General features: G+C 51.5%; 54 protein-coding genes and 1 pseudogene (2 of these 55 only partly in view). 21 read left to right on the forward strand and 34 right to left on the reverse strand.

Translation table 11 applies throughout. From position 1 onward, the window contains the following. Positions 1 to 326: the start of a DnaA regulatory inactivator Hda gene (gene hda / locus ACFQPC_RS16140; protein WP_382272859.1), read on the reverse strand. The gene continues 346 nt to the left of window position 1, outside the view; only the first 326 of its 672 coding nucleotides appear in the window; its start codon is at positions 324 to 326; the stop codon falls past the left edge of the window. 351 nt (positions 327 to 677) lie between these two features. Between hda and purM the strand changes: the two genes are divergently transcribed. Continuing rightward, complete coding sequence (gene purM, locus ACFQPC_RS16145; RefSeq protein WP_382272860.1) at positions 678 to 1,721, forward strand: phosphoribosylformylglycinamidine cyclo-ligase; 1,044 nt, start codon at positions 678 to 680, stop codon at positions 1,719 to 1,721. Between the two features lie 92 nt (positions 1,722 to 1,813). Here purM and ACFQPC_RS16150 read toward each other — a convergent pair whose 3' ends face one another. The 9 genes from ACFQPC_RS16150 to ACFQPC_RS16190 form a co-directional block, all read right to left on the reverse strand. Continuing rightward, on the reverse strand, positions 1,814 to 2,704 hold the full coding sequence (locus ACFQPC_RS16150; protein ID WP_382272861.1) for a proteasome-type protease: 891 nt from the start codon (positions 2,702 to 2,704) through the stop codon (positions 1,814 to 1,816). Positions 2,705 to 2,760: 56 nt separating this feature from the next. Next, positions 2,761 to 3,567: a transglutaminase family protein gene (locus ACFQPC_RS16155; RefSeq protein WP_382272862.1), complete on the reverse strand. Its 807-nt coding sequence runs from the start codon at positions 3,565 to 3,567 to the stop codon at positions 2,761 to 2,763. Beyond that, the gene (locus ACFQPC_RS16160; RefSeq protein WP_382272863.1) at positions 3,568 to 4,524 is read right to left on the reverse strand and encodes an alpha-E domain-containing protein; all 957 of its coding nucleotides are present in this window, start codon (positions 4,522 to 4,524) and stop codon (positions 3,568 to 3,570) included. A 1-nt stretch (position 4,525) separates the two neighbouring features. Then, positions 4,526 to 5,941, reverse strand: a complete 1,416-nt coding sequence (locus tag ACFQPC_RS16165) for a circularly permuted type 2 ATP-grasp protein (protein WP_012080716.1) — start codon at positions 5,939 to 5,941, stop codon at positions 4,526 to 4,528. Positions 5,942 to 6,018: 77 nt separating this feature from the next. Beyond that, positions 6,019 to 8,058, reverse strand: a complete 2,040-nt coding sequence (locus tag ACFQPC_RS16170) for a sodium:solute symporter family protein (protein WP_382272864.1) — start codon at positions 8,056 to 8,058, stop codon at positions 6,019 to 6,021. Next, positions 8,045 to 8,323, reverse strand: a complete 279-nt coding sequence (locus ACFQPC_RS16175; RefSeq protein WP_382272865.1) for a DUF4212 domain-containing protein — start codon at positions 8,321 to 8,323, stop codon at positions 8,045 to 8,047. Before ACFQPC_RS16175 ends, ACFQPC_RS16170 begins: the two co-directional genes overlap by 14 nt. 1 nt (position 8,324) lies before the next feature. Next, on the reverse strand, positions 8,325 to 9,857 hold the full coding sequence (locus tag ACFQPC_RS16180; protein WP_382272866.1) for a sensor histidine kinase: 1,533 nt from the start codon (positions 9,855 to 9,857) through the stop codon (positions 8,325 to 8,327). A gap of 7 nt (positions 9,858 to 9,864) precedes the next feature. After that, complete coding sequence (locus ACFQPC_RS16185; RefSeq protein ID WP_382272867.1) at positions 9,865 to 10,566, reverse strand: response regulator; 702 nt, start codon at positions 10,564 to 10,566, stop codon at positions 9,865 to 9,867. 94 nt (positions 10,567 to 10,660) lie between these two features. Beyond that, positions 10,661 to 11,341: a ribonuclease HI family protein gene (locus ACFQPC_RS16190; RefSeq protein WP_382272868.1), complete on the reverse strand. Its 681-nt coding sequence runs from the start codon at positions 11,339 to 11,341 to the stop codon at positions 10,661 to 10,663. A 269-nt stretch (positions 11,342 to 11,610) separates the two neighbouring features. Between ACFQPC_RS16190 and recA the strand changes: the two genes are divergently transcribed. Further along, positions 11,611 to 12,714, forward strand: a complete 1,104-nt coding sequence (gene recA / locus ACFQPC_RS16195) for a recombinase RecA (RefSeq protein ID WP_382272869.1) — start codon at positions 11,611 to 11,613, stop codon at positions 12,712 to 12,714. 65 nt (positions 12,715 to 12,779) lie between these two features. Beyond that, positions 12,780 to 13,235 carry a recombination regulator RecX gene (gene recX, locus ACFQPC_RS16200; protein ID WP_382272870.1) on the forward strand — a complete coding sequence of 152 codons (456 nt, stop codon included), beginning with the start codon at positions 12,780 to 12,782 and terminating at the stop codon, positions 13,233 to 13,235. 42 nt (positions 13,236 to 13,277) lie between these two features. On the opposite strand, the gene ACFQPC_RS16205 is transcribed toward recX, so the two are convergent. Next, entirely contained in the window at positions 13,278 to 14,210 is a 933-nt protein-coding gene (locus ACFQPC_RS16205) for a histone deacetylase family protein (protein ID WP_382272871.1), read from the reverse strand. 35 nt (positions 14,211 to 14,245) lie between these two features. Further along, positions 14,246 to 14,467, reverse strand: coding sequence for a hypothetical protein (locus tag ACFQPC_RS16210; protein WP_382272872.1), 222 nt, complete (start codon positions 14,465 to 14,467; stop codon positions 14,246 to 14,248). A gap of 119 nt (positions 14,468 to 14,586) precedes the next feature. Here ACFQPC_RS16210 and ACFQPC_RS16215 point away from each other — a divergent pair, with 119 nt between their 5' ends. From ACFQPC_RS16215 to ACFQPC_RS16230, 4 genes are all read left to right on the forward strand, one after another. Then, positions 14,587 to 15,408 carry a Stp1/IreP family PP2C-type Ser/Thr phosphatase gene (locus ACFQPC_RS16215; RefSeq protein ID WP_382272873.1) on the forward strand — a complete coding sequence of 274 codons (822 nt, stop codon included), beginning with the start codon at positions 14,587 to 14,589 and terminating at the stop codon, positions 15,406 to 15,408. Between the two features lie 105 nt (positions 15,409 to 15,513). Then, entirely contained in the window at positions 15,514 to 16,182 is a 669-nt protein-coding gene (locus tag ACFQPC_RS16220) for an FHA domain-containing protein (protein WP_382272874.1), read from the forward strand. 211 nt (positions 16,183 to 16,393) lie between these two features. Further along, entirely contained in the window at positions 16,394 to 16,873 is a 480-nt protein-coding gene (locus ACFQPC_RS16225; RefSeq protein WP_382272875.1) for a pilin, read from the forward strand. Positions 16,874 to 17,006: 133 nt separating this feature from the next. After that, positions 17,007 to 18,656, forward strand: coding sequence for a tetratricopeptide repeat protein (locus tag ACFQPC_RS16230; RefSeq protein ID WP_382272876.1), 1,650 nt, complete (start codon positions 17,007 to 17,009; stop codon positions 18,654 to 18,656). A gap of 10 nt (positions 18,657 to 18,666) precedes the next feature. Here ACFQPC_RS16230 and ACFQPC_RS16235 read toward each other — a convergent pair. Beyond that, positions 18,667 to 18,825: pseudogene (locus ACFQPC_RS16235) on the reverse strand (cyclic pyranopterin monophosphate synthase MoaC); the annotation flags it as partial. A 786-nt stretch (positions 18,826 to 19,611) separates the two neighbouring features. On the opposite strand from ACFQPC_RS16235, the gene ACFQPC_RS16240 reads away from it, so the two are divergent. After that, entirely contained in the window at positions 19,612 to 23,007 is a 3,396-nt protein-coding gene (locus ACFQPC_RS16240) for a DEAD/DEAH box helicase family protein (protein ID WP_382272877.1), read from the forward strand. A gap of 226 nt (positions 23,008 to 23,233) precedes the next feature. On the opposite strand, the gene ACFQPC_RS16245 is transcribed toward ACFQPC_RS16240, so the two are convergent. The 12 genes from ACFQPC_RS16245 to ACFQPC_RS16300 all read right to left on the reverse strand — a co-directional run bounded on the left by ACFQPC_RS16245 (position 23,234) and on the right by ACFQPC_RS16300 (position 38,035). Further along, complete coding sequence (locus ACFQPC_RS16245) at positions 23,234 to 23,554, reverse strand: hypothetical protein (protein ID WP_382272878.1); 321 nt, start codon at positions 23,552 to 23,554, stop codon at positions 23,234 to 23,236. Between the two features lie 41 nt (positions 23,555 to 23,595). Continuing rightward, entirely contained in the window at positions 23,596 to 24,315 is a 720-nt protein-coding gene (locus tag ACFQPC_RS16250) for a hypothetical protein (RefSeq protein ID WP_382272879.1), read from the reverse strand. 58 nt (positions 24,316 to 24,373) lie between these two features. Then, the gene (locus tag ACFQPC_RS16255; RefSeq protein ID WP_382272880.1) at positions 24,374 to 24,979 is read right to left on the reverse strand and encodes a hypothetical protein; all 606 of its coding nucleotides are present in this window, start codon (positions 24,977 to 24,979) and stop codon (positions 24,374 to 24,376) included. A 44-nt stretch (positions 24,980 to 25,023) separates the two neighbouring features. Then, positions 25,024 to 27,057, reverse strand: a complete 2,034-nt coding sequence (locus ACFQPC_RS16260) for an MBL fold metallo-hydrolase (RefSeq protein WP_382272881.1) — start codon at positions 27,055 to 27,057, stop codon at positions 25,024 to 25,026. A gap of 27 nt (positions 27,058 to 27,084) precedes the next feature. Then, a complete protein-coding gene (locus ACFQPC_RS16265) occupies positions 27,085 to 30,159 on the reverse strand; it encodes a type I restriction endonuclease subunit R (protein ID WP_382272882.1) in 3,075 nt (1,024 codons plus the stop codon). A 4-nt stretch (positions 30,160 to 30,163) separates the two neighbouring features. Continuing rightward, positions 30,164 to 31,264: a DUF4268 domain-containing protein gene (locus ACFQPC_RS16270; RefSeq protein WP_382272883.1), complete on the reverse strand. Its 1,101-nt coding sequence runs from the start codon at positions 31,262 to 31,264 to the stop codon at positions 30,164 to 30,166. Then, the gene (locus ACFQPC_RS16275) at positions 31,251 to 32,666 is read right to left on the reverse strand and encodes a restriction endonuclease subunit S (protein WP_382272884.1); all 1,416 of its coding nucleotides are present in this window, start codon (positions 32,664 to 32,666) and stop codon (positions 31,251 to 31,253) included. Before ACFQPC_RS16275 ends, ACFQPC_RS16270 begins: the two co-directional genes overlap by 14 nt. Further along, entirely contained in the window at positions 32,663 to 34,504 is a 1,842-nt protein-coding gene (locus ACFQPC_RS16280) for a type I restriction-modification system subunit M (RefSeq protein ID WP_382272885.1), read from the reverse strand. The genes ACFQPC_RS16275 and ACFQPC_RS16280 overlap by 4 nt, the downstream gene beginning before the upstream one ends. A 130-nt stretch (positions 34,505 to 34,634) precedes the next feature. Next, positions 34,635 to 34,808: a hypothetical protein gene (locus ACFQPC_RS16285; RefSeq protein WP_382272886.1), complete on the reverse strand. Its 174-nt coding sequence runs from the start codon at positions 34,806 to 34,808 to the stop codon at positions 34,635 to 34,637. Between the two features lie 166 nt (positions 34,809 to 34,974). Then, positions 34,975 to 35,886 (reverse strand): recombination directionality factor, encoded by a 912-nt coding sequence (locus ACFQPC_RS16290; RefSeq protein ID WP_382272887.1) that lies wholly within the window; start codon positions 35,884 to 35,886, stop codon positions 34,975 to 34,977. A 108-nt stretch (positions 35,887 to 35,994) separates the two neighbouring features. Beyond that, entirely contained in the window at positions 35,995 to 37,002 is a 1,008-nt protein-coding gene (locus ACFQPC_RS16295; protein ID WP_382272888.1) for a YqaJ viral recombinase family nuclease, read from the reverse strand. 73 nt (positions 37,003 to 37,075) lie between these two features. Continuing rightward, positions 37,076 to 38,035, reverse strand: a complete 960-nt coding sequence (locus ACFQPC_RS16300) for a DUF932 domain-containing protein (protein ID WP_382272889.1) — start codon at positions 38,033 to 38,035, stop codon at positions 37,076 to 37,078. Positions 38,036 to 38,591: 556 nt separating this feature from the next. Here ACFQPC_RS16300 and ACFQPC_RS16305 point away from each other — a divergent pair. Further along, the gene (locus ACFQPC_RS16305; protein ID WP_382272890.1) at positions 38,592 to 39,464 is read left to right on the forward strand and encodes a hypothetical protein; all 873 of its coding nucleotides are present in this window, start codon (positions 38,592 to 38,594) and stop codon (positions 39,462 to 39,464) included. Between the two features lie 423 nt (positions 39,465 to 39,887). Beyond that, the gene (locus tag ACFQPC_RS16310) at positions 39,888 to 40,181 is read left to right on the forward strand and encodes a hypothetical protein (protein ID WP_382272891.1); all 294 of its coding nucleotides are present in this window, start codon (positions 39,888 to 39,890) and stop codon (positions 40,179 to 40,181) included. Between the two features lie 234 nt (positions 40,182 to 40,415). Here the strand turns inward: ACFQPC_RS16310 and ACFQPC_RS16315 are convergent, their stop codons facing one another. After that, on the reverse strand, positions 40,416 to 41,399 hold the full coding sequence (locus ACFQPC_RS16315) for a tyrosine-type recombinase/integrase (protein ID WP_382272892.1): 984 nt from the start codon (positions 41,397 to 41,399) through the stop codon (positions 40,416 to 40,418). A 143-nt stretch (positions 41,400 to 41,542) separates the two neighbouring features. Then, positions 41,543 to 42,049 carry a cyclic pyranopterin monophosphate synthase MoaC gene (gene moaC / locus ACFQPC_RS16320; RefSeq protein WP_382272893.1) on the reverse strand — a complete coding sequence of 169 codons (507 nt, stop codon included), beginning with the start codon at positions 42,047 to 42,049 and terminating at the stop codon, positions 41,543 to 41,545. Between the two features lie 44 nt (positions 42,050 to 42,093). Here moaC and ACFQPC_RS16325 point away from each other — a divergent pair, with 44 nt between their 5' ends. Next, positions 42,094 to 43,668: a M48 family metalloprotease gene (locus tag ACFQPC_RS16325; RefSeq protein ID WP_382272894.1), complete on the forward strand. Its 1,575-nt coding sequence runs from the start codon at positions 42,094 to 42,096 to the stop codon at positions 43,666 to 43,668. 19 nt (positions 43,669 to 43,687) lie between these two features. Here the strand turns inward: ACFQPC_RS16325 and ACFQPC_RS16330 are convergent, their stop codons facing one another. The 5 genes from ACFQPC_RS16330 to ACFQPC_RS16350 all read right to left on the reverse strand — a co-directional run bounded on the left by ACFQPC_RS16330 (position 43,688) and on the right by ACFQPC_RS16350 (position 46,948). Then, a complete protein-coding gene (locus ACFQPC_RS16330) occupies positions 43,688 to 44,287 on the reverse strand; it encodes a DUF2946 family protein (protein ID WP_382272895.1) in 600 nt (199 codons plus the stop codon). Between the two features lie 9 nt (positions 44,288 to 44,296). Next, on the reverse strand, positions 44,297 to 45,253 hold the full coding sequence (locus ACFQPC_RS16335; RefSeq protein ID WP_382272896.1) for a YheT family hydrolase: 957 nt from the start codon (positions 45,251 to 45,253) through the stop codon (positions 44,297 to 44,299). Between the two features lie 88 nt (positions 45,254 to 45,341). Then, a complete protein-coding gene (locus ACFQPC_RS16340) occupies positions 45,342 to 45,770 on the reverse strand; it encodes a YybH family protein (RefSeq protein WP_012080699.1) in 429 nt (142 codons plus the stop codon). Positions 45,771 to 45,777: 7 nt separating this feature from the next. Next, complete coding sequence (locus ACFQPC_RS16345) at positions 45,778 to 45,972, reverse strand: zinc-finger domain-containing protein (protein WP_382272897.1); 195 nt, start codon at positions 45,970 to 45,972, stop codon at positions 45,778 to 45,780. A gap of 55 nt (positions 45,973 to 46,027) precedes the next feature. Then, the gene (locus ACFQPC_RS16350; RefSeq protein WP_012080697.1) at positions 46,028 to 46,948 is read right to left on the reverse strand and encodes a branched-chain amino acid transaminase; all 921 of its coding nucleotides are present in this window, start codon (positions 46,946 to 46,948) and stop codon (positions 46,028 to 46,030) included. A 374-nt stretch (positions 46,949 to 47,322) separates the two neighbouring features. On the opposite strand from ACFQPC_RS16350, the gene ACFQPC_RS16355 reads away from it, so the two are divergent. The 6 genes from ACFQPC_RS16355 (at position 47,323) to ACFQPC_RS16380 (ending at position 53,403) form a co-directional block, all read left to right on the forward strand. Then, entirely contained in the window at positions 47,323 to 48,516 is a 1,194-nt protein-coding gene (locus ACFQPC_RS16355; RefSeq protein WP_382272898.1) for a phosphoglycerate kinase, read from the forward strand. Positions 48,517 to 48,623: 107 nt separating this feature from the next. Beyond that, positions 48,624 to 49,688 carry a class II fructose-bisphosphate aldolase gene (fba, locus tag ACFQPC_RS16360; RefSeq protein WP_012080695.1) on the forward strand — a complete coding sequence of 355 codons (1,065 nt, stop codon included), beginning with the start codon at positions 48,624 to 48,626 and terminating at the stop codon, positions 49,686 to 49,688. Between the two features lie 73 nt (positions 49,689 to 49,761). Beyond that, a complete protein-coding gene (locus tag ACFQPC_RS16365; protein ID WP_382272899.1) occupies positions 49,762 to 50,658 on the forward strand; it encodes a phosphoribosylaminoimidazolesuccinocarboxamide synthase in 897 nt (298 codons plus the stop codon). Position 50,659: 1 nt separating this feature from the next. Continuing rightward, positions 50,660 to 51,163, forward strand: coding sequence for a 5-(carboxyamino)imidazole ribonucleotide mutase (purE, locus tag ACFQPC_RS16370; RefSeq protein ID WP_382272900.1), 504 nt, complete (start codon positions 50,660 to 50,662; stop codon positions 51,161 to 51,163). Further along, complete coding sequence (locus ACFQPC_RS16375) at positions 51,160 to 52,359, forward strand: 5-(carboxyamino)imidazole ribonucleotide synthase (RefSeq protein WP_382272901.1); 1,200 nt, start codon at positions 51,160 to 51,162, stop codon at positions 52,357 to 52,359. Before purE ends, ACFQPC_RS16375 begins: the two co-directional genes overlap by 4 nt. A 21-nt stretch (positions 52,360 to 52,380) precedes the next feature. Continuing rightward, a complete protein-coding gene (locus ACFQPC_RS16380) occupies positions 52,381 to 53,403 on the forward strand; it encodes an L-threonylcarbamoyladenylate synthase (RefSeq protein WP_382272902.1) in 1,023 nt (340 codons plus the stop codon). A gap of 39 nt (positions 53,404 to 53,442) precedes the next feature. Here the strand turns inward: ACFQPC_RS16380 and ACFQPC_RS16385 are convergent, their stop codons facing one another. Further along, the gene (locus ACFQPC_RS16385; protein WP_382272903.1) at positions 53,443 to 53,943 is read right to left on the reverse strand and encodes a flavin reductase family protein; all 501 of its coding nucleotides are present in this window, start codon (positions 53,941 to 53,943) and stop codon (positions 53,443 to 53,445) included. Positions 53,944 to 54,054: 111 nt separating this feature from the next. Here ACFQPC_RS16385 and ACFQPC_RS16390 point away from each other — a divergent pair, with 111 nt between their 5' ends. The 3 genes from ACFQPC_RS16390 to ACFQPC_RS16400 all read left to right on the forward strand — a co-directional run bounded on the left by ACFQPC_RS16390 (position 54,055) and on the right by ACFQPC_RS16400 (position 56,432). After that, positions 54,055 to 54,681, forward strand: coding sequence for an AMP-binding protein (locus ACFQPC_RS16390; RefSeq protein WP_382272904.1), 627 nt, complete (start codon positions 54,055 to 54,057; stop codon positions 54,679 to 54,681). A 127-nt stretch (positions 54,682 to 54,808) separates the two neighbouring features. Then, complete coding sequence (gene msrA, locus ACFQPC_RS16395; RefSeq protein ID WP_382272905.1) at positions 54,809 to 55,348, forward strand: peptide-methionine (S)-S-oxide reductase MsrA; 540 nt, start codon at positions 54,809 to 54,811, stop codon at positions 55,346 to 55,348. Positions 55,349 to 55,379: 31 nt separating this feature from the next. Continuing rightward, entirely contained in the window at positions 55,380 to 56,432 is a 1,053-nt protein-coding gene (locus tag ACFQPC_RS16400) for a GMP reductase (protein ID WP_382272906.1), read from the forward strand. A gap of 17 nt (positions 56,433 to 56,449) precedes the next feature. Here ACFQPC_RS16400 and tcdA read toward each other — a convergent pair whose 3' ends face one another. Beyond that, on the reverse strand, positions 56,450 to 57,301 hold the full coding sequence (gene tcdA / locus ACFQPC_RS16405; RefSeq protein WP_382272907.1) for a tRNA cyclic N6-threonylcarbamoyladenosine(37) synthase TcdA: 852 nt from the start codon (positions 57,299 to 57,301) through the stop codon (positions 56,450 to 56,452). 223 nt (positions 57,302 to 57,524) lie between these two features. On the opposite strand from tcdA, the gene pdxH reads away from it, so the two are divergent. Beyond that, a protein-coding gene (pdxH, locus tag ACFQPC_RS16410; RefSeq protein ID WP_382272908.1) for a pyridoxamine 5'-phosphate oxidase crosses the window boundary here: on the forward strand, positions 57,525 to 57,671 show its 5' portion. It continues 489 nt past the right edge of the window; only the first 147 of its 636 coding nucleotides appear in the window; the start codon lies at positions 57,525 to 57,527; its stop codon lies off the right edge, out of view.

Below are 57,671 nucleotides of genomic sequence, written 5' to 3' on the forward strand. Positions count from 1 at the left end.
GCGAAGGCGGCGATTTGCGCATCTGGCGCCAGTTTGTGGCTATCGTCGATTAAATACAGGGTGGTTGCCGCTTCATACAGGAAATTATCTACGCCGGCGTCGCTATCGAGATAGCGCGCTTGCGGCGTTTCAGCCATTGCGCGCAGCAGGTGGGTTTTGCCGGCACCGGCCTCGCCCCACAGGTAGACGAAGCGTTCATCCAGGCCATTTGGCTGGCCGGCGGCCAGGCGGTGCAGCAATTGCGCCAGTTCGGCGTTGGTGCCGACCACGAAGCTGTCCAGCGTCTGTGGTTTTTCGGCGGGTAAATCGAGTAGCAACTGCCTCATGCGTGTTTGGTCATATTTGTTTGTGAAAAAGGCAATGTTCGTAACCGGCCTGAAAAACCGGTAAAACGCCATTCCGTGCAGCATACCGGAGCATATCCGGGTTTATTTTGTTTGTTAGGCAAAGAAAGTGGCATCAAATGAGGGAGGAGGGGGATCGATTTGCTAAAATACGGCTTAATCCGAATTATAGAGCCTGAATCATCCTGTTTTGGAAGCGCGCTTATTGATTTTGCCCGCGATGACTCCCGCTCATTGTGATCCTGATCCGATCCGTCCTCCAGAACTAACGATACACAGGCTAGCCATCTGGCCATAACCGTCTATTTTACTGCCTCTGCTGACTATTACATCATGAGTTCCAATTCCAATATTTCCCTTTCCTACCGCGACGCTGGTGTAGACATCGATGCCGGGGATGCCCTGGTCGAAGCGATCAAGCCATTTGCCAAACGCACCATGCGTGAAGGTGTGATGGGTGGCCTGGGCGGTTTCGGCGCCATGTTCGAAATCAGCAAGAAGTACAAGGAGCCAGTATTGGTTTCCGGTACCGACGGCGTTGGCACCAAGCTGAAACTGGCATTTGAATTGAATCGCCATGACACGGTCGGCATCGACCTGGTCGCGATGAGCGTCAATGACATCCTGGTACAAGGTGCAGAACCTTTGTTTTTCCTGGATTACTTTGCCTGCGGCAAGCTGGATGTCGCCATCGCAACCGATGTTATCAAGGGTGTGGCCAAGGGTTGCGAACAGGCCGGTTGCGCGTTGATCGGTGGTGAAACCGCTGAAATGCCTAGTATGTATCCGGCTGGTGAATACGATCTGGCCGGCTTCGCTGTCGGCGCGGTAGAGAAATCGAAAATTATCGACGGTACCAAAATTGCCCCGGGCGACGTCGTCCTCGGCCTGGCTTCGTCGGGTGCGCATTCCAACGGTTACTCGCTGGTACGCAAAATCATCTCGGTTGCCAATCCTGATTTGAACGCTGATTTCCATGGCCGCAAACTGGCCGATGTATTGATGGAACCTACCCGTATTTACGTCAAACCTTTGCTGGCTTTGATGGCCGCGATGGAAGTCAAAGGCATGGTGCACATCACCGGTGGCGGCCTGGTAGAAAACATTCCACGCGTATTGCAGTCGCACCTCACTGCTGTGCTGGATAGCGGTGCATGGGATATGCCACCACTGTTCAAATGGTTGCAGGAACATGGCGGTGTGGCTGACGCCGAAATGCATCGCGTCTTTAACTGCGGTATCGGTATGACCGTGATCGTGTCGAAAGAAAATGCTGATGCAGCCATCGCACAATTGAAAGCTGCCGGTGAAACCGTGATGCGTATCGGTGAAATCCGCGAGCGTGCTGAAGGCCAGGCACAGACCATCGTACTGTAATCGTCAGCGGCGATAACGCCGGACAGAAAAAAGGCTGTGACACGAATGTGTGGCAGCCTTTTTTTATTTGCCTGGCGGCGCTTGAATACCGATTAGTGCTGTTGATTATTGCTATTGCTTTCGTCCTGCGCCAGCGTTTGCAAAGGACCGGGTGCGCTGACGGTCTTGTCGATGCCGAATTGCGCCGGTGGCAGGATACGCAGCGGCTGGTTCTTGTGTCCCTGGCTGGACAAGACATTGCTGGTGGTTTCCGGTGCTGCATTCCAGACCGGATCGCTGATGCTTTCAAACACGGTCTTCAATTGCTTGGCCCAGGTGTTACGTATCATCTGGAAGTATTGATTGTGTTCATCGATCGTGACGAAGCGGGTCACCGTCAATTTATCGGTTTCATAAATCAGCAAATCCAGCGGCAGGCCGACCGAGATATTTGAACGCAAGGTTGAATCCATCGAGATCAATGCGCATTTTGCCGCTTCATCCAGCGGTGTATCCGGAGTCACTACGCGATCGATGATGGGTTTGCCATATTTTGATTCGCCAATCTGGAAGTAAGTGTTTTCATCCTGCGATTCGATGAAATTGCCAGCCGAGTACATCTGGAACAGGCGGCAGCGCTCGCCCTTGATCTGGCCGCCGAATACCATGCTGACATTGAAATCGATGCCGAACTGTTCCAGCGTGCCGGCATCACGCTCGTGCACCATGCGGATTGCCTCACCGACAACTTGTGCCGCTTCATACATCGAAGAGACATTCCAGATGCTTTTGCCATCAGACGTTGTGTGTTCTGCAATGATTTGCCGAACTGATTGCGAAATCGACAAGTTCCCTGCGGTCATCAAGACCATCAGGCGTTCGCCGGGCGCTTCGAACACATTCATTTTGCGGAAAGTGCCGACGTGATCGACGCCGGCATTGGTGCGCGAATCAGAGAGAAAGACCAGCCCGGCATCCAGGCGCATCGCAACACAGTAAGTCATGATGAAAAGAGAAAAAGCAAAACGCGAATTTTACAGGAAGCCTTGATTCTGTTCATTTATTGCCCGAATAAGGGAACCACCTTGACGCTGACATCCAGCGATTCTTCGCCGCCACCGCGACGGACCCCGCTGACCGGTGCCGCCGAATCGTAATCCCGCGCGACCGCGAGGCGGCAATGCGCATCGCTGGCGAAGCAGGCATGCGTGACATCTATGCTGACCCAGCCGGTGAAATCCAGTTCTTCAACCCAGACATCGACCCAGGCATGGCTTTCGGCATGGCCGGTACTGCCGGAGTCGATATAGCCGGAGACGTAGCGCACCGGGATATTGCGTGTGTGGCAGCAGGCGATGAATAAATGCGCATGATCCTGGCACACCCCCTGGCCCAATAGCAGTGCATCGTTGGCGGTGCTGGTGACGGCGGTCGCACCGCTTTGGTACGCGACTGCACCACAAATTGCCGTCGCCAGTTTGAGCAATTCCTCGCTGCTGGTGCCGCGCAGGTTTTGCTCGGCGAAGGCGCAGATGAGATCGGTTGCCGCAGTCAGGCGTGTCGCCACCGTGAAGACCAGTGGTGATAAGGTGCCACTGTCCTGCAGGCGTCCCCGGTCCAGCGACATCACTTCGACTTCCCCTGCGACCACGATGCGTACCGCATCATGGCTGCCGGTGATGGTCAGCATATGGCACTGGTTGCCATAGGCATCGGTGAAAGCATGCATCTGGCCGGAAGTTTCGATCGCCCAGGACAGCGTGTGCTGATGTGTTTCCACGCGTGGCGTCAGGCGCAATTGCTGGATCGTATACGTGAGTGGCGAGGTATAGCGATACAAAGTTTCATGGCGGATGGCGAGTCTCATTTATGCCGCCAATGGAACGAGGAATTCACGGCTGATGCGATTGCCCAGTTCGTAAATATGTTCAAGGAATTCGGTCAGGTAATCGTGCAAGCCTTCCTTCAATACATCATTGATCGATGCGAATTTCAATTCCGCATGCAGCTTGCCGGCGAAGCGCAGGGTATCGTTGTGCGTGTCGCCGGTCACCATGCTGAGGTTGTCGACGACGCCGGTAAGCGAGGCCAGCAGGGAACGCGGCATATCCGCCTTGAGCATCAGCAAGTCGGCGACGCGTGCCGGCGTGATCGCATCGCGATACACCTTGCGGTAGATTTCAAAGGCAGAGACCGAACGCAGGATGGCAGCCCAGTAGTAGAAGTCGAGCTGGTTTTCGTGGCCGGGCTTTTCGCCAGCTTGTGCGGCGGCGCCATGGAATTTGACATCGAGTATGCGCGCCGTGTTGTCGGCACGTTCGAGGAAGGTACCCAGCCTGATGAAGAACAGCGCTTCATCCTGCAGCATGGTGCCCAGCGTGACACCGCGTGACAGGTGGGAGCGATGCTTGACCCATTCGAAAAATTGACTGGGATCGTTTTCAAAATCGCTTTCATCGATCTGGTTCTGCATTTCCAGCCAGGTGGTATTGTGCGTTTCCCAGACTTCGGTGGTCAGCGTGCCACGCACTGCACGTGCGTTTTCGCGTGCGGCGCGCAGGCAGGATGTGATCGATGACGAATGCGAAGTATCGAGTGCCATGAAGTGCAAGACATCGCGTGGTGTCAGCTTGTCGTATTTCTGATCAAAGGCTTCCTGTAACTCGGAGATGCCGAGCGTGGCGCGCCAGCCTTGTTCGGCACTGCGGGCGGATTGCGGCAACAGCGCAGTCTGGACATTGACGTCCAGCATGCGGGCGGTATTCTCGGCGCGCTCGGTATAGCGCGCCATCCAGAACAAATGATCTGCGGTGCGGCTGAGCATATTAATTCTCCAGTATCCAGGTGTCTTTGGTGCCGCCGCCTTGTGAAGAGTTGACGACCAGTGAGCCTTCTTTCAGCGCGACGCGCGTGAGGCCGCCGGGAACCATCGAAATGGTTTTGCCGGACAGCACGAAAGGCCGCAAATCGATGTGGCGTGGTGCGACACCGGAGTCAACAAAGGTCGGGCAGGCAGAGAGCGCCAGCGTTGGTTGTGCGATATAGCCATCCGGACGCGCGATGATGCGCTGGCGGAAATTTTCGATCTCGGCCTTGGTCGAGGCGGGCCCGACCAGCATGCCGTAACCGCCAGCACCATGCACTTCCTTGACCACCAGTTCCGCCAGATTCGCCAATACATAAGACAGCTCATCCTTCTTGCGGCACTGGTAAGTCGGCACATTATTCAGGATGGGTTCTTCCGACAGGTAGAAACGCACCATGTCCGGCACAAACGGGTAAATCGATTTATCGTCGGCGACGCCGGTACCGATGGCATTCGCCAGGGTGACGCGGCCCGAGCGGTAGACTGACAGCAAGCCCGGTACGCCCAGCGTCGAATCCGCACGGAAGGCGAGCGGATCCATATAGTCATCGTCGATGCGGCGATAAATCACGTCGACGCGTTTCGGCCCGCGTGTGGTACGCATATACACGGCATTGTCATTGACGAACAGATCCTGGCCTTCGACCAGCTCGACGCCCATTTGCTGTGCGAGGAAAGCATGCTCGAAGTAAGCCGAGTTATACATGCCCGGCGTCATGACGACCACGGTCGGATCGGTGACACCAATAGGTGCGACCGAGCGCAGGTTGTCCAGCAACATGTCGGGGTAATGTGCGACCGGTGCCACCTGGTGGCGGGCGAATAGTTCGGGGAAGAGGCGCATCATCATTTTGCGGTCTTCCAGCATATAGGACACGCCGGACGGTACGCGCAGATTGTCTTCCAGTACGTAAAACTCGCCTTGGCCGGCGCGTACGATATCGACCCCGGCGATGTGTGCGTAGATATCGGAAGCGACCGAGATGCCCTGCATTTCCGGACGGTACTGTGCATTGCGGAAAATCTGTTCAGGCGGGATGATGCCGGCCTTGACGATATTCTGGTCGTGGTAGATGTCGTGGATGAACATATTCAGCGTTCGGACCCGCTGCACCAGGCCGGCTTCCATATGCGCCCATTCGCGGGCGGTGATCATGCGCGGAATAATGTCGAAAGGAATGACACGCTCGGTGCCGGCTTCATTGCCATAGACGGCGAAGGTAATGCCGACGCGGCGGAAGATGAGGTCGGCTTCCGCTCGTTTGCGGGCTACGGTCTTGGGCGACTGGGTCGCCAGCCAGGCTTCGAATTCACGGTAATGGTCGCGTACATTGCTAGCGCCATCTATATACATCTCGTCGAAAAATTTTCGCATGGCGTCGCTCACTCTTAGTTTTCATGGAGATGAAATCCAGCTATATCAAGAAGCATGCCAGATGGAGCGAGTGCTGCTCAGGGCGAGCGCAGATGTTTCAGTAAGTCCTCTGTACGTTGATCGGGTGCGCGCGTCAGCAGACTCACCATAATAATGGCACAAAATCCAGCCGGAACACCAAATACACCGGCTGAAATAGGCGCAATGTTGAACCATTGTCCAGCTGCCGAGCCGCCAAAGGCGGGCAGGGTGTGGATCATGTAGTAGGCGCATACGCCAAAGCCGACCAGCATGCCGGCAATCGCGCCTTGCTGGTTGGCACGTTTCCAGAACACGCCCAGTGCCAGTGCCGGGAACAAGGCCGAAGCGGCCAGCGAAAACGCCGCGCCGACCAGTGACAGGATATCGCCCGGCTTCAGCGACGCGACATAAGCCGCTACCAGCGCCACCATCAGGAGCAGCAGTTTGGAAACGGTGACACGTTTTTGGGTCGATGCTTCCGGGTCAACGGTTTTGTAATAAATATCGTGCGAGAGCGCATTCGAGATCGTCAGCAACAAACCATCCGCAGTCGACAGGGCGGCAGCCAGGCCGCCGGCCGCAATCAGGCCGGAGATTACATATGGCAAGCCGGCGATTTCCGGCGTTGCCAGCACCACGATATCGACGTCCATCACGATCTCGGCCAATTGCACGATGCCGTCGCGATTCACATCATTGATGCTGACCAGCGGATGCAACTTGTCTATATTCGCCCAGTAAGAAACCCACTCCGGTAATTGGGAAAAATGACTGCCGACCAGTGAGCTATAGATATCGTATTTGACCAGTACCGCCAGCGCCGGGATGGTGATGTAAAGCGCCATGATGAAGAATAGCGTCCAGGCCACCGAGTGGCGCGCCTCCTTGACCGATGGCGTGGTGTAGTAACGCACCAGTACGTGCGGCAGGGCGGCGGTGCCCAACATCAGGCAAAAGACCAGCGCGAGGAAGTTGTTGCGTTTGATATTCGACGCTTCTTCGCTATCGCCGGGGAAGGGTTCGGTATGCCGCGTCGGTGGCTTGGCGAGTTCCAGATTCAGTGCACGCTCTTCCTTCCACACCCGTTCCGCCTCTTCCGCATCGCGTGGATAAGCGGCCAGTTCACGCCCGGTTTGCTTGATGTCCTGCAGTGCCGCGTTGCCGAGCTTGAGCGCTTCCAGGTTGTGCTGGATCTCGGCGCGACCGTTTTCCCACGATTCAGGCAGGGAAGCCAGGCGATCATCGAGGTCGTAGGCACGCTGGCGGAAAATCGCACGCACTTCTTTTTCCTTCGGATCGTCGATCAAGACTTTTTCGCGTTCGGTCAGTTGCGCGATGGCCGAACCATAAGCGATAGGCGGTACCGGCATATTCGTATGCTTCATCGACAGCCATACCACCGGGATCATGTAGGCGATGATCAGGATGATGTATTGCGCCACCTGGGTCCATGTCACCGCACGCATGCCGCCGAGGAAGGAGCACACCAGGATGCTGGCGAGGCCAAGGAAGATGCCGACCGAAAAATCAACACCTGTAAAGCGTGAAGTGATGAGTCCGACGCCATAGATTTGCGCCACGACATAAGTAAAGGAAACAATGATGGTGGCGATGACCGCGATGACGCGTACCACATTGGTGCTGTACTGGCCGGTATAACGTGCGGCCAGGTAGTCGGGGATGGTGTACTGGCCAAACTTGCGCAGGAAGGGCGCGATCAATAGTGCGACCAGGACGAAGCCGCCGGTCCAACCCATGATATAGGCGAGGCCATCAAAGCCCCACAGGTAGAGGCCGCCGGCGAGGCTGATGAAACTGGCCGCGGAAATCCAGTCCGCCGCCGTTGCCATGCCATTGAAAAATGCCGGCACGCGTCGCCCGGCTACATAGTATTCAAGTACATCTGAGGTGCGACTGATGACGCCGATGGTGGCGTACACGACGATGGTGGAAAACATGAAGACATAGCCTATCCACACGCGTGGAAAGCCTTCGTGCTCCAGGATGGCAACGCCGAACAGGAAGAGCACAAAGCCTACTGTGTACAGCAGGTAGTAACGGCACAGGCGCTGGAAAAAGGTTTTAGCTTTCGTCATTATTGTTATATGCGTCGTCGAGGCGCTGCATGCGCCAGCCGTAGAAAGCGATGATGCCGACAAAAATCAGGATACTGCCTTGCGCCGCCATGAAGAAGGAAATCGGCCAGCCGAGCAAGGTATAGACCGATAGTTGACGGGCGAAAAAGATGGCGGAAAAGGTTACGCTGAACCACAGCAGCAAGAGCCAGAACGTCATACTGCGCGTCCGTCGCCAGTAAAGCCGGGCGCGGTAGGAGGCTGGCGCTTGCTGTTCTTCCGTCATATCAAATACTGCCGTCAAAGAAAGGTGCAGGTTGTTCCAGCGGCAGCGTGATACGCATCAGGCAGCCCGGCGCTTTAGGATTGGTGCAGTTCGGATTGTTAAGGATATCGATTTCTGCACCATGTTGCTGCGCGATTTCACGCACGATGGCCAGGCCCAGGCCGCTGCCTTCGACATTGCTGCCGAGGATGCGATAGAAGCGCTCAAAGATACGCTTGTGTTCATGCGGTGCGATGCCGGGGCCGGTATCTTCCACTTCCAGGTAGGCGAGCCGCGCTTCTTCGTCGGCGCGTACCCGTACCGTCGCGTGTCCGCCTGCCGGGGTGTAATTGAGGGCGTTATCGATCAGGTTGTTCAGCAGCTCGCGTAGCATGATGGCGTCGCCGTTGACCATGATGTGGTACTCCGGTTGTTCGAAACCGAGGTCGATTTTTTTATTGAATGAAGTCTGCACCCATTCCTGTACGGTGTCGCGTGCCAGCTCGGATAGTTCCAGCGGCTGCAGGGGACGTGTAGTAGGGGTTTGGTTTTCCGCGCGCGCCAGCGCCAGCAACTGGTTGATCATGCGTGTGGCCGACTTGGAACTCTTCGCGAGTTGTTCCAGTGATTTATGAATTTCGACCTGGTCGGTCTGGCGCAATGCCAGTTCCGATTGCATGCGCATGCCAGCCAATGGCGTCTTCATTTGATGCGCGGCATCGGCGATGAAGCGCTTTTGCACCTTGATACTTTGCGACAGGCGTTCCAGCATTTCATTGAGCGAGCCTACCAGTGGCAGGATTTCTTCCGGTACGTAACCGGAATCGATAGGGCTTAAATCATCCGGCCGTCGTTCGCGTATGCGCTGCTGTAATTCGACCAGTGGCCGCAAGCCGCGCGTGAGCGCAAACCAGACCAGTACCAGCGCAATCGGCAGGATGATGAACTCCGGAACGATGACGCCCTTGATAATCTGGTTGACCAGTTGCGAGCGCTTGTCCAGTGTTTCCGCAACCTGCACCAGTGCCAGTCGCGGCTCTATGCTGAGTTGCGGCGCGGTCTGGGTCTTGTGCAGGTCGACATAGATGTAGGCGATGCGCACTTCGGTATTGCGGATGAAGTCGTAGCGGAATTGGGTTGACCACGGCGGGGGTGTTTCCACATCCTTGGGTAGCGGTATTTCCATATCGCCTTCAACGACATCACCGATGGAATTGCGTACCTGGTAGTAAACATTGTCGATATCGTCGGCATGCAGGATGTCGGTGGCGGCACCGGTCAGGCGCGTCACGACTTTGCCGTTTACTTCCTTGACCTGTTGCGCGACGACAGTGACCTTGTCTTCCAGTGCGCGATCGAAAGGTTCGTTCGCGATGGATTTGGCAACCAGGTAAGTGATGGCAATACTGAGTGGCCACAGCAAGAGTAGCGGCACCAGCATCCAGTCGAGGATTTCACCGAATAGCGAGCGCTGGGTGCGCTCCTCGGGCTGGGTCGCATTGGATTTCGATGTGCCGGCTTCGGCGTGCGCATCGAGTCTGTGGGCGTCATGCATGGCTGGATCAGCCTGGTGGTGCAATCGTATTAGGTGCTGTCTCGGTAAATTTTTCGAGGCAATAACCGAGGCCGCGCACGGTGGCGATGCGCAAACCGCCAATTTCTATTTTCTTGCGCAGGCGATGGACATAGACTTCAATCGCATTATTGCTGACTTCTTCGCTCCATTCGCACAAATGGTCGACCAATTGTTCCTTCGATACCAGGCGGCCGCTACGTTGCAACAAGACTTCGAGCAAGCCGAGTTCACGTGCCGACAGGTCCAGCATCTGGTCATTGATGTAAGCGATACGACCGACCTGGTCATACGATAGCGGTCCGTGCTTGATGACGGTCGGCCCGCCGCCGGCACCGCGTCGTGTCAGTGCACGGACCCGGGCTTCCAGTTCCGACAATGCAAATGGTTTTGCCATGAAATCATCGGCACCCAGGTCCAGCCCCTTGACGCGCTGTTCCACTGAATCACCGGCGGTCAGGATCAGCACCGGCAAGCGTGAATTGCGGGCACGCAGGCGTTGCAAGACTTCGAGTCCCGACATCTTCGGCAAGCCGAGGTCGAGTATCAGTAAATCGAAATCTTGCGTGGACAGGACGGAATCGGCCTCCGCACCATTCTTTACGCAATCGGTGGCATAGCCGGACTGACGCAAAGAACGCGTCAAACCGTCGGCAAGAACACTATCGTCTTCGGCAAGCAGGATTCGCATGGGATGGCAGGAGGGGGAAGTTGGCTCGTAGTCTATTGGGTTTCTTCCGCAGCAGCAAGACAAGTGTCATGCTGCGCGACTTGTTATTTACATATTAGGCCAGTTGCGGGTTTGCCGCTGCTGCAGCGCTACGGATGGCCTGTTGCGACAGGGCGTCGGCCTGGCCATTACGCTGGCGTGGTATCCAGCTCAGGCTCACTTGCGGCAGGCGGGCAAGCAGGCCTTGGGCTTTTAAGCGCTGCGCGCTGAGGATGGCAGCGCCACCACCCTGGCTGAGTACATCGTTGATGACGACCTGGCTATCGCCGTAAATGAGGAGCTTGTCGGCACCGGCCTTGATGGCTGTTTCCAGTACGCTGATGAGGGCGATGTATTCTGCTTCGCTGCTATCGCCTATGCCGGCGTTGAAACTGATCTCGGTCTCCGCGCCTTGCGGGCTCCTGAGCAAGCCGCCTATACCCATCTTGCCCGGATTCGGATGACAGGACCCGTCGAACCAGGCCAGCCATGCGCCGGCATCGGGCTGTCGGGCCGCCTGTTTCTGCGCGCGTGCGGTGAGTTTGGCTTGTTTGCGCGTCGCGATTTTTGCTGCGATATGTGCATTTTCCTTGAGTCGCCGGGTGACCAGCTCCTTTAAAGAGCCGTCTCCGGCTGCTTGGCTCAAGACTTCGGTCAGTGCAGCTTCCGTGCTGATGCCCAGGCGTTTCGCAAGGCGCAAGCTGGCGGACTTTTCTTTTTTATAAGCGATTTCGGATAGTTCGGCGGTCGTGCACATAAAGACGGGGCGAAAGTGGATAGCTGGATATTACGTGGAAATCACCGTGCCGCTGGAGGGAAATAGCGGCTCTTGCTAGTATGTGGCCTGCTTTTTTTAAAGACTTGTTTGTGGAATGGATACATGTCAAAAAGCAATCTTTTTGACTGTTTTAAAAAATATCGCAAGAGCAGCTTGCATAAAGCACTGTTTTTTTATACAGTACGGTTTCTGGCTCCAAACACTGTATAAACCCTGTTTCGTTACAACCAACCGCCGAAAGAATCTTTATGGACGACAAAAAAAACGCTCCGAGCTCGGACAAGAGTAAAGCACTCGCCGCTGCACTAGCGCAAATCGAAAAGCAGTTCGGTAAAGGTTCGGTGATGCGCATGGAAGACGGCGCAGTCGTCGAAGAAGTGCAGGTTGTTTCCACCGGTTCGCTGGGCCTGGATATCGCACTCGGCGTCGGCGGCTTGCCACGTGGCCGTGTCGTTGAAATCTACGGCCCGGAATCGTCGGGTAAAACCACGCTGACGCTGCAAACCATCGCGGAAATGCAAAAACTGGGCGGCACTTGCGCGTTTATCGATGCAGAACATGCACTGGACGTGACGTACGCGCAGAAGCTGGGTATCAATCTGTCGGATTTGTTGATTTCGCAACCGGATACCGGCGAACAGGCACTGGAAATCTGCGATGCGCTGGTGCGTTCGGGCGGCGTTGACCTGATCGTTATCGATTCGGTCGCGGCCTTGACACCACGTGCTGAAATCGAAGGCGATATGGGTGACTCGTTGCCAGGTTTGCAGGCGCGCCTGATGTCGCAAGCCTTGCGTAAATTGACCGGCAGCATCAACCGCACCAATACCCTGGTTATTTTCATCAACCAGATCCGTATGAAGATCGGCGTGATGTTCGGTAACCCGGAAACCACCACCGGCGGTAATGCACTGAAGTTTTACGCTTCGGTACGCCTGGATATCCGTCGTACCGGTTCGATCAAATCGGGCGATGAAGTGATCGGTAATGAAACCAAGGTCAAAGTCGTCAAAAACAAAATCGCGCCGCCATTCAAGGAAGCGCACTTCGACATCCTGTATGGCGAAGGCACATCGCGTGAAGGTGAAATCCTCGATTTGGGTTCCGATGCCAAAATCGTTGAAAAATCGGGCGCCTGGTATAGCTACAATGGCGAACGTATCGGCCAGGGTAAAGACAATGCACGTAACTATTTGAAAGAGCGTCCGGACCTGGCACGTGAAATCGAAAACAAGGTACGTGTTTCCTTGGGTGTTCCTGAACTCGGCGCGATCAAATCGGATGAACCGGTTGCGAAGAAAGCTACGGCCAAGGAAAGCAAGGAAGCCAAAGAATTGAAAGAAGTCGAATAAGGTCCGGCCTGACTGTACTTGATTCGAACACGGATATTAACGAGCGCCCGCGCTGAAGGACTCATATGGCAAAACTGCAAGTGAGTCTGAAAGCGCGGGCGCTTCGTTATTTATCGGCGCGTGAACACAGCCGGCAGGAATTGGGACGCAAGCTGGCGCGCCATGCGCAAGAGGGTGATGACGTCGAAGCTTTGCTGGATACGTTGGAAGCGGCGAAGTTTCTTTCGCAAAGCCGCTTTTCCGAATCATTGGTACACAGGCGTGCCGCCCGTTTCGGCAATAGCCGGATTTTGTCTGAATTAAAAAGCCATGGCATAGATCCGGATTCACTTAGCGATATCAAGGCGAATCTGGAGTCGGATGAATTTGCGCGCGCGCGCGCAGTCTGGGAACGCAAGTTCGGTACGGTGGCGAGCAATCAGGAAGACCGCGCCAAACAGATGCGCTTTTTGATGCAACGGGGATTTTCACATCGAGCGATACAGGCGGCGATGCGTGCTGCAGGTAAGGATGAAGATTAAGACCGCTGCCTGCAAACAAACGTATCTGCAGGCAGCAGGCAATCAGTGATCCATCAAGGCTTTGACGTGTACTGCAGTGCTTGAAGCCAAGCCGTCCAGGCTATAACCGCCTTCCAGGATAGAAACAATGCGACCTTCGCAGGTTTCATCCGCAATTTTCATCAATTCACGTGTGATCCAGTCGAAATCATCGTCTTGCAGGTTCAGTCCTGCCAGCGGATCGAGGTGATGCGCATCGAAGCCGGCCGAGATAATGATCAGTTCCGGATTGAAAGCGCGTATTGCCGGCAGCATTTTTGCGGCAGTCTGTTCACGGAACAAGGCTGAATCGCAACCGCGTGGCAGCGGGACGTTGACGATATTGTGCGAAACGCCGGTTTCCTTTTCCAGGCCTGTACCGGGGTAGAAATGCGACTGGTGGCTGGATGCATAGAACAGTTCCGGGCGGTCGTAAAATGCCGCTTGGGTACCGTTGCCATGATGCACATCGAAGTCGATGACTGCCACGCGCTCCAGCTTGTGCACTTCATATGCATAGGCGGCCGCAATCGCCGCCTGGTTGAAAATGCAAAAGCCCATCGCACGGCTAGGCTCGGCGTGATGGCCGCAGGGACGGGTGGCGCAGAATACATTGTGTGCTTCATTGTCCAGCACCAGGTCGACACCGGCACAAGCGGCACCGACGCAACGCATGACCGCTTCCAGCGAGCCGGGTGACATGACGGTATCGCCACCATCCAATGGCATATAGCCGCGGTATGGTGACGCATCCTCGACATCGGTAACGAAATCTTCGGTATGGATCAGCAATACCTGTTCACGTGTACCCATAGGCGCTTCACGCCATTCGACGGCATCGAATTCCGGTACGCGCAGGGCGCGCAACACTGCCTTCAGGCGCTCGGGTGACTCCGGGTGGCTGGCTCCCGGTTTATGTTCGAGGCAAGCGTCGTGGGTATAGATAACTGTGGTCATATTTATTGATGCCTGGCATAGAGGCATCTTCTCCATTATAAAAACCTGATAGGCGCGAAGTCGCGGCGCTGTAGTGCATGCATCACATTATAAGTGGCGCCACCAGGCTTGGCGACCTTGTCGCCTGCATTGAGGGCGGCTGCTTCGGCGATGTAGCTGCTTTGTTTCAAATGAGGTGTTTTTGCCGCACGGGTGACCCTCGGACGCGTGTAAACACCCGTTTCCAAGGCGAAAGCGGATATGATCTGTTCCTGCAAAGGAAGGTTTCCCTCCTTAAACCGGGAGATAATCCAGCCGACGATAGCGCCATCCCGTCTGCAAAGAAGAAAACTGCTTTTCCAACGCCCTGTAATCCAGACATTAAGCCGCCAACCTTATGACGTATTCCGTCGAGCTTCAATTCGCCGCCAAAACCGATACGGGTTTGGTGCGTGCGCATAATGAAGATGCGATAGAAGTCTGCGCTGAGTACAAGGCAGTGGTGCTGGCCGATGGCATGGGTGGTTACAATGCCGGCGAGATTGCCAGTGGCATTGCGACGACGGTATTCCGCGCCGCCCTCGAACAGCAGTTACAGCAAATACAGGACAAAGGACGCGCGGCCAGCAGCAAATCATTGCAGCGCCTGATGGTGGACGCGGTCAGTGCCGCCAATGAACAAATCCTCGAAGTTGCACGCATCCAGCCGCAATACAGTGGCATGGGGACGACGCTGGTCGCAGCCTTATTCCATCATGACCGTATCATCGTCGCGCATGTCGGCGATTCGCGCGCCTATCGTTTCCGGGCCGGTCGGCTTGAGCAAATTACGCGCGATCATTCGCAACTGCAGGAACAGATAGATGCCGGCCTGGTGAGTCCGGAATGGGCGCGTTTTGCCCCGAACAAAAACCTGATCACGCGCGCTCTCGGCGTTGGTGCACACATTGATGTGGACGTGAATGATTACCAGACCGAAGGTGGCGATATCTACCTGCTGTGCTCGGATGGCTTGTCAGATATGTTGGCTGGCGAGCAAATGAGCGCGATGCTGGCCGATAACGATACGGATCTTGAATTATTATGTAGCTCGCTGGTGCAGGCGGCGAATGACAATGGCGGGCGCGATAATATTTCCGTCATCCTGGTGAAAGTCGAAGCCAGTATGCCCGTGCCCCTAAGCTGGTGGCAGCGCATGACAGCCGGTTTTAAATCCTGACTTGGCATAAATCTTGATACGACTGGCTTAAACGCAGCCGTCTTTCAATGGATGTGATGCATTTACAGGATATGTAAAGAAGGTAGAAAGGATGTTGGAATAGTAATGCCCACGATTATTTTGGCGAAAGACGGTATCACCCTGCAGGAATTCTCCTTGCTGAAAGAGCGTACCAGCATAGGGCGGCGCGCCTTCAACGACATCGTCATAGATGCGGCGGGGATTAGTGCCGAACATGCGGTCATCATTGCGCATCCGGTCGGCTGCTATTTTGAAGACCTGGGCAGTACCAATGGGAGCCAGCTCAACGGTCAGCCAGTAAGCAAGCATTTGTTACAGGATAGCGATGTGATCGCATTGGCGACGCACACCATCCGGTACTGTGCGACTGTCGATATGCCGGATTCCGTTGCAGTCGTTTCCGTTAACGAGTCCTTGCCGGAAGATCTGGGTAATATCCAGCAAATTACCGAACCCAGGTATCAAGATCCATTTGAAACAACCATGACGACAAATGCAGTAATCAAAATCCTCAACGGCGCCGGCGCGGGCAAGGAAGTCACGCTGAACAAGGCCCTGACGACCATAGGCCGGCCAGGCCGGCATGTCGCCGTGTTTGCCAGCAGCCCGCAGGGTTACAGCCTGACCCATGTCGAAGGTGACGACTATCCGGTCGTCAATGGCGCATCGATAGGCACCTTGACCCGGCCCTTGAACAACGGCGATCAAATCCACCTGGCGGGTACCGATATCGTGTTCCTCAACGACGCGTAAAAAGCTGTGTTGAGGTCTCGCTGCACTGCCGCAAGACAAATTTTTTAGCCGGATGTGACAAAAATTGGCGCAGGCAGAACCAAAATTGTTACTTTTCGTTAAATAATCGTAACAATTTCACAATGTTTGGCTGAATTTGGGGTGGCACAGCGATTGCTGTATGGGTGACAGGGTGGAAAAGCTACCTGTATTCCCAAACCAGGAGAAAAAGATGAAATCGATGAAAATGATGAAGAAAGCACAAAGCGGTTTTACGCTGATCGAATTGATGATCGTTGTAGCGATTATCGGTATTTTGGCAGCAGTGGCAATTCCACAGTATCAAGATTATGTGACACGTGCGAAGTTGGCGAAAATTATCCCAACGGTTGAGTCGCTTAAGCTGGCAGTTGCTGAGTACAAGCAGGTCAATGGTGATGCTAATATGGGGCTTGATCCTTGGGCAACTTTAGGCTTGACCGCTGCTCCGGGAGAAACGACTGAAGTATCTGCTATTTCTGTTTCTACCACGGGTGAGATTACTGCGACCATGAAGGGTATCGGTGATGCATACAATACTAAAAGTGTCATTTTTGTACCTGCCGCAACCGAGACCCTCGTTACCTGGACCACAAAGTGCAGTGCCACATTGGGTGATGCAAAAGCTGCTGCAATCATGAATAAAGTTTTTGGTCCAACAACAGGTTGCTAATGTAATCATTTGGCAAAAGTTAAAAAGGGCTCCTATGTGAGCCCTTTTTTATTTTCACTCTATAAATAAAAAAATATTCACGTTTGAAAATATGTTATTGAGAATGATAAATAGTGATCGACTTGCAAGTGCTGTGTCCATTCTATTTATTGTTCTATTGAGTTTTCTTTTGTACGGCCAGTTTTTTGATTCCGGGATTATTTTTGACGATCATGGCTTGTTTGCTTCATTAAGAGTCTATGAATTTGCGCAAAATCCATTTGATTTCAAATCGCGGACTTTTCCTTACTTTACCCTTGGATTTATCCAGGTCCTGACTGAAGACCTTGCGGCGAATCGCATTTTTAGCCTGCTACTCCATATCTCGTGTGCAAGCTTGCTGTTTGCGTTGTTACGCAGTTTGCTTACCAGTATTGCTCGCAATTCAACCACGCTTATACGTTCGCAAGCTAGCTTAGTCAGCGCAATCGTCGCAATCAGCTTTGCAATCCATCCTATTGCTGTATACGGCGTTGGGTATCTGGCACAACGAAGCGGCCTTTTCGCGACATTTTTCTGCCTGCTTGCTGTTTGGTTTTACCGCCGTTCCTTTGCGGAAAATCGCACCGTAGATGTCATTACGGCCGCCTTGTTTTACTCACTGGCGGTGCTCTCCAAAGAGCATGCAATCATGCTGCCTGCCGCGATCTTGCCCCTGGCAGTCTTATATGACGGAGGCTGGCAGGCAAAATTCAAGCGTATGGCTTTGTTTTTGCTGCTTTGTTCTCCAGCCGCGCTGACAGTACTGTTCTCCACCATACATATTGTGGCAAGTAGTTATGAGCCGGATATTGCAACTATCCTGCCCAAAATGCAGGAAATGGCAGTGGTGGAACAAGTTCAGAGTCAGTGGTGGACCAGCATTGTCCTGCAAGCGGGTTTCTTTTTCGATTACCTGGCATTCTGGATCGTGCCGGATGTACGGTTTCTGTCTGCCGATATGCGTTTTGATTTTGCGCATATCTGGTCGTCCTGGTGGGTATACCCCAAGGCTTTCCTTTTTTTTGCATCGCCTGTCATCGCACTTTATTTTTTGCGCAAGAAGGGTTGGCTCGCACTTTTTTGCTGCGGCTTTTTATATTCGTGGTTCTTGTTTATGACGGAACTGGCTGCGGTGCGTTTTCAGGAACCATTCGTTTTATATCGTAGTTATCTCTGGGCGCCGGGTTACATGATGATGTTGGCCGCGGTGTGTGCACGCATACCGCGACGCTGGTTGATATTGGGAGCGATTCCCGTATTTGTGGTTTTCTTCATGCTGGCCATGGATCGTTTGACCAGTCTTTCTAGTGAAGCGAATGTATGGAAGGATGCGGCTGCCAAGCTGGCATCGCCGACTTTGGTGGGCAGCGATCGCATTTTCTATAATCGTGGCCTGGCGTATATGCGTGAAAAGAAATATGAGGACGCGATCGCCGATTTTTCGCGCACACTGCAATTGAACCCCAAGGTTGGGCAGGCTTACTATAGCCGCGCCCGTGCTTATTATGCGCTGGATAAATATACGGCAGCATTGTCCGATCTTGACCAGGTCTTGTTGCTTGGTCCGGCGAATGCTTCTGCCTACTATACGCGTGGTTTGATTCTGGAGCGTCTTAGCTGCATGGCGGCGGCCAGGAAGGCTTTCGTTGCCAGTTTTGCCGCAGGTAACCGGTTTGCGAAACTGAAACTAAATGATCTTGATGAAAACAAGGATGTAGTGGAGAAGAAGGACAAGTCCAAACCTGGCACCTGCCCTGATTAAACGGGACGATTTAGATAGCGCTCAAATTACCGTCTATAGTCGACCAGCTCCCGGACTTTCCACCATGCTTTTCTTCCACGCGGATGTCTGACATCACCATCCCCCGGTCTACCGCCTTGCACATATCGTAAATCGTCAACAAACCGATTTGCACGGCGGTCAGGGCTTCGTCTTGAAACCGTTGCTACGCTTATGTTTCAAGCGGATTTGACATTGGGAATTACAAATCAAAATTTCGCTAAATTCATGAATTTTGTTCAACGCACTTGGACAGAATTTGGACAGGATTTTGGCCCGATCCTGTAGCTAGCATACGATAACCTCACCCTTTGTTCAACAGGAAGACTGCTGTACTGCGGCAAGATGTTCGGATACTTCATACTGGCCCGCACGTTTGTCGGCGTAAATGAATTCGAGACGTAGTCGGATAGTGAACGAGCGAACCATCTTTTTTTATGCGGCGTTCAGTTGATGGGAGCTGAGTCTGAGGTCCGATCTGATCGAGCTTGCTTAAGCGTTGTGTCGGAACGACAGGTAGTTTTTTCTTTTTTTAACGTCAATTTTACGGATTGCCAATGAATATTGATGGTCTAGCTTTTCGCATCAAAAATCAGTCGGCATGTCACAATTTTTCAGATTGTAATACCACTTCAATTTTGCTTTAATTGAGATTGTACTGAATTTACGTTGCTGGCTTCCAGCGTCGTCAAGTGTTGCGATACCCCGAAGGTAATAGGGTGCGACACCGCTCTCGGTAACGAGATCGAAGGAATATGTTCAGGTTTTCTGGGCGAACTTGGCAAGAGGGCAACCTCGAACCGCACCTCTTCTTAGCGGGAAGCAACTTCCTGCGATTCGGTGTGCTAAGTCTATTTTTGAACCATTTATTGGCTCAAAGGGACTTTTGCATTCGCCGTTTTGGTAAATCAAGTTCCCTGCGGCCTGGAAGCTTGATATGAATTTAGTAACACCAATAAGCCTTGCGTCATCACAGCGGGCACAGGCAGTAACAGTATTAAATCCGTTTGATCGCAGTCACGTCACCGTAAAGCGTTATAGGCTTGACGAGTCTGGTGCTGTGGTGTGTGACGCATACGGTAACGCATCCTCTTTTTACCATTGCCAGCATCCAATCTCTGATATCCATACCTTGGGAGCATTGATTGCGACGCTTAGCGCCAGCAGAGATGCAATTCTCATTCGAGGTTTGGCGAAGCCTGAATTACACAGGGTAGCGTCAAGAAACACCGAAAATTTTCAAGAAGCCCCCGCTGGTTGTCAGTGGGTGATGATTGATTTCGATAATCTCCCGTTACCGTTAGGAATGAATCCTACAGGGCGAGATGCGATCGAATATTGTGTTACCAAGCTCCCGCCAGAATTCCGCAGCGCCAGTTACTTTTTTCAGCACAGCTCAAGCGCTGGCATCGTAGCAGCCGACGGCATTGCATATAAGAACAAAACGGGCCTGAATGCACACGTGTTTTTTTGGTTGGATAGTCCGATACCCGGCAATTTGCTTGCTGCGTACTTGCAAGACTATTGCATTGACACGGGGTTTTACGACAAAGTAAGAAACAAAGGCAGTGTGCCGATGATTCGGTACGGCGTGGACTTATCCGTAATAAAGACAGCTGTGCAGCCTCACTATGTCGGTCTTCCGATTATCGAAGCGGGGGTCACTTGCACACTTAACGCAACAGGCAGGCAGGGGCTGGTGCAGAAATATAGTGACGCTGTTGTTATACCTGCATTCAGGTCAGATATCGAGCGGATTGTCGCCCAGAAGCACCGCTTGCTGCGTGAAGATTGGTGTAGAGAATGTGGACTGATTAAGGTTCGCTCAGTCACCAAATTGGCAAACGGTGGGGTAGCTGTCTCTATGCATTTTACCAATCCTGATGCAACTGCCAGAACGGGGCGAGAATTTTTGCGTGCAGAATTTTATGGCCAAGACGGTAACGCTATTCGGCTTTACTTTGCTGACGAAGGAACGCCAGGAAGTTGGTGCGTAGTCAAAACAAAACCTCAGCTTGCATTCCGCTTTGGTGACGGCGCAACATTACACTTGAAGGAGCTTTCGCTTGGTGCGTATGAACACGTGCGAGATACATTATCTTGGTTTACAGAAGTGCCGTGTCACACATTGCAGCTTGGTGAACAAGGGTATCTACCCCCATTGGTTTCTTTCGCCCGTGCCAAAGCATCGTTGATTCTGGCTCCCACAGGCAGCGGTAAAACATACGCATTCGGGCAGTACGCTCTTGTCAATCGGAACAAGATCATTATCTATGCTGCGCCGACGATTGCACTGGGCAGTCAGACGATGGGTGATCTTCGAGGTGACGGGGTCAGTGCCAGCCACTACCAAGATTACCGAGGAGAACAGCTAGTCAATGGTGTCTACGTCACTACATATAAATCATTGCCACGATTTGTGAAGGCTGCTGAACGAGACATGGTTCAGTATGAGTTGGTGCTGGACGAAATTCATGCTGGGCTTGATGAGTCGATGCGAAATGGAAAATTTCTAGAGCAATTTGAAAACGCAATCGGACGTGCTGCAAAAATATTGTTTCTTACAGCGACGATTACCCCATTACAGCAAAAGAAATTGACCGAAGTAGTGGGGGCAAAAGTTGGCGGGCTAGACGCAGATAATTTTACTGTTTACGAATTTTTGCCGGTGAAGGAAAACCCGTTAATCATTTGCGATCTATCTGATTTTGCTGGCGACGTAGTTGCTCTTTTCAGGAAATGTGGCGAATTGAAAGCGCAAGAGGGTGGTATTCCCCGCACTGTGATCATGGTTCCGGAAACGAAAATGCGTCGTTTTGAGATTTTGTTGTCCCAGCATGGCCTGGAAGACGACGCCTATGTCGTAAGCCGACCAGAATCTACGCAAGCTGAAATTGAGCTGGCTCGTGTTGGTACGTTACCTATTTTGATCTCAAGCCCTTTGTTCGCACTCGGGATGAACTTTGCGTTTGAGCCAGAATATTTGTGGGCGTATTTTGATCACATCGAAGCTGACACCACGCAAATTATTCAAACCTTGAATCGAGCAAATCGGGGTGAGACTGTATGCGAAGTTCGTTTGTATATTCGTGGGTACGATGTTGCACCCATCATGATTTCGCCGCAACTTGAAGGGAAGCTGAAGTCGCAAATTGAATTAAATTACCGTGAAGAAGCTAGTCTTGATGGCCTTTTGGACATGCACTTCACTGTGGATCGTATGACCTACTGCGGGTTGCGTGACCTTGAAAAAAATACAGCTAAGTCGCTAGGGCAGCTCATTTCAGATGATGCATTCCAGAATTATCGTATTGCCGATCATTGGGACGAACATCTGAGCGCTACCAAGGATGATGCGGAAGCCTATAAAGATGCGAAGGCTGTTGCTAAGGCGTCATACAAAGGTGATGTTGTATCACAGGCTCGCAGATACGATAACGAAGTCGCTCCATTGATTTTCCACCGCCTCGATCAATTGTATGAAGATCGTAAAACGGCAGGGAAATCTGTTGGTGATCGCACAGAACGAGAAATAGAAACGGAGGAAAAGGGTCTGCTGATGGTGTTGTGTGAGACTGGTGAGCCTGCAGGAATTGACCGAGTGCGCCCAATCAGGTTAAAGCGTTTATTTGCGGAAGCCATGCCGTTTATATCTGAGCAGTTCGATCCAGCACGTTTCCCTTGCTGGAATACTGTGGCTGCTGAAAAGACGCTGAAAATTATTCCTCTGTTGGCTGAGTTAAAAAATTTGAAGGCCAATAAAATTGATGGATACGAATTCGCCAAACGTATGAGAAACAATAAGGGGTTACGAGCTGCAATAATCGCTCTTGCAGACAATGACTTTAATTTTACGCAATGGAATAAAAAGTTAGTTGAACTGGACGAGATTGGGCAGCAGATTAGAACCAAAGCTGGTCAGGCGAAACGGTTTGAATTAGCTTGTAAAGAATTTGCAATCGCTGCGGAATTTCTTGCAACGATTGGTGTGCGATTTCAAAAAACAAAGGGCGGCGATGGACGGTCGAGAATAGATCCCAGTAAACCTGTGATGCCGGAATGGAATTTTGATTTGATGGCACGCAATCTTGAAATTAAAGCGAGAGCGCTCAAGCGTTTGCCGGATGGATGCACGATACTACCTTACGGTGGCGAGGAGTTTTGGGTGGGCGGTGCGATGGTTCGAGTTGAACAGTGTCGTCGCTGTGTCTACTACCAGCATAGTTCATGTACTTTGGGGAATCGTTCTCAATGGCAGAGCGATGAGCCTGAAGTGCTGTTAACAAATTCCTGCAGGAGTTTTGTAGCGATTCCAGCGAGACTGGTTGGCTGATCGGAAAAAATATCAGTATCCTGTGGGTTCGGAATCCGCCAGATCTTCAACATTTGTTGCGGGATTGGCGGGTTCCTGTTTCTCTATATATAGATAGGGAAAGAAAGCAACATAGGCAGCTTCGCCGCAATTCAGCGCTCGCAACGCCACTACATTGAAAGTGGTCGCTACTAATTTCAAAAAACTGGCCGTTGATAAAAAAATCTCGAAACTTTGGTTATTTTTTTTACCAAAGTCGTAGTACTAACTGCCCAGCAATTACTAAAATAGCAGCGTTGGTGGCGTCATAAGTATTTGAAGAGCTGGCACCTGATTTCGGTTTTACCTTGTTGCCATCAACGACCCATGTATTTGAAGAGCTTGCGCTGGATTTTGGTTTCAACTCTTTACTATCCCATACCCATGTATTGGATGAAGATGCCCCTGACTTTGGTTTGATATCTTTGCCGTCCAGCACCCAAGTATTCGACGACGATGCTCCGGACTTTGGTTTTAGTTCTGTCCCTGTGCATACCCAATTGTTCGGAAGTTCGATTCTGTTCGCCATTTATATCCCTTTAATATTTCGACTTAAGATCGAAGCCTAACTTAGATACTATCAGGCAGTTTCTTTTCGTGCGCTTGCCACCAGTCACTAATAATTTGCGACATCTCTGGTTTAAAAGCGGCAATGTAATCGTTCGCTAATCCCTGCGATCCTGTGGCGTGTGGGCACGAGACAATCATTGCTCCTTCATATTTTTGAAATCCAAATTTAAAACGTCGCCGCTTCGTTCCTTCGAAAACGACATCTTTTTGTAACCACTTTGTCTCTTCGATTTTCTCGCCGAAAATAGGATTGATTTTTTCTTTGAGTTCGTTGGAAGTAAACGCTGGGAGTAATCCGCTTCCAAAAAAGAAAATCAACTTTGGTCGAAGCAGGGTGCAGACTTCGATGAAATCACTGTGATCCTCAATGCAAGTTTTTCGACAGTCAGCATTTCTGAAATCCCTGGATACCGTGTTGAGCCAGTTCGTCTGAATCAGAGATTTTTCAAACATACCAGCGAATTGCTTATCTGAATGCAATTTGTGACCCCATAGTTCGAAGCTAGTCGCAATACGATTTCTAAACGGGTAATCATTAACTTCGATGTCAGAAAAAAATGACTTGTGTTCGTCGGAACGATCAATTCCAGCATTATCTTTGCGTTCGTCTTCGATGGTATACCCATGATTGATACCGCAGATCAGCAGTCCGCCTTGTTTGTTTTCGGGACCAATCAATGTGTGTATGTATGGAGGTTCTGTTTTTTTGCAGGCGGTCACTCGGCGTATCCTTTGTTTTAACTGCAGGCTGGAATTGGTTTAGTTATTAAAAATTCTGCTACGAATTGACTTGCAAAAAAGCTTCGTCAGGTGAAAAACCTTCAATTAAGAGCGCCATAATAAAATCCCTTTTTTTATTGATGGATGTTGGTAATTTCGATCGATTCTCTTTGTAATAGGCGTACAACAGTTCCGCAGCTTCGCTTTCTTTGCGTTGCTTTCTTGGAGTGGCGCTCACAGTCACCTTCGAGACAAACAAGTCGAATTCAACAGAAACATCATCCCAAGCGAAGGCAAATACTTCCTCCCGCGTCTTCACAGGATCAAAATGGTCGGTGTAAAAGCTCCCACACTCGCCTTCGGCTTTATTGATGATTAGTGCCGTTACATCCGGAAGGTTTCTTTCCTTTGTAAAAATACGAACTACGTCGAGCTTACGTCCGGCAGAAGTAGGAATCGCATTTTTTACGACATCGTTATCAGGATGAAGCTCCTTTACCTTTTGCACCAACTCCCCGTAGGTCAAGCAGTGCTTATGTCTCGCAAGCTCAATGAGAATCGGGTAATAGGCTCCAGCAAGTTGGATATCGTTTAGGGTAATATTTTGGTAAAGACCCTCAGATTTGGTCGAATCAATCGGCGACTTCGCTTCTAATTTCGTCATGTTTATCATTCCTTCGAAGGATGTAATACGCCAATCATTGTCGATTACCGAGCGGTACTTGAGAATTGTTCCATCACGTGCAGTAGTTTTTCCAGCAGGTCATTAGTTTTTTTCTGTTCTTGCAGCAAATCATTCAACATTTTTGAAGACATCGCTTCTTCAGGCGGCTCGGGTTCGATCCATGCATGCGCATCAAGGTCGTACCATTTGTCTGAACATGCCAGTTGTACCTCTTTAATTAGCCTCTGCCCATCTAGTCGGACGTGCCCTTCAATTGCTTGTTGTAACCCTAATCTGGCTTCTCTATGGCCATGATTAATGAACACAGTCGTAGATTTCTCTGTCTCATCTGGGCCTGCCGCTTTGTTGTTCGTGAAGATAAATTCTAAAAGGCCCGCTTGGTCCGTATGTCCGGAGTAATAACTTCCGAAATTGATGATTGTTGCTTTAACGTCTTTTAAAGGGATGCTAAATTGCTCATTCCTCAGCTCAGTAAACGACGGCGGCGTTCCAGTCTCTAAGCATTGCCCCAGCTCCGCTAATTGTCCACCGAGTGTGCCTGGATCCATGTAGCCTGTTATCAGTATTATGGATTTTTCGCTGCTTAAAAAATGGCGAAGGTGCTCTACGATACGTCCACCGGCGCACATGCCGCTGCCCGAGATCGTTATGTCACCTGATTGCGGAGCAACTTTCTTGGCCGCTACGCTGACTGGTTTCTTGGTGTCCCTAGGCTTGCTGGGTGGCGCTTTGTAATAAATTAACTTGTGATTGCCGACCGAGATGTTTTCAGTAACAGCATTTTCTAATCCGATGCTTTGCGGGAAAATTGTTTTCAGTATGTCGTCAACTTCATCTTCAGAAGTAGCTTCCAATCTTTCGGCCATTTTTCTATTGCGATACAGCGTTTCATCTGGATTTTTTTTCTGACGCCTATTAAGTTCGGCAGAAAAAATTCCCGTCATTTTCAATGTTAAAGGCGAGTCGACTAAAAGTTTCAACTTCAACGGGTTTGTGTATCCCATTAAAAGTCGACGGAAGTCATCAAAAGAAACTTTGGCATCAGTGGGGAAAGTGAACCGAAGAGAATCCTCTTCGACGTTGTTCGGCGAGCATTCAATCGCAGCACTTTTCCATATTTTTTGTTCTTCTTCTGATGCGAGGTTTAAGGCTTGTTCAATGCGTGCATTTACATGCTCAGGCCACCAACCTTGAGTAATGCACTCTTCAATAACACGTAATGGAAGAATCTGTTTTTCTGATGGCAAGCCAATGCTATTGCTTGATCTAAAAATACAAATCAAATCAAATAAAATTTCCTGGGTTCGCTGAAGTGAAAATGCTGGGATTAATATTTTTTTGCGATTTAGAGCGGCTTCCTTTACTAAAGAAGACAGTGCTGATAACCGATGATCATAGTTAGAGTAATCCGTGTCTCTATTTCGATTGCCATAGGTTGATTCGACAACCATATAGTCCGGCGTTCCAAATGGTTCTTGCCTGCCTGCCAGCAGCGGCTGGTAAGGATTTTCTTTAGTATTGTTGCCCAAATCGCCGCTCATAACGATGCTGCCCCTCGACTCATCATCACGTCGCCATGATAGTTTTATCGATACCGCACCAAGGATGTGCGCTGAACGAGTAAAGGCTGCAAACAGATCGTCATCGATGGGAATGAATCGTGACAAGCCAAAATCAGCACGTTGATCGACGCAGTTAAACTTGATCTTTTTGACGTCACTTTCAGAGTAAAGTCCCCCAGCAAAATTGAGCCCGTCCATCAAGGATAGCTTTGCAAACTCTGCTGTGGCGGTTGTGCAGAAGACGGAGCCTATAAATCCATCTCTGTATAGTTTTGGAATCAACCCGCAATGATCGATGTGCGCATGCGTCAGAAGTACAAATTTAATATCCGCTGGATTGAATGGAAACGGGCTTTCATTTTTTAAAGAGGCATGGGCCTCGCCCTGGTAAAGGCCACAATCAACTAAAAATTGAACATTTTTTCTCTCGAATGAAAAGTGAGTACAAGAGCCTGTAACGTGATTATCCGCAGCGCCAATGAATCTTATTTTCATATTCTTTAATTATTCTTTTTTGATTTTTTACTTCTGTACGCCAGATTCACCATCACGCTTTTTCGCAAAGCCCGCATATACCAACTCGAGCAAAATCTCCGACAGTCCATCCTGAACTCGAGGGCTGTTCAGTACCTGTTTCGCCATCTCTTGATATTTATCGAGACCATCTGCAACAGAATCGATCATGACATTTTTATAGTCAGGGCTGGCACCAAACTGCTCCTTAGTATTCGCAGCAGCTTGCTCTGCCAACATTTCGCTTTCCATCATGAGTCCCCCGACATGATTCGCTAACGCCAGTAAATCGTTGTCGGTCAGGTCACCTTCAAAGAGGTCATTCATCTTCTGGATAATCTCAGCCAGCATGGCGGATTCAGGGTCGTGCGCTTTTCCGGAGCCAAGATCAGTGATGGGTTTCAGCTTGTAGTCTTCCAGATCCTGTCCAAGCTTGATCGCATGCTTACCAGTATCACTTAGCTTGTAGTGCGTCAGTTTGACTGCCGATAGGTCAACTTGCTCATGACTGCGCTCATCTTTCAACCAAGGCAACAAGTGTTTGAAAAAGATTGAACGCTTTTCTAGATCGGTATCGCCGAAATCTACAATTTGCGACAGAAAGTCGTAAGCCCGGATAAAACCGCCGACATCCTTGCGAAAGATTTGCATCGCATCGACCGCTTCCTTATCCTCGGCTTCTATCGCCTCCCTGAACTGCACACGATATCGATCTACCGCAGGCGTCACCCACGCTTGCATATCGCCTTGACGGCCCTTGAAATAGGCTGCAACAAGCCCTTCCACTTCCTCGGGAGTGTAGATGCGTGCGCCATCGAGTTTACTTTGCAGGTCATGGATCAGGTTGGCGTCAGACACACCGGCCAGTTCAGCAGTCTCGAAATATGGCTGAAACGCTGCCCTGATTTCTTCTGGGTCGTTGACGAAATCGATGACGAACGTCTGGTCTTTACCAGGCATCGTTCGGTTAAGTCTGGATAGCGTCTGCACTGCAGCGACACCGGCCAGTTTTTTATCGACATACATCGATACCAATTTGGGTTGATCGAAGCCAGTCTGATACTTGTTCGCCACCAGCAGAATCTGGAACTCGTCGGTATCAAATGCTTCCCGCAGATCCCGACCTTTTAGGCCGACGTTCATATTCTGTTCAGTAAATTCGTCAGGGCCACTTTCACTGTCCGAAACTTCGCCTGAAAATGCTACCAGCGTTGCTAGATCTTTATATCCCTGGGTCTTGATGTACTTGTCGATGGCTAACTTGTAGCGGACTGCTTCCTTGCGAGAGCTCGTGACTACCATTGCTTTGGCCTGTGCCTTCAATCGCCACGCAACGTTAGTGCGAAAATGCTCGACGACGATTTGGACTTTTTGCGAGATGTTGTACGGATGGAGCCTTACCCAACGCATCAGCGACTTCATGGCATCGCTTTGATCTACGGTATCGTTGTCGTAATCTTTGCCGTTATGCGCCAGCTTAAACGCCAGTTTGTATGGGGTGTAATTCAGCAGCACATCGAGAATGAAGCCTTCTTCGATTGCCTGACGCATCGAGTACACATGGAATGCTTGTGGCAGATTGCTGTCCGAAGCAGGCAACGTCGGATCTGGCAAGCGCCCGAACAGTTCAAGCGTCTTGCTCTTCGGTGTGGCCGTAAAGGCAAAGTAACTGAGTGAATTTGGCTGTGGCCGTGCTGCCATTTCCGCAATCAGCAAATCTTCATTGCTAATCTCTTCGCCTTCTTCGATCTGTTCAGCAGTCAATACTTTCTTCAGATTCTTGGCAGCGGCCCCGGTCTGTGACGAATGCGCTTCGTCAGCGATGATGGCGTAGGTGCGATTCTTGAGCGAGGTTTCCTTCTGGATCGCTTCCAGGACGAACGGAAATGTTTGAATCGTGACGATAATGATCGGTACGTTATCCTTTAATGCCTGTGCCAGTTGAGCCGATTTCACGCCCTCATTGGTGACACGACAGACCACGCCTTGCTTATGCTCGAACTGATAAATCGCATCCTGCAATTGCTGATCCAGAATGGTTCGGTCCGTAATCACAATCACCGATGAAAATATCTTGCTGTCGGTATCGTCATGCAGATTTGATAGTTGATGTGCGAGCCAGGCAATCGAATTGGTTTTGCCAGACCCAGCGGAGTGCTGGATCAGATACTTCTGGCCGGCCTTTTCTACTTTGACGGTGGCCAGCAGTTGGTTAACCACTTCCCACTGGTGGTAGCGAGGGAAGATCAATTTTTCCTTGATCTCTTTTTTCCCCTCAGCAGTTTTCTTCTCTTCCTTGGACAGATGCACAAATCGACCGACAATGTTCAACCAGGCGTCACGGTCCAGTGCTCGTTCCCACCAATAGGCGGTGCGATAACCGGAGGGGTTGGCCGGATTGCCTGCGCCACCGTTATTGCCGAGGTTGAATGGCAGGAAAAAGGTATCCTTTCCTTTCAGTTCAGTTGCCATCCACACTTCATCGGTCGATACCGCAAAGTGGACCAAGGCACGACGCTTGAATGCCAGCAACGGCTCTTCACGCTTACTGGAAGGGTCTTTGGGATTGCGGTCGTAACGATATTGATTCTTGGCGTCGTCTATCGTTTGCGTGAAATCGGTTTTGAGTTCAGCAGTTGCGACGGGAATACCGTTGATGAAAAAAACGAGATCGATGGAATTTTCGTTCGACAGGCTGTAACGAACTTGACGCACCACCCGGCAGCGCACCTTGTTGTAACGATCCAGAATTTCAGGATTGATGGCTTGGGCGGGTCGGAACTGGCACATATCAAACTTGGCCGACAAATCCTTAAAACCTTGACGTAGCACCGCCAGCGAACCTTCCTTATCCAACACCTGCGCCAAGCGGGACAGCAATGTCTTTTCTGATGCGCCATTGTGAGTTGCTTTCAGCTTGTCCCATGCCTTAGGCTGCGTGTCTTGTATCCAGCCGATCACATCTTCAGGGTACAGCGCCAGCTCACGGTCATACTTTGCCGGATCGCCTACTAGCCAGCCGTGCGATGTCAGGTGAGCGACGATGTCAGATTCGAAGTGGATTTCTTTGTGTGGTGAGTTCATTAGCTCATACCGGGATAGAAGAGAAGAAAGGGCGAAATGCTTTGTCGAGATTGATCATGGCATTCACAAGCGTCTCGTGAATTAAGGGCCATTCCTCTTTGGGCGACTTCCAGCCACCAGGTACCAAGTGGCGAATACGACAGCCACGACTATCAGGAAGATCCTGCCAATCCAGCTCGCCACCAAAATTAGCGTTGATCGCCGTAGCATTCTGCTCGAAATGACGATAAACCATTAAGTTCTTATCTTCGTCACCGAAGTCAATATACAACTCAACTTGGGAATCGGTGCCACGTGTTGCATAGATCAAACCTAGCCCTGCTATACCTGTGCTCCCACCTATCCAGCCATACCTTCCAGCACTCCGTCCCGCATGCAGATCAGTTTTTGTTTTGGCAAAATTGAGTAAGTCAGCCCAAAATTGGTAACGAATGTCATAACGCTCAGCTCGATGTTCACGCCCTGCATGCTCTTTTGCTCGTATTTGAGTCTGGAAATCTGATACTTCCGGAAGAGGGATGATCTGTTGTACGTCAAGTAGCAATCGTTTATCAGGGAGCCGATATGGCTTAAGACGGATGCAGCGGATATCGATGTCATGTTGATTCAGCCACATGACAGACATCGTTACCTCTTTAGAGAAATTTGCAGCAGCCAGAATGATGCGAATATCATTGGCAAATGCATCTTCATTTGCTTCGTCCCACCTTAGAAACGAAAATATGGCTGCTTCTGCTTGCTCATATGTATGGCCAGACGGTGCTATATAGGAGGCATGTGCATCGATCAGCTGTTTGAAGGTTAGCGTGGACAACATGGCTGCGTAGCGAATTGCTTGCAACTCCATATGCCCGCCATCGTCAGTACGCTTTATTTCAACGACGACAATGTTGGCCTCTCTGTCTATGCAAAGCAAATCTATGCGGCGCTTACTATCAAGCCATTCACCATACTCTTCAGAAATCACCATCAAATCATTTGAGAGAACACCAATATTCTGTTTTAAATGTCGTTGAAGATCTTTTCGCTCGTAAATTCCTTCTACATCAAAGCTGGTCTCAGTAAGCGGAGTCAAATCATCTTGGGTGATTTCATATATTGGCATGTTGTACCTTATTAAATTTTTGTGTACTTCTCTTATCAACGGCTTTGCAGGCAATATTTCTTACGTCTATCTTGCCTGTCACTGCGGCAGAGATTAAAGCGGTGCGGTGTTCTTTTTGTAGAGCGATGGCCTGCTGTGCTTTGGCGATCAGGATGTCGATTTTTGCCGTGACTTTATCGAGGTAGGCGACGATTTCTTGTTGTTCGGTCAGTGGTGGCCACGAAATTGCGAAATTGCGAACAAAGTCATCAGGCACTCGCTTCTGACCGCCTGCACCATACATATATCCTTCTCCAATTTTTCTAAATAACTTCGATTCGAATAGCCACTTCAGAAATAGTCCATTAGTTTGGGAATTTGGGCGAACGACAATTAACTCTGTGGTGCCGAAGCCAATCCCGTTTGTTAATCCATCCATAAAACCGCCTTTACCATTTTCATAGCAGGGGGTAATTTTTGCGATCGTGATATCGCCGTTACGGAAATAAGTGTATCCATACTCAACGTCTGAAATAGCTTTGGTAATATCCAGGCGAAGCTTTCCGTCATCGCCAATCGCTTCCATTGGTAGAAATGACACTTCATAATTTCTTGCCAGATGAGAAATTTCCGACTTTGATGGATTGAGTGAAGCGCAGAAGCGAATACGCCGATGAATCCAATGCTCCGGCACATCACCCAACCACTCCACGCCACTAGGCTTCATTGGAACAGTCGGATCTAGTCCCTTCGTCACCGCATGAGAAATCACCGCTTGCCGCTTTTCTTTCAACAGGTCGATTAGCTTCTCTTGTTTGGCGATGAGCGTGTCGATCTTGGCGGTTTCAAGGTCGAGGAAGGTGGCGATGGTGGATTGTTCTTCAACTGGCGGAATTGATAATTTCAACTCGCCAATCATAGTGCTGTTTAGATTCGCAAGGCCTGTGGTTGAATTTGAGAGCAAGTCAAATTGACTACGAGATATGTCGTTGTTCATAACGTACCAAACAAACTTTGGAACCGAAGATCGCCGCAATCGGATTCGTTGCATAAAATTTGAATAGCAACACCCCAGCTTTGCTACGTCAGCACTAACGAGAGTTGTTTTTCCGATGTGCAGTGAGCTTCCACTAGATTTCGTTACAACTAGATCTCCCTCCGCAAGTAGCGACCCTGCAAGTTCAGTATTTGATAGCTTACGCATCGCTGGATCATTGATATTCCATTGACCATCTGCAGTTTGCTCAGTTGAGCGTAGTACGACTGTTAAGGTGCCTGTTTCAGCATCTGGCTCATCCCCCCAAGCCCCACCGTCATTCCGTTCAATTTCTCGCTTGAAAGGAACAATTTCCCAAGCGTGAGGCACATCACCCAGCCACTCCACGCCAGACGCCTTGTACTTCGGATAAGGCTTAAACTTCACGCCGTCACCTCTTGCAGTAACGCTAAAATTTCATCGGTCACAGTTTTCAACTCACCATCAATCGTCTCGAGCGACCGTGGTGGTGTGTACTGATAAAAGAAGCGATTAAACGGAATTTCATAACCAATCTTGGTCTTAGCATGATCGATCCATGCGTCTGGTACGTGTGGCAGTACTTCACGTTTAAAGTACGCTTCGATATCGTCTTTTAGCGGTACGTTTTCAGTATCCCGCAGCTTGGCGTCTGACTTAGGCTGCCCCTTCTTGTCGGTCTCGATTTCGCCCTGTTCATTTTTTAGCGGACGCTCAATGGTAATGGTGCTGTAGCCGAAGTCGGTATTGTCGAAGATACGTGAAACCATGAAAGTCTCGACCTTGCCGCCTTCTGGAGCTGTCGGAAGTTTATGGGTTGCGGAGGCTATTTCATCGCTAATGACGTTGCCCTGCGCATCGATCACTTTTACATGGCGTAATTCTTCAAAGCGTCCATGTAAGTCCACGATACGTTCAATGTTGTCCTGGCCCAGTTCCTTCCGCTTATTGCCGAGGGATTTGCGCATCTTGCGGTAATACTCTGCTCCGTTGATCAGTTGCACTTTACCCTTGCGAGCATCCGATTTTTTGTTGGTCAGCATCCAGATGTAGGTAGCGATGCCGGTGTTGTAAAACATATCGGTAGGCAGGGCCACAATCGCTTCCAGCCAATCGTTTTCTATCACCCAGCGCCGGATTTCAGACTCCCCAGATCCAGCTCCGCCCGTGAACAGTGGTGAACCATTCAACACAATCCCGATGCGGGAACCACCTTCGTCCTTGGCCTTGTTGTAGGGCCGCATCTTCGATAGTAAGTGCATCAAGAACAGCAAGCTACCATCGGAGACTCGAGGCAAGCCCGGACCAAAGCGACCGGCGTGGCCTTTTTGTTCGTGTTCTTTGCGTATGTCTTTCTCGACTTTTTTCCACTCAACGCCAAACGGGGGATTCGATAGCATGTAGTCAAAGTCTTTACCGGCATGGCCATCATCCGAGAGCGTGTTGCCCATGATGATATTGCTGACTTCTTGGCCTTTGATGAGCATGTCTGCCTTACAGATCGCATACGACTCATCGTTGAGCTCTTGACCGTACATGACCATGCGAGCCTTGGGATTCAGGCTGTGCAAATGCTCCCCTGCGATGGATAACATGCCGCCAGTCCCCGCTGTTGGATCGTATATAGAGCGCACAATGCCAGGCTTGGTCAGTGCTTCGTCATCGGTTGTAAACAGCAAGTCCACCATAAGCCGGATTACTTCCCTTGGCGTGTAGTGTTCACCAGCCGTTTCATTGGACAGTTCAGCGAAGCGGCGGATCAGATCCTCAAACACCAGCCCCATATCAGCGTTGGTGACTTTGTCGGGGTGTAGATCAATCGCTGCAAACTTCTGAACGACCAAAAACAGTAGATTGTTGTCGTCGAGCTTTTCGATCTGCTTGAAAAAATCGTAGCGCTCAAAAATGTCACGAGCATTGTCCGAGAACGCATTGACGTAAGCGATCAGGTTGGCTTTGATGTGAGAGGGGTCGCCTTGCAGCTTGGCGAAGTCGAATGGTGAGGTGTTGTAGAAAGACTGCGCAGCTTTCTTGGTCAGGAAGGTCTTGAGGTCGATGCCTTGATCTTTTCTGGCTTCGACTTCTTTGAGTACGGCAGGCTTGGTCGCTTCCAGCACACAATCCATGCGTCGCAGCAGGGTGAAGGGCAAAATCACTTTTCCGTAATCGGATTGCTTGTAGTCTCCACGGAGTAGGTCAGCAACTGACCAGGTAAAAGATGCAATCTCGGTGAAGTTCGACGCCATGGTGTTCCCTTAATTTTAGATATCGGTAGATTCTAAACGCTACACAGTGTCCTAGTGGCAATAATTGAATAATTTGTTGCGATTGGTGTGGGTATGGGAGCGGTGATTCGGTCTGGCAGCCCACAAAAAATCAAAAGTTGGTGGGTTCAAATATCGTTGCATTGCCTGTAGTTTCTGGCGATTTGATGTGGCTCTGATTCCCTATATATAGATAGAAAAAAGTAACAAGCAAGACCACTGGCTCCGCCGACATCGCCAGCGTTGCGTTCGCCATCACATTTTTGAGTGGTGCGCCCACTGCCATCAGACCTCCTGCGGACTAAAAAAGCCCCAGATACATCAGGGCTAAAGTGGTTATCAGCCACCCAAAAGATACGCAAAGATTCTCTGCCCAAGCCGCATCCACAACAAAGCGAGAACGATCAACACGATAGGAACGATACAAAATGTGAGTATCAGGCTGTGAAGGATCATTGCTTACTCTCCGTGTTGTTACTGGCTTTTTTATCGAGTTTGTCCTTCAGGCTTGGTTGAGCGTTACTGGCTGTGGGTTGTTGGCTGGTATCGCTAACATCCGAGTTGGTAGGAAAGAACTCCGCAACCACTTCTGCAATTTCATCTTCACTATCTTCGAATGCGCCATTGGCAAAGCCGTGTGCAGCAGCGGTATCTAGTGCGGCTTGGTCATATCCGACTGACTTGCGCCGTTCATCATTTTGCTTGGCTTCGGCAATAGTGGCTTCCAAGGTGCTACCTTCACGCACCGCCAGATCGACGTAATAAATTGCAGAGCGGTGGCTTTGCGTGGTGCTCTTGCCTCGCAAACGTAATTCCAGGGCCATACAGGCGAGCAAATTCCCTGACACCGCCTGGTAGTAATTGAGGCGAGCGGCAAGCGATCTGATGCTGTTATAGCCGGTGGTTCTGAATATAAAACTTCCCAGCTCATCTTCATCATCGATTTGTACGTTCAGTCGGCCATACGGCTTGCATAAGCCGCCCTTGGCAAGCTCGCAGCTATCAGGGGAAGGGCAAGGTAGTGTCTGTACTCCTGAGGCTGTGTAGCGCTTGCAAACATCTCCATTACCTACGCAGAGTGGCCTGCCGCTTTGACGATCAAACATGCTGTATTCAGCTCTGAGGTTTAAGTCGGGATCGTTGAACAAGACACGGACGGGAATCGATCGTATTTTGTTATTGCTGGAAGCCTTGCGTAAGGTTTCATCGAGAGGATGTAAAACCCAACCGTCCTTGTTTTGGACTTGGCTGGTGATCGTGAATTGGTCATCTTTTTCCGGCAATCGCTTGCCGTTCTTTTCTACGACCTTGCCGATGGTGATACGTCCGAGTACAGGCGGTGTGATGGATAAACCTTTTAACATTTTTAACTCCTTTAAATAGCAAAGCCCGCCCCTATAATCCGCAGGGACGAGCAACGCAAACAGCCCCAGCGGAATGGGGCAACTGACTTCGGTTGAACTACGATGGATTTACGTGCTGATGAGGAAGCGACGTGAGCCAGATTTGGCGAATGGATAGCGTTGCTGAAGGCCGGGCTGGTCCTGAAGCAGCTTTGCCATATCAATGCCGAGGCCATCTTTGCTGCGTTTCCAACTGACTTGACCCGTTTCGAACACTGCTTTGCTGGCATCTCCCATGCGTTGCTGAATGCGCTGTTTCAGCTCTGCCTCCAGCTTTTCTCGTGTAGCGATCTCGTCTCTAACAGTAACCAAGTCAGCGAAAGCTGCAGACATGTCTCTATCATTGGTGAGGTCTAGGGTATTGCCGGAGTCCTGTGGATAAAGGTATTGCAGAGATGAACCAGCAGAATCAGAGCCGTCTGCTGGTGGTGGCGTATCGCTTTCAACGTAGTGCCAAAACTGCCTTTCCAGCTCGATAAGCCGGGCAATAAGGGCGTTGTCACGTTCTATGCGATATATGCGTATCTCTTGCCCACAGACCAGCACACAAACGTCTGCAGCAGCTTTGCCTGTCACCGCAAGTTGATGTTGTACCTGAAGCTGCACGTACTCAGGCACGCCATCACGCCACAAACGTGAGCCAAATTCGCCAGCGGTTTTACACTCAAGGATTTGCACATCACTGGCACCGACAATTTCACGGTCGATATTCGCCAGCATCCACGCTTTGTCAGCGTCGGGATGTTGAAGCACTGCGTTGATTTTTCGGACACGATTGCCAGAACGTTTTGTGTAATGCGCTGCCACAATCGGTTCTAGTAATGTTCCCCAATACATCGGGCTGCTTTCATCGTTGGGATCGACCTTCGGCATGCCACTGTCACGGCCCGTTTTTATCATCCACAGCTCCAGCTGAGACTGGTATGGATTCAGACCAACTGCTGCCGCTGCGTCGCTACTGCCGATGCCGTTTTTTCTGACTGTGAGCCAATCCTCTCGTGACAGATCATTGGTCTTCACTAATCTCAAGGCGGGGCGATTCGCTTTACCTTTTACTGCCCTTTCTGCAATGCTCATGCTGTGCTCCTTAAATGGAAAAGCCCGGTGAGTGGTTAGCTCAGTCGGGCTTGTTTACGGACGGTGGGAAATGTCAGGCGATCATCAACAACGCTTGATCAAGTGCTTTTTGCTTCAAGGTGGCGCCAGCACCGAACCATGCGGATTCAAGTCGATGGTCTGTACTTCTGGCACGTTTTTCATGGTCAACGTACTCAGTGACGGCATTGAGCAAGCCGAATGCAGTTCCCTTGGATGAAGCCAGATCAGCCCCTTTGCCATTGCCTTCATAAAGCGCCAGTACTTTTTTCATTGCCCGTTCGTTGCTGAGGCCGGACGCTGTCATGCTTGGATCAGTGAATACACGAAGAAAGTAATTAAGTGATTCGTGCGATTTCACTTTGCGCTCGGATAGCGTTTTCATGCGATGCATGAACCCATCCCATGATGAAACTGAGATGCCGAGTTGATTTTTTACCACTTGCGGATCAAAGGTAGTGTTGTGCGGCACCTTCACTGCGTTAGATCCATTGGCAAGTGCTACTGCTAAGGTGTTGTTGCACACCACACGAATGGATGTGAACTGAGCCGTGGTCGCTAACGTTCCATCGCAACCAGTAGCGAGTAGTACATACCCGTTGACCGTGTCATTTCCTTTCAGTGTTGAAGATTGATTGGTTCGAGCCAAAGCCCAAACTTTTCTGCCGCCTTTGAGTACGCCAGCAGTTTCCAGTTCGAAGCCACTGATCTCGGTCAAATCCCGATAGAACTCCAAGATTTCTCGTGGTTGGACAACTTGGTATCGATTTGAGACGACGGAAAGAGGAACCTTGGTGTCGGAACGAAAGAGCACTTTCTGTTCTGGGAACGGCATGATTGAATCAAGATTGCCAGCGCTTTCAGACATGAATCGGACAGGGGTTTCTTTGATTTCAAACGAGAGGCCAGATTGCTCTGCCCACACGTCAATTGGTTGCTTGGCAGATAAACGATTGCCGAGTCCATGCCAGGGTGTTGTATTGGCGTAGGCCATAGTTTCGACGAGATGTGCCATTTTTATTGCCTTTCAATTGTGAATGCACGTGACGGTGCCGCTGCAAGATTTAGCAGGGATAAGATCAGTGCGTTGGGTGTTTTAAGTGGTGATCCTGAAGAAGGACGTGCTGGAACTGCGATGGCTACTAGAAGCAGTGAAGATTGTTATGCAAAGTCAGGATCGTAGTTGAAGTCACTGCCATGATTATTTTCACGCTGGTGCATGTAGTGCATCAGACGATCCTTCAAATAACTAGCGACTGCGCACATACCTTCGATCAGAAGGACGAGTAAGAAGCTTATTAGCGATGGGTTCATTGGATTTCCTTGGCAAGAGTTGAACACGTGGTTTTACTTCACAGTTCTTATACCAAGCTGATGGAGCGATATTGAATATGCTTAGTGAGACATGCTACGGCTCGCTGATGAAGGCATTTTTCTGTGACAATCTTGAAAAATATGTCCTAGGTATGCTGCCCCGAGATGGAATACTAGAACTGCGCTTGATAATTGTTCTGCCTGTTACTAATCATGTGCACACTTCGATGCCACATCAATTCACAACGGAAATTCTAATGCAAACAATTCTCAAAGTACTACGCAAACCATGGATTCTGCACCCTGGGTACTGGATTCCTTCGCTGTTAATGCCCCAATTTATTGGTTTTTTCAGCATCGATTTTTCTCGAGTAGCGCCGTATGGTGCCATCGACGTCCTACTTCTGGCTCGTGTACTTGCTGTAACAATCTTCCTTGCGCTTTTTATCCAGACACCCTTACTACTGATCAGCTGCGTCTACATCTCTCGCATCAAGGCACGATTAAGTTCTTCTCGCTTCTGGATAGTGTTTGTAATTCTTGTGTTAATTCCGCTGGTGATCGACATCCCAAAAGGTGAGCGTGATCGTTTGCTCAGCATCGAATTTTTTTTTGCATCGTTGCTCTTTCTTGCATTGTGCGGATTTTCTTGTTGGCTATTTGACCCAGTGAATATAAAAAATACTACAAGTCCAACCAATTCTGCGCCAGATTTAAGTAATGCATTTTCTGCTTTGAAAGCTACCTATAAAACAAAATGGATTATTTTAATTTCTTTTGTAGCAGTCATAGCAGTTCTTGTTTTTGTAAAACTACTGACATCAGTAGAGACCGATGAACAAAGAATTGTTGCGTCAAATACTTTTGCCAATGGAAATACTTTAACTTTGTACTATGCAAAAGAAGATGCTGATGGGCTAAGGGGTTGTGATCCTGCAATTTTGGAAACACGATCAATCGTATATAACGGCTGCTGGGTATTTGCTTGGGGTCGTGCGGACGATGGTGGAGATACTGTAATAACAGTAAATTACAGGTATGGGAACACTAAAACTAGTGATAATTATAGCCCTAGTATTTTTAATGTCTCGACAAAGTATAGGGACGAGTGGATTAAATATACTCGTTAAAAAAGTGGATTTAAAATGTAGAAAAGAACTTGAATCGAACTAATTTTATACTGTTGGTCTCAAGAACAGAGAAAAATATTTCACAAATTAACCTGCCTTATCAGCAGTTTTTTTTTATTTTATTACCTGTATTTTTCGACGCATTCCTAATCCCGAACTAAAATAAATTTATCAGGCAAATAACAAGAGATTGCCAAGAAAAACTATAAAAAATAAAGGTAACGAAGTGATTATTTCAAATCTTAATTCCATAAGACACGCCGTTGATCGTTTGGGCGGACCGACTAAATCTGCACATGCAATGGCGGTATCCAATACAACAATTCACGACTGGATCAAGCGCAACCGCATTTCTAATATCGACAAGGCCAAGCTCATGTCACAGCTCAGTGGGATAGAGCTCCAATATCTGAGGAGTACCTGGTGATAAACGAAAAAATACTCAGGCAGAAGGCGCAATCATCAATTCATATTGCGATAAAAGATTTGGTAGGTGAAACGTATGTTGAACAATCGAAGGAGCCTATTCTCTATGGCGAATATCCGAAAATCAATCGACTACAATTGGTTCAAGGGGTAAGAGCATTGCTCCTAGAATGTCATATCGAACACGGCTCGTCATGCGACGTTGACCTGTACACGCTGTTATCAGCTTATCTGTGGGACGAAGAAGCAAGAACCGAAATGAATGCAATAGTGAAGCGCCATGGGGCTTGAAAATTTTGTAGTGATCATGGTTGTGGTCCAGCTATCCATACTGATATTCGTCGATGATTTTCGTAACTGATGATTCGCTTGCTGGGTAGGTTCCGGGTAGGACTAGTTTTTTTAAACTATATAAGAAAACGTACTATTCCTATAAGACTAAAAAATACTGGCGTTACAGTGATAACTCAACCCACAATTTCCAAGTCTTTTGTGGGCTGAGATTCTTATTAATCTTCGGACTTTTTATCCTAGCTTTTGCGCAAGGGCTTCTGCCTTTGGATGATAGTAACGCTTTAGCATCTGAATCGTTTGATGCCCAGTGACTGCAGCTAACTCAATCACATTCGGTAATTTTTCCGCCAAGCGACTGGTGGCTGTATGCCGCAGATCGTGAAAGTGCAGGTTTGTGATGCCAGCCCGCTTACAGGCATCAACGAAACAGTTGTTCGCCGTCATGTAAGAGATAAGAAACACTGCACCATGTCTCTCATTACGAATCGTTTCGAGGATTGTTACTGCCTTCCTGGACAACGGGACGATGCGATTCGTACCATTTTTAGTCATGGGAAGTAGGGCAGTCTGGGCCTTTAGATTGACGTTCTCCCAGCGCAAAGCCAACAGTTCACCTCGTCGCATAGCTGTCTCCAGCGCAAGCGTAACCAATGGAATCATCCACGGACTACGTCTGTGTACAGGTTTGAGTTCGTCTAGTAATCTCAGTTCCTCGTCTGCCGTTAGCAGTCGGTTTCGACCTTGGGGAGCGGATGGTTTCCGAACCAAAGCGCAGGGATTAGCTATTGGCAGCGCCCACTCCTTTCGAGCATGCGTAATGATGCCGGAAAGAATACTTAGCTCTCGAATGATTGTGCCAGCGGATACAGTCTTAAGTCGTTCGTCCCGGTAACTCGCAATAACTGCCGGCGTTAGCTTTGCCATGCTGTATTGGACCATCTTGTGACGTTGCATGAACCGGATTCCCTCGGCTTCTCGTTTTGCCCCACGCTTGGTTGGTGTGACTTCCTCCATATAGCGCTGTAGCACAGCGTGCAAGGTCTGATCGTTGGCAATAGATTGATTTTGATAGGCGCCTGAATCCATGGAGGATTCGATTTCACGCGCCCATTTCAATGCTTCGAGTTTGGTATCGAATGTTTGAACCTCAGGTGGAAATCCCTTGGATGTAATGCGAGCTTGCCATTTGTTTTTTCGTTGTCTAATCGATGCCATACGTTTCTCACTTGGACAAACGTTGGACAAGATCCGATTTTAGCTAAAATTTTGATGTGGTTTCCGCAATGCTGCGCATAGAGGTATAAGCGAATTGAAGTTTTGGAATTTGAAAATTAAGTAATTAAAATCAAATACTTATCTTACTTCGCTACCCAATCCCCCGACTTCCCTCCATGCTTTTCCTCCACCCGGACGTCTGTCATCACCATCCCCCTATCCACCGCCTTGCACATATCGTAAATCGTCAACAAGCCGATCTGCACCGCAGTCAATGCTTCCATTTCCACCCCGGTCTTACCAAAGGTTTCAACTTGTGCGGTACAGCTGACGCTGGATTGCTTTTCATCCACAGCAAAATCAACCGTGACACGCGTCAATGCGAGTGGATGACATAAAGGGATCAAATCACTGGTGCGTTTGGCACCCATGATGGCGGCGATGCGGGCGATGCCCAGGACATCGCCTTTTTTTGCCGTGCCGGAGGTGATGATGGCGAGGGTTTCCGCTTTCATGCGGATGACACCGCTGGCAATCGCGATGCGATGGGTTTCATTTTTGCTGCCGACATCCACCATATGCGCCTGACCAGTGGCGTCAAAATGGGTCAGGCCGTCGTTGGCGGTGGGCTTATCTTTTTGTGTAGTCATGATGGCAAAGTGGCTGGTGTCGCGCCGGAGGTGGAACGATTGCAATGAGCGGGTATCATAGCATCGTGAAACTGAAATTCATTATTCCTTCCGCTATTTCATTGCCGCGGCTGCGTTCGCTGACAATGGCCGGTGTCCTGGCCTTGTTGACGCTGCCGGGTATGGTCGCACCTACGCTGGTGCACGCACAATCGTTGCCCAGCCTGGGCGATACCGAACGCGAGGCTTTGTCGCCCTTGATGGAACGCAAGCTGGGTGAGCAAATCATGCGTGACATCAAGCGCAACCGTGATTACCTGAGTGATGCGCCGCTGCAAGAATATTTGAATAACCTGGGCACCAGCCTGTTGACGGTGCGGCCGGAAGCACGTGGCGAGGCACAGTACGATTTCTTTTTCTTTGCCGTGCGCGATCCGATGCTGAATGCGTTTGCCTTGCCTGGTGGTTTCATTGGGGTGCATTCGGCGCTGGTGCTGGCGGCGCAGAATGAGTCCGAGCTGGCGTCGGTGATGGCGCATGAGATAGGCCACGTCGCGCAACGCCATATCGCGCGCATGCTGGGCAAGCAAAAGCAGGATAGCTTGATTCCACTGGCGGCGATGGTATTGGGTGCGCTGGCGATCAGTTCCAGCCCGGATGCCGGGATGGCAATGATTATGGGCGGGCAGGGGCTGGCGCTACAGCGTCAGCTCAATTTCAGCCGCGATGCCGAGCGCGAAGCAGATCGGGTCGGCCTGGATATCATGCGTGAAGCGGGCTTTGAAACGAGCGGCATGATCAATTTCTTTGGCCGCCTGCAAACGGCCAGTCGCAACTATAGTGACAATGCGCCGCCATACTTGCGTTCACATCCGATGACAACTGAAAGGATCGCCGATATTGAGGCGCGGACTCGTGACCTGCGTTATCGGCAGCATGTGGATAGCCTGGATTTTCCTTTGATACAGGCACGTGTGAGGGTGTTGCAGGATCCGAGTCACCAGGGTTTGCTGGATGCCACCACCAGCTTTGAGCGCCAGTTGCAGCTTAAAACACGTACGGCGACAGTCGCCGGGAAATATGGCCTGGCACTGGTTGCTTTGCGGCAGGGTAATCCGGCGAAAGCACAAAGCCTGTTGAATGAAGCGCGTGCCGCCTTGAACAATGGTTCGCCGAGCTCCAAGAGCGCGGTGCTATCCAGCTTCGCGATAGAAATCAAACTGGCTGCGCACCAGCCGCGGGAAGCAGTGCAGGAAGCCGAGGCGGCGCGCAATCAATTCCCTATTTCGCGTGGTATCGCGCATCAGTATGCCGATGCCCTGTACGCCGCCGGGCGCTACGAAGATGCGGCTGCTTACCTGCGTGACCAGGCACAGTTGTATCGCCAGGAATCTGCCTTGTATGAGCGCCTGGCCAAAGTGTATGCCGCATTGAAAATGCAGGCGCAGCAGCATCTGGCTCTGGCTGAATCATATGCCTTGAACGGCAGCCTGTCGGCCGCACTGGACCAGTTGGCTATCGCGCGCAAGGCACCGGATGCCTCTTTCTATGACCAGTCGATCATCGATGCACGTGAGCGCGAGATTAAGGCGCAGCGCCTGGAAGATATTCGTCAGGAAAAAGAAGGCTATACGGGCTAAGCTGTCCGCCTTATCGGGACTAGGTTTCTGCGCGGGGTGTGCAGATAAAACCGAAGCGACTGCTGAGTGCTTCGTCTTCTATGTATTGCAGCGCTATCCGATGGCTATCGATTTGCAGGCTTAATGCGGCGCTATTGCCGCGCTGTGCCAGCCATGCCAGCAACTGTTCATCCGCAATACTCCTGCCATCTGACTGTATGTGTGCCAGGCACTGCGCCATATCCCTGTCGTCGAGCAAGGCCAGTTTGTCGTCGCCGGACAGAAACAATCTGCCGCCGGCGCTCATATAAGCTGCTGCAATGTTGGTGTAGTGCTGGCCGGTATGCAGGATGAAGCCGTGTACGGGGTCGGTGTGTGCGATGTAAGGTGCAACTTCCAGGTCGACATAAACGCGTTGCGGACCGTTCTGGAAGTAGTAGCGACCTTGTGCATCATGCGTGTAGTTGCGTTGTATGAAGCCGATTAAAGCGGGGTGGACAATTTTGTCGCCGGCCAATTGCTTTTCTTGTGCAGCCTCGTTCCGCATGCGCCAGCTGCCGCGCGCATCGAGTGCGAGCCAGCCATAGCAGTGCGGGACATTCGGCCATTTTGCCAATGCTTGTGCAACGATTGCATCCATTCCACCTCCTCAGGCGGTCACGCCTTCCAGGAATCTGACCATGCGTTGCGGCAGCCAGTTCAATTGCCCCGGAATGCTGCCGACGGCAAAACCGACATGGCCACCATGTGCCGGATATTCCAATGTCACCTTATCTGATGCCTTGTTCGGCAAATACCGTGCGGGCAGGAAGGGATCATTTTGTGCATTCAATACCAGCGTCGGTACCGTGATGTCTGTCAGCACATGTTTGGCACTGGCGCGATGCCAATAATCTTCGGTGCTTTGGTAACCGTGCAATGGTGCAGTCACAATATTGTCGAAGGTGTAGAGATCGCGCGATTGCAGCATCGCCTCCCGATTAAAAAGCCCGGGAAACTGTGCCAGCTTGGCGACGCATTTCGGCTTCAAGGTTTCGAGGAAGATGCGGGTGTAAAGCATATTGAAGCCACGCGATAGCGCAGAGCCGCCACCAGCCAGGTCGAGTGGTGCAGAAATCGCGCAGGCGGCATCGACGATTTCAGCCTGGTGTTGCGATTCTCCGAGCCAGCGCAACAAGGCATTGCCACCGAGGGAAACGCCGGTCGCATAAAATTTCCCGGCCCCGCGTGCACGTGCATACGGCACCAGGCGTTTTAGTATCCAGTCGATTTCCGGTGCGTCGCCGGAGTGATAAAAACGTGGTGCGCGATTCAGTTCGCCCGAGCAGCCGCGGAAGTGGACTACCGCGCCCGACCAGCCGAGGCTTGCAATATGCGCCATCAGGGAGCGTGCGTAATGACTGTCGGATGAACCTTCCAGCCCATGGAATAACACGATGAAAGGCAAGCCTTTGCGGCCGTCAACAAAATCGAGGTCGATGAAATCGCCGTCCGGCGTATCCCAGCGTTCGCGGCGATAACGGACGGCTGGTTTGCTGATGAATTTTGCCGGATAGATGGTTTGCAAATGGCCGCCGGGCAGCCAGCATGGAGCAGGGTAGTTCATTGCTAGCTTAGTCCTGGGAGTTCTTATGCATGTTGGTGCGGCAGGTGCAATGGCAGTCTGGTTAACTGCAGCGTGCTTATCTATGTGCTTAGTGCAGCACGTTGCTCGGCACCAGTTCGGGACGTGGTTTGCCGGGGGCGATAGATGCGTGATGCAACACGATGCGCCAACCCAAAGGCGTTTTTATATACACATTGGTGGCAATGATATGGATATCGCGCTGCGTATCCGTCGTGTTGACCGTCTCGATCAGATTGTGCACGGCATTCATCGTATTTTGTGATGCGTGCAGTTGCGTCGGACGAATATGTACTCCGCCGCGTGTGAATATTTCCTCCCATGAGGCACGGATCGCGGCATAGCCGATCAGGCGCGTGCCATCAGGGTGGATGCAGACGATTTCTTCATCGTCCGCCCACAAAGCCATTAATGCATCCAGATCGGCACGGCCAATCGCATCGTACAGTGCGACTTCGATGTCGTCTGCAGTACCGAACTGTTTGCGGGCTTTGGGCATGGTGGTCTTAGTGGTGGTGTACGACTGCGCCTGGTTTCAGGCGATACAGGGTGCCGCAGTACGGGCATTTTGCTTCGCCGCCGTGCGACAACTCGAGGAACACGCGTGGGTGCGAGCTCCAGGCCGGCATGGCCGGGTTAGGGCAGTATGCCGGCAAGTCCTTGCCGTCCAACTCGATTGCTGCTGTGCTTGCTTCTGTCATTTCATTCTCCGAATTACTGGTTGTAGTCTTAATGCTTGATCCTGGGTGCTGCCAATTAAACGATGGTCAGCCAGTGGCTGTATTGTGGTGCCTTGCCGGCGACCACATCAAAGAACAGCGATTGCAATTTGGTCGTGATCGGACCGCGTTTGCCGTCGCCGATCTGGCGATTGTCGAGTTCACGTATCGGCGTGATTTCTGCCGCGGTGCCGGTGAAGAAGGCTTCGTCGCAGCAATACATTTCGTCACGGGTAATACGTTTTTCAATGACTTCGATGCCGAGGTCGCGTGCCATCGTCAGTACCGCGTCGCGGGTAATGCCGTCGAGGCAGGATGCCAAGTCCGGAGTGTAGACCTTGCCGTTCTTGACGATGAAGACATTTTCGCCGGAACCTTCTGATACGTAGCCGTCGGTATCCAGCAGCAATGCTTCGTCGTAGCCGTCGGTCAGGGCTTCCTGGTTCGCCAGGATGGAATTGATGTAGTAACCGCAAGCCTTGGCGCGTACCAGTGAAACGTTCACATGGTGGCGGCTGAAGGACGAGGTCTTGACCCGTATGCCCTTGTTCAGGCCGTCTTCGCCCAGGTAAGCGCCCCATGGCCAGGCCGCGATGGCGATATGGATGGTGTTGCCTTTGGCGGAAATGCCGAGTTTTTCTTCGCCGATCCAGACCAATGGGCGCAGATAGCAGGTTTCCAGCTTGTTTTCGCGGACCACCTGCAATTGCGCTTCCATCACTGTTTCCAGGTCGAATGGAATTTTCAGTTGGAAAATCTTGGCTGAATTAAACAGCCTTTCAGTGTGCTCGCGCAGGCGGAAAATCGCCGTGCCCTTGTCGGTTTTGTAAGCGCGTACACCTTCAAACACACCCATGCCGTAGTGCAGTGTATGGGTCAATACATGAACGGTTGCATCGCGCCAGTCGATTAATTTGCCGTCTTTCCAAATTTTGCCGTCGCGATCAGACATCGACATTTCGGGATCTCCAGTAATTGTGCAAGACCTCGATTTTAACGGATTCGGCTATCCAGGAAGAATCATCCGGGGCATTCTTGTGCGAAATATTACGATTTTGCGTGAGGATAGCTGCTGCTTGAAGCGGGCGGATGCGACTGAAAATATTTTTTGTTATAAAAATTGAATCAATTTGGGGCAGGTGCTTCTAACCGGGGGATTTGCTGCATCGCGGTAATTTCCTTAATATGCGGCCTCTGATTTCCGTCCGGATCCCTCTTTTTGCCCTTTTTCAAGCTGAAACTAGGCATAAAACCAAGGTTTTTGCGGCATCTGGTGCGGTAAAATAGCGGTCTTTCTGATTTTTCATCTTTAACCCTCCAATTTACGAACACATGCAATTTAAAAGATTGAGCGACCTGATCGCGCGTGGTGAACTGCAGGGCAAGCGCGTTTTTATCCGTGCCGATCTCAACGTACCGCAAGACAGTACCGGCAATATTACCGAGGACACGCGTATCCGCGCCTCGGTGCCCGCGATACAGCAGGCCTTGCAGGCAGGTGCTGCGGTAATGGTAACTTCGCATCTGGGACGTCCGGTCGAAGGCGAGTTCAAGCCTGCCGATACCCTGGCACCGATTGCGCAACGTTTGTCCGAGTTGCTGGGACAGCCGGTCGCTTTGAAGCAAAACTGGGTAGATGGTGTTGATGTTGCGCCGGGCCAGGTAGTCTTGCTGGAAAACTGCCGCGTCAATAAAGGCGAGAAAAAGAACGACGATGCACTCGCGCACAAAATTGCTGCGCTGTGCGATGTCTATGTCAATGACGCCTTCGGTACTGCACATCGTGCCGAAGCGACGACCCATGGCATCGCCAAGTACGCACCAGTTGCCTGCGCCGGCCCTTTACTGGCGGCAGAGCTGGACGCATTGGGCAAAGCCCTGGGTGAGCCGGCCAGCCCGCTGGTGGCGATCGTCGCCGGTTCCAAGGTTTCCACCAAACTGACTATCCTGAAAACCCTGGCGGACAAGGTCGATAAGCTGATCGTTGGTGGTGGCATTGCGAATACCTTCATGCTGGCTGCCGGTTTGAAAATCGGCAAGTCGCTGGCAGAAGCGGATCTGGTTGGTGATGCCAAAGCCATCATAGATATGATGGCCAAGCGTGGCGCGTCGGTACCTATCCCGGTCGATGTCGTCTGTGCCAAAGAGTTTGCGCCTGCCGCAGTAGCAACCATCAAGGATGTGGCTGATGTGGCGGATGACGACATGATCCTCGACATCGGTCCTAAAACAGCAGACTTGCTGGCCAAACAAATTGCGCAAGCCGGCACCATCGTCTGGAACGGTCCGGTTGGCGTATTCGAATTCGACCAGTTCGCGAATGGCACCAAAACCCTGGCTTACGCGATTGCAGAATCCAAGGGTTTTTCGGTGGCAGGCGGTGGCGATACCCTGGCGGCGATTGCCAAGTACGATATTGGCGACAAGATCGACTATATCTCGACCGGTGGCGGCGCTTTCCTCGAATTCCTCGAAGGCAAAACCTTGCCGGCGGTGTCTATCCTGGAAGAACGCGCGCAAGGCTGAATGAAAAGCACAATGCGATAAACGGAAGCGCACAAATGATCGCGTGTCTTCCGGTGATTGTTGTACCGAACTACTGTTGAACCTTTTACTGAATTTGGAGAATTACCATGCCTCTCGTATCCATGCGTCAATTACTCGACCACGCAGCCGAAAACGGCTACGGTCTGCCTGCGTTCAACGTCAATAACCTTGAACAGGTCACGGCGATTATGGAAGCGGCGAACGAAGTCGGCGCACCGGTAATCATGCAAGCTTCCGCGGGTGCACGCAAATATGCGGGCGAACCTTTCCTGCGTCATTTGATTGAAGCGGCAGTGGAAGCCTATCCGCACATCCCGGTCGTCATGCATCAGGATCACGGCCAGTCGCCGGCAGTCTGCATGGCAGCGATCCGTTCCGGTTTCACTTCGGTGATGATGGACGGTTCCCTGAATGAAGACGGCAAATCGGTGGCCAGCTATGAATACAACGTCGAAGTATCGCGCAAGGTGGTCGAGTTCTCGCACGCGATCGGCGTTACGGTAGAGGCTGAACTGGGTGTGCTCGGTTCGCTCGAAACCATGATGGGCGACAAGGAAGACGGTCACGGTGCCGACGGCAAAATGACACGCGAACAATTGTTGACCGACGTGGAACAGGCGGCAGACTTCGTCAAGAAAACCCAATGTGATGCACTCGCTATCGCGATCGGTACTTCGCATGGCGCATACAAATTCACCAAGAAGCCAACCGGCGATATCCTGGCAATTGAACGTATCCGCGAAATCCATACCCGCATTCCAAATACCCACTTGGTGATGCACGGTTCTTCGTCAGTACCGCAAGAATTGCTGGCGGAAATCCGCGAGTTCGGCGGCGATATGAAAGAAACCTATGGCGTGCCGGTAGAAGAAATCCAGGAAGGCATCAAGAACGGCGTTCGCAAAATCAATATCGATACCGATATCCGCCTAGCGATGACCGGTGCGATCCGTCGTTACTTCATCGAAAATCCATCCAAGTTCGATCCGCGCGATTACCTGAAGCCGGCACGTGAAGCGGCCAAGCAAGTATGTAAGGCACGCTTCCTGGCATTCGGTTGCGAAGGACAGGCTGCCAAGATCAAACCTCTGCCTTTGGACAAAATCGCAGAGAAATACAAAAAAGGCGAGCTGGCGCAAATCATTCAGTAAGTGCCTGCAGTATTTATTCAGTAGAACCCATCGGCGATTCCTGGAATCGCCGTTTCAGATTTATGGAAACGTCATGACTAGTCTGTATCAATCCACCATTACATCACTGCCTTTACTCGGTCGCGGCAAAGTGCGCGAAAACTACGCGGTTGGCGACGACAAAATTCTGATCGTTACCAGTGATCGTTTGTCCGCATTCGACGTGGTGATGAATGAACCGATTCCAACCAAAGGTCAGGTGTTGAACCAGATGTCGGATTTCTGGTTCGAGAAGCTGAAAGATATCGTGCCTAACCATTTGACAGGTATCGCCCCTGAATCAGTGGTGGCACCAGACGAAGTGGCGCAAGTGAAGAATCGTGCGGTGGTAGCCAAGCGTCTCGAGCCTATCCTGGTCGAAGCCGTAGTACGTGGTTACCTGATCGGTTCCGGCTGGAACGATTACAAAGCGAGCGGCGCAGTCTGCGGCGTGGCTTTGCCGGCAGGTCTGAAGCAGGCGGAAAAACTGCCTGAGCCGATTTTCACACCGGCTGCGAAAGCAGAGATGGGTGAGCATGATGAAAACATCACCTTCGCCGATATGGAACAGCGCATCGGCAAGGAACTGGCCAACAAGATCCGTGACGTCAGCATCAAATTGTATAAAACTGCGGCAGACTATGCAGCGACACGCGGCATCATCATTGCCGACACCAAGTTTGAATTCGGTCTGGATAAAGACGGTACCCTGCACCTGATGGATGAAGTGCTGACGGCCGATTCCTCGCGTTTCTGGCCTGCTGATTCGTATGCTACCGGCATCTCGCCACCATCCTTCGACAAGCAGTTCGTGCGTGATTACCTGGAAACCCTGACCGAATGGAAAAAGACCGCACCGGCACCTGCATTGCCGGCTGACGTCATCGAAAAAACCGGTGCCAAGTATCGCGAAGCACTGACCCGTTTGACTGGTGAAGAACTGAAAGGCTGATATGGCAGACGCATTGACGACTAAGCCGCTGGTTGGCGTAGTGATGGGTTCTTCATCCGACTGGGATGTGATGCAACACGCGGTGGCGATCCTGAAGGAATTCGGCATTGCCCATGAAGCCCAGGTGATTTCTGCGCACCGCATGCCGGACCAGATGTTTGCCTATGCTGAATCGGCGCGTAGCCGTGGTTTGCGCGCCATCATCGCCGGTGCCGGCGGTGCCGCGCACTTGCCGGGCATGGTAGCGGCAAAAACCATCGTGCCTGTGCTCGGTGTACCGGTGCCATCCAAATACCTGCGTGGTGAAGACTCCTTGCTGTCCATAGTGCAAATGCCGAAAGGCATCCCGGTTTCGACCTTTGCCATCGGTGAAGCAGGGGCAGCGAATGCTGCGCTGGCGGCGATCGCCATCCTCGCCACCACTGATGACAAACTGGCTGCAAGCCTAGAAGAATTCCGCGCCAAACAAACGCAAATCGCTGTAGAAATGACCCTGCCGACATGAGCACACCGAAACAACTCCCGCCTTTGAATCCTTCCGCAACACCTGGCACCTGGCTGGGTGTCATGGGTGGTGGCCAGCTCGGTCGCATGTTTGCCCATGCCGCACAACAAATGGGTTTCAAGGTTGCAGTGCTGGAGCCGGCACTCGATTGCCCGGCCAGCCATGCCGCCGATTACCTGCATTGCGCGGATTACACCGATAGCGACGCGCTGGTAAAACTGGCGGGTCAATGCGCTGCAGTCACTACTGAATTTGAAAACGTTTCGGCCAAAAGCCTGGCTTTCCTGGCAGAGCGCACTTTCGTTGCGCCATCCGCCGACTGCGTGTCGATCGCACAGGATCGTATGGCCGAGAAGCGCTTCTTCATCGAATGCGCAACGACTTCGGGCGTGTTCCCGGCGTCGCATAAGGAAATTAATTCGACCGCTGATGTCGATGCCGTATCAGATGATTTATTGCCCGGCATCCTGAAAACGGTACGCATGGGCTACGACGGCAAAGGCCAGGTCCGCGTCAAGACACGTGAGGAATTGCACACGGCTTATGCCGGTATGAATGGCGTTGCCTGCGTGCTGGAAAAAATGCTGCCGCTGGCGTATGAAATTTCGGTACTGGCGGCGCGTGGTGCAGACGGCAAGGCAGTGGTGTATCCGATTGCCGAGAATGTACATCGCAACGGTATCCTGTTTACCACTACAGTACCGGGTCCGAACATCACCAGGGCTTCTGCCGAGAAGGCACAGGCGGCAACACTGGCTGTCATCGAACAACTCGGTTATGTCGGCGTGCTGTGCATAGAATTTTTCGTGCTGACCGATGGCTCGCTGGTCGTGAATGAAATGGCACCGCGCCCGCATAATAGCGGTCACTACACCATTGATGCCTGCATCACCAGCCAGTTCGCGCAACAGGCGCGGGCGATGGCACGTTTGCCTTTGGGTGACGTGCGTCAACATTCGCCGGCAGCCATGCTGAATATCCTCGGCGATATCTGGTTCGAGGGTGATTCTGACGAAGCGCGTGAACCGGCATGGGACAAGGTGCTGGCATTGCCGGGGGCAAACCTGCACTTGTACGGCAAGGACAATGCACGCCGTGCACGCAAGATGGGCCACATCACTTTTGTCGCAGCAACGCTGGACGAGGCGCAAGCCAATCTGCGCAAAGCCTGTGACATCCTCGGCATTGCAGCCTGATCAGTCCTGACGAAGTGATCCATGCCTGAAGAATCATTGGACTGGCCGGCAATACGCGATGCTGCACGCAGGCTGGAGCAGGGCGAGCTGGTGGCATTCCCTACCGAGACGGTGTACGGCCTCGGTGCGGATGCCGAAAACCCGGTAGCCGTAGCGAATATTTACGCCGCCAAAGGCCGTCCATCCAATCATCCTGTCATCGTGCATCTCGCACCGGAAGCTGACCTGAACTATTGGGCGCAGTCGGTTTCGCCTGATGCGCAGAAACTGATCGCGGCGTTTTGGCCAGGTCCACTCACACTGATTTTGAAACGTGCCGTGCATATTCCGGATGCCGTCTCCGGCGGGCAGGATTCGATAGGCCTGCGTTGCCCGTCGCATCCGGTAGCGCAAGCTTTGCTGCGTACGTTCAAGGATGGCAAAGGCGGTGTCGCAGCGCCTTCAGCAAATAAATTCGGCCACGTCAGCCCGACCACCGCACAGCATGTGCGCAATGAGTTCGGCAGTGATGCCGATAGCTTGTTGACTTGCATCCTGGATGGCGGGCAAAGCGAAGTCGGGATTGAATCGACCATCGTTGATATGTCGCGTGGGCATGCGGTTTTGTTACGTCCCGGCCATATCAGTGCAGAACAGATTGCCGCAGTAATCGGGTATTTGCCTGCATCGCCGGATCAGGCCGCACCGCGTGCTTCGGGTACCCTGGAGTCGCATTACGCACCACTGACACCGGTGGTACTGGTCGATGGTGAACATTTGCTCGCGGTCCTGCAAAAAATTAATCTGCGTGGTCGCCAGGCGGCCTTGATGCAGTATGCAGTGGATGCGATGCCGCCGGTAGCCGCCAGCATATCCTTGCCGGATACACCGATTGCATACGCGCATGATTTGTATGCGGCTTTGCGTGCGATGGATGATATCCATGCGGATGTGATCGTTGTACAGACACCACCGGCAGATGCTGCCTGGAGTGGCGTCAACGACCGCTTGCGCCGCGCCGCGCACGATTCTGCCGGGATCTTGCAGCGCTTATTGGCGGATTGATGCGGCAGGATTAATGCAGCATCACCAGCGGGCCAGGGTCTACTCGGACAGGAAGCGCCCGCCATGGAACACCAATGGCGCTTGTGCGCGCACATCACAGCATTCCACTTCACCGACAAAGATAACGTGATCGCCTTCCGGATAACGGCTGCGGTTATGACATTCAAACCAGGCAGCAACACCGGATAAGATCGGCAAGCCGGTCGGTGATAGAGTAAAGTCCACACCGGCAAAACGATCATCGCTGGGGCGCGCGAATTTCATTGCCAGTTCGGCCTGGTCAGCAGCCAGGATATTAATGACGTAATGCGAGTTGCCGCTAAATACCGGCATACTTTTGGCAGCCTGGTTCAGGCTCCACAAGACCAGCGGCGGATTGAGCGAGACGGAGTTGAATGAGCTGGCGGTGAGGCCGAGAAAGCTGCCATCTGCCAGGCGGGTCGTGATAATGGTCACGCCGGTAGCAAATTGCGATAGCGCTTCGCGAAAATGACGCGCATCCACCACAGGAGCAACTTTAGGTGAAGAAGAAATAGACATCGGTGTTCCATGAAATTTCATCCATTATGCCGAAAAAGGCAGTTCCATGGCAAAACGCCTCACTGGCAGCAGGGCTTTTTCATAAAATGAGGTCTGCGGAGAATCCTGAATATGACACTTTTTGAATTATTGCGTGACCGGGCCAAGAACCAGTCCACCATGATCGCCTCGCGCTCCAGTCGGCGCGTCGTGACCTATCGTAAATTCTGGTCGCGGATCGAACGCGGTACTGCGCGTTTGAAAAGCGAGTGGAACGTTGAGCCCGGTGATACCGTGGCCTATTGGGGGCTGGGACATCAGGATGCATTGATGTTGTACATTGCAACCGCGCGTTGCGGTGCGCGCTTGCTGCCTTTGGAACACGCATCCTTGCAGCAGGGTAGTACCGCTATCTTGCGTGAGATTCCCGTCAAGATCTTGCTGCATGACGATGACACAGTGTTCGCACACCCGCCCGCTGTCCCCCAGTTAGTCAACCTGTCATCGCTGATCGCAACGCGTTGCCACCATGTCCCGGTGATAGAAGAAGATGCGCAGCGCAGTAGCCTGATTACGCTGTCCGGCGATGCGAAAAGTGGTTTCCATTTGCAGGAAAAAAGCCTGCATCAGCTGTCGTCGGCAATCGTCAACAATCCGGTGCAGGAGTTCCGGATTGCGGCCGCGCTCTTCGATAATGACGTTTTCGCACCACAAGTCTTGTCTACGCTGACCGCCGGCGGCACCATCATTTTCCGTTGAAAGGCCTTGCAACACGGGCGGTACCGATGATTTTCCTATGCGTCGGACGCTCTTTTGTCTGGCAGAGGGTAGGCAGGCGGCAATGGTTTGCGCTACAGTCATAGTCATACATTAAGGGAGCATACGCATGGCAATGGAAATCGCGACTTTGGGCGGTGGATGTTTTTGGTGTACCGAGGCTGTGTTCCAACAGCTCAAGGGCATCAAGGCGGTTGAATCCGGCTATACCGGTGGTCATGTCGAAAACCCGGTGTATGAGCAGATCTGCGAAGGTACGACCGGCCATGCCGAAGTCGTGCGCCTGACTTATGATCCGGAAATCGTCAGTTTCCGTGAAATCCTCGAAGTATTCTTTACCATCCATGATCCGACTACGCTGAATCGCCAGGGCAATGACGTCGGTACCCAATACCGTTCGGTGATTTATTACCACTCACCGGAACAGCAGGATACGGCCAAGCATGTCATTTCCGAAATGGCGAATGTATGGGATGCACCTATCGTGACGGAACTCAGCCCGGCCGAAACTTATTACAAGGCGGAAAGTTATCACCAGAATTACTTCCGCATGAATCCGATGCAGGGTTATTGTGCTTTCATCGTCGCACCCAAGGTTTCCAAGTTCAGGAAAACCTTCAGCGACAAAATCAGCGGAGACATGATTTAAGCCGCTGATCTAATGGCAGGAGGGTTGCATCATGCATATTGAAGAGTCGGTGAAACTGGATTTCAAGGATGTGCTGATACGGCCCAAGCGCTCCACGCTGACATCGCGCCTCGATGTCGATATCTCGCGCGAATTCATTTTCCGTAATTCGCACAATACCTATCGCGGTATCCCCATCATTGCCTCGAACATGGATAGCACCGGCACCATGGCGATGGCGCAAGCCTTGTCCGGCCATGGCCTGTCGGTGGCGCTGCATAAACACTATTCTGCCGATGAACTGGCTGACTTCTTCCTGACCCGGCATGACAAGGGGATTGCGGCATCCGGTGCTTTCTATTCGATGGGCATCAGCCAGCTCGATTTTGAAAAACTGAATGCGGTGATGGCACGTACCGGCGATACGCTGGAATACCTATGCATAGATGTGGCGAATGGTTATACCGAAGGCTTTATCAACTTTGTCAAGAAAGTACGCAAGGCTTATCCGCAATTGACCATCATGGCCGGCAATGTGGTGACAGGTGATATCACCGAAGAATTGATCCTGGCCGGTGCGGATATCGTCAAGGTTGGCATAGGCCCCGGTTCGGTATGCACGACGCGCAAGATGACGGGTGTCGGTTATCCGCAGCTGTCCGCGGTGATTGAATGTGCCGACGCGGCGCACGGTTTGGGTGGGCAGATTTGCGCCGATGGCGGCTGCTCGGTACCGGGCGACCTGGCCAAGGCTTTCGGTGGCGGTGCCGACTTTGTAATGCTGGGCGGCATGCTGGCCGGACATGACGAAAGCGCGGGTGAACTAATTGAACGCGATGGCAAGAAATTCAAGCGTTTCTACGGTATGAGCAGCCGTACCGCGATGGAAAAATATGCGGGTGGTGTGGCCGAGTATCGGGCGGCAGAAGGCAAGGACGTATTGATAGATTATCGCGGCCCGGTCGCCGATACCCTGCAGGATATCCTTGGCGGCGTACGTTCAGCCTGCACCTACGTCGGTGCGCACAAGCTGAAGGAATTGACCAAGCGCACCACCTTCGTACGCGTGACGCAGCAATTGAATGAGGTATTCGGCAAGTCTTGAATAAACGGGTGAACGTCTTAAGCGTTCACCTTGTCTGCAACAGCAGCTTGTTCGGCAGCCTCTGCCAGTTTGCGCAGCACATGCGCCGCTGCTACCAAGCCGAAGGAAGCCGTTACCACCATGGCAGAACCGAAGCCGGCGCAGTTCAAGCCGGTAATGCCGTTTGGTTCATCGCCATCCACCGCGCATACTTCCGCAGTTTCCGGGAAGCGTAAAGGTTCACTGGAAAAAACTGCATCTATCCCGAATTTGTTTTTTGTCCCGCGCGGGAAGCCGTGTTCGGCACGCAAGCGCTTACGCACTTTTGCCAGCAAGGGCTCCTGTTCGGTGCGGCACAGGTCGAGGACTTCTATCCTGGTCGGGTCAATCTGGCCACCGGCGCTGCCTATCGTGACCAGCTTCAGGCCGTGCTGGCGGCAATAGGCGATCAAGGCGGTCTTCGCGCGGACATTGTCGATGGCATCGATGATGTAATCGTAGTGATGCGCGCCTATCATTTCATCGAGATTATCGGCACTGAGGAAATCCTCGATTTCAGTCACTACGCAATAGGGATTGATTTGCGCGATGCGTTCGGCCAGTGCCGTGACCTTCGCTTTGCCGAGGGTATCGGTCAGCGCGTGGATCTGGCGGTTGATATTCGATTCCGCCAGGTTATCCAGGTCTATCATCGTGATCTTGCCGATCGCGCTGCGCGCCAATGCCTCGACCACCCAGGAACCGACGCCGCCGACGCCGATGACGCAGACATGGGCGTTACGGAAGCGTTCCAGTGCGGCGCTGCCATACAGGCGCGCAATGCCGCCGAAACGACGGTCAAAATCGATATCGGGTACGACGGAAAGGGGAGCAGATGCAATTGAAGTCATCCCGCCATTTTAACGGAGGACGGTGTGACTTTTGTGTTTGATGATTCTTTGGCAAGCGCAGATGTGGGATATTCTTGGAAATGCTTGCGCTGGATCAAGCGCAAAGACCTTGTCGCCGGATAATGTGCAATTGTGTGGCTCGTTTTACAATGCATGTACAGGAACATGAAGTCGGGCGCTGCCAGGCGTAAACAGGCAGTCCCATATTAGGAGAACAGTAAGCATGTCGATTGCAGATATCCGTACCGATTACACACAGGCCGCATTGTCGGAGCTGGATACAGATCCGGATCCGGTGGCGCAGTTTGCCAAATGGTTTGATGAGGCATTGCGCGCCGAAGTACCGGAGCCGAATGCGATGAGTGTGTCC

This window comes from Herminiimonas glaciei (assembly GCF_042664955.1).
GTDB lineage: Bacteria > Pseudomonadota > Gammaproteobacteria > Burkholderiales > Burkholderiaceae_D > Oxalicibacterium > Oxalicibacterium glaciei.

Bases quoted from the DNA above. Each gene is read 5' to 3' on its own strand.
- purM (WP_382272860.1), top strand. From the start codon at position 678: ATGAGTTCCAATTCCAATATTTCCCTTTCCTACCGCGACGCTGGTGTA.
- ACFQPC_RS16150 (WP_382272861.1), bottom strand. From the start codon at position 2,704: ATGACTTACTGTGTTGCGATGCGCCTGGATGCCGGGCTGGTCTTTCTC.
- ACFQPC_RS16155 (WP_382272862.1), bottom strand. From the start codon at position 3,567: ATGAGACTCGCCATCCGCCATGAAACTTTGTATCGCTATACCTCGCCA.
- ACFQPC_RS16160 (WP_382272863.1), bottom strand. From the start codon at position 4,524: ATGCTCAGCCGCACCGCAGATCATTTGTTCTGGATGGCGCGCTATACC.
- ACFQPC_RS16165 (WP_012080716.1), bottom strand. From the start codon at position 5,941: ATGCGAAAATTTTTCGACGAGATGTATATAGATGGCGCTAGCAATGTA.
- ACFQPC_RS16170 (WP_382272864.1), bottom strand. From the start codon at position 8,058: ATGACGAAAGCTAAAACCTTTTTCCAGCGCCTGTGCCGTTACTACCTG.
- ACFQPC_RS16175 (WP_382272865.1), bottom strand. From the start codon at position 8,323: ATGACGGAAGAACAGCAAGCGCCAGCCTCCTACCGCGCCCGGCTTTAC.
- ACFQPC_RS16180 (WP_382272866.1), bottom strand. From the start codon at position 9,857: ATGCATGACGCCCACAGACTCGATGCGCACGCCGAAGCCGGCACATCG.
- ACFQPC_RS16185 (WP_382272867.1), bottom strand. From the start codon at position 10,566: ATGCGAATCCTGCTTGCCGAAGACGATAGTGTTCTTGCCGACGGTTTG.
- ACFQPC_RS16190 (WP_382272868.1), bottom strand. From the start codon at position 11,341: ATGTGCACGACCGCCGAACTATCCGAAATCGCTTATAAAAAAGAAAAG.
- recA (WP_382272869.1), top strand. From the start codon at position 11,611: ATGGACGACAAAAAAAACGCTCCGAGCTCGGACAAGAGTAAAGCACTC.
- recX (WP_382272870.1), top strand. From the start codon at position 12,780: ATGGCAAAACTGCAAGTGAGTCTGAAAGCGCGGGCGCTTCGTTATTTA.
- ACFQPC_RS16205 (WP_382272871.1), bottom strand. From the start codon at position 14,210: ATGACCACAGTTATCTATACCCACGACGCTTGCCTCGAACATAAACCG.
- ACFQPC_RS16215 (WP_382272873.1), top strand. From the start codon at position 14,587: ATGACGTATTCCGTCGAGCTTCAATTCGCCGCCAAAACCGATACGGGT.
- ACFQPC_RS16220 (WP_382272874.1), top strand. From the start codon at position 15,514: ATGCCCACGATTATTTTGGCGAAAGACGGTATCACCCTGCAGGAATTC.
- ACFQPC_RS16225 (WP_382272875.1), top strand. From the start codon at position 16,394: ATGAAATCGATGAAAATGATGAAGAAAGCACAAAGCGGTTTTACGCTG.
- ACFQPC_RS16240 (WP_382272877.1), top strand. From the start codon at position 19,612: ATGAATTTAGTAACACCAATAAGCCTTGCGTCATCACAGCGGGCACAG.
- ACFQPC_RS16245 (WP_382272878.1), bottom strand. From the start codon at position 23,554: ATGGCGAACAGAATCGAACTTCCGAACAATTGGGTATGCACAGGGACA.
- ACFQPC_RS16255 (WP_382272880.1), bottom strand. From the start codon at position 24,979: ATGACGAAATTAGAAGCGAAGTCGCCGATTGATTCGACCAAATCTGAG.
- ACFQPC_RS16260 (WP_382272881.1), bottom strand. From the start codon at position 27,057: ATGAAAATAAGATTCATTGGCGCTGCGGATAATCACGTTACAGGCTCT.
- ACFQPC_RS16265 (WP_382272882.1), bottom strand. From the start codon at position 30,159: ATGAACTCACCACACAAAGAAATCCACTTCGAATCTGACATCGTCGCT.
- ACFQPC_RS16270 (WP_382272883.1), bottom strand. From the start codon at position 31,264: ATGCCAATATATGAAATCACCCAAGATGATTTGACTCCGCTTACTGAG.
- ACFQPC_RS16280 (WP_382272885.1), bottom strand. From the start codon at position 34,504: ATGGCGTCGAACTTCACCGAGATTGCATCTTTTACCTGGTCAGTTGCT.
- ACFQPC_RS16285 (WP_382272886.1), bottom strand. From the start codon at position 34,808: ATGGCAGTGGGCGCACCACTCAAAAATGTGATGGCGAACGCAACGCTG.
- ACFQPC_RS16290 (WP_382272887.1), bottom strand. From the start codon at position 35,886: ATGTTAAAAGGTTTATCCATCACACCGCCTGTACTCGGACGTATCACC.
- ACFQPC_RS16295 (WP_382272888.1), bottom strand. From the start codon at position 37,002: ATGAGCATTGCAGAAAGGGCAGTAAAAGGTAAAGCGAATCGCCCCGCC.
- ACFQPC_RS16300 (WP_382272889.1), bottom strand. From the start codon at position 38,035: ATGGCACATCTCGTCGAAACTATGGCCTACGCCAATACAACACCCTGG.
- ACFQPC_RS16305 (WP_382272890.1), top strand. From the start codon at position 38,592: ATGCAAACAATTCTCAAAGTACTACGCAAACCATGGATTCTGCACCCT.
- ACFQPC_RS16315 (WP_382272892.1), bottom strand. From the start codon at position 41,399: ATGGCATCGATTAGACAACGAAAAAACAAATGGCAAGCTCGCATTACA.
- moaC (WP_382272893.1), bottom strand. From the start codon at position 42,049: ATGACTACACAAAAAGATAAGCCCACCGCCAACGACGGCCTGACCCAT.
- ACFQPC_RS16325 (WP_382272894.1), top strand. From the start codon at position 42,094: ATGAGCGGGTATCATAGCATCGTGAAACTGAAATTCATTATTCCTTCC.
- ACFQPC_RS16330 (WP_382272895.1), bottom strand. From the start codon at position 44,287: ATGGATGCAATCGTTGCACAAGCATTGGCAAAATGGCCGAATGTCCCG.
- ACFQPC_RS16335 (WP_382272896.1), bottom strand. From the start codon at position 45,253: ATGAACTACCCTGCTCCATGCTGGCTGCCCGGCGGCCATTTGCAAACC.
- ACFQPC_RS16340 (WP_012080699.1), bottom strand. From the start codon at position 45,770: ATGCCCAAAGCCCGCAAACAGTTCGGTACTGCAGACGACATCGAAGTC.
- ACFQPC_RS16345 (WP_382272897.1), bottom strand. From the start codon at position 45,972: ATGACAGAAGCAAGCACAGCAGCAATCGAGTTGGACGGCAAGGACTTG.
- ACFQPC_RS16350 (WP_012080697.1), bottom strand. From the start codon at position 46,948: ATGTCGATGTCTGATCGCGACGGCAAAATTTGGAAAGACGGCAAATTA.
- ACFQPC_RS16355 (WP_382272898.1), top strand. From the start codon at position 47,323: ATGCAATTTAAAAGATTGAGCGACCTGATCGCGCGTGGTGAACTGCAG.
- fba (WP_012080695.1), top strand. From the start codon at position 48,624: ATGCCTCTCGTATCCATGCGTCAATTACTCGACCACGCAGCCGAAAAC.
- ACFQPC_RS16365 (WP_382272899.1), top strand. From the start codon at position 49,762: ATGACTAGTCTGTATCAATCCACCATTACATCACTGCCTTTACTCGGT.
- purE (WP_382272900.1), top strand. From the start codon at position 50,660: ATGGCAGACGCATTGACGACTAAGCCGCTGGTTGGCGTAGTGATGGGT.
- ACFQPC_RS16375 (WP_382272901.1), top strand. From the start codon at position 51,160: ATGAGCACACCGAAACAACTCCCGCCTTTGAATCCTTCCGCAACACCT.
- ACFQPC_RS16380 (WP_382272902.1), top strand. From the start codon at position 52,381: ATGCCTGAAGAATCATTGGACTGGCCGGCAATACGCGATGCTGCACGC.
- ACFQPC_RS16385 (WP_382272903.1), bottom strand. From the start codon at position 53,943: ATGTCTATTTCTTCTTCACCTAAAGTTGCTCCTGTGGTGGATGCGCGT.
- ACFQPC_RS16390 (WP_382272904.1), top strand. From the start codon at position 54,055: ATGACACTTTTTGAATTATTGCGTGACCGGGCCAAGAACCAGTCCACC.
- msrA (WP_382272905.1), top strand. From the start codon at position 54,809: ATGGCAATGGAAATCGCGACTTTGGGCGGTGGATGTTTTTGGTGTACC.
- ACFQPC_RS16400 (WP_382272906.1), top strand. From the start codon at position 55,380: ATGCATATTGAAGAGTCGGTGAAACTGGATTTCAAGGATGTGCTGATA.
- tcdA (WP_382272907.1), bottom strand. From the start codon at position 57,301: ATGACTTCAATTGCATCTGCTCCCCTTTCCGTCGTACCCGATATCGAT.